This is a genomic window from Lentibacillus halophilus (genome assembly GCF_039522485.1).
GTDB lineage: Bacteria > Bacillota > Bacilli > Bacillales > Amphibacillaceae > Lentibacillus > Lentibacillus halophilus.
Map to the genome: position 1 here is coordinate 1 of NZ_BAAADM010000002.1, position 41839 is coordinate 41839.

Genomic DNA, 41839 nt, shown 5'->3' on the forward strand with positions numbered 1-41839 from the left:
TTAATATTGTTTTCCGGATTAGCTCAGTCATATCAAGGAATTATTAGCGTTTTTTAGATGCGAAAGTTGAGTTGAGCATTAACAAGATCGGCAATTAAATCATCCCGTTCAACTTTTGTTAACGACCGCCAGTCCTGAACATGGTCAACGTCACCTATATAACGGCGCACTTCTTCCAGATGCGTATAGAAAATATCCATTGCAGCACTGATATCAACATTAGATCCGCCGCTTCCTTTACCACCTGTGTAGTCATTCGTCGCTTCTTTAAGAGAGGTGGCAATGCCGATGAAATCAACTATGACACCGCCCTCTTTACCGGGGAATACACGGTTAACTCTTGCAATAGCCTGGATTAAATTGTGACCGCGCATTGGTTTATCGATGTACAAATAAGACAGGTTCGGTGCATCAAATCCCGTCAGCCACATATTGACCACAATCACTAGTTTCAGCGGATCATCGACGTCACGCAGTTTTGATTTAATTTCTTCTTGTTCTTCCTTCGTTTTAATATGTGCGTACTGACTACCCGGATTCTTTTCCCGCCAGCTTGTTGGGTCTTTTTCAATATAGCCAGTCATAATAATTTCAACTTCCGGACAGTCTTCGTGCTCTGTCATCGCGTCATATAATCGAACCGCTATATAACGATTCATGGCGACAATCATACCTTTTTGGAACGGATCAGCCGCCGCATTAAAATGATCTAAAATAGAACGTGATAACTTTTTAAGACGCTTAGGCGTCCCCACCACTTTTTCCAAAGCAGCCGATTTCAGCTTGTATTTGTCCGATTCTTCATCTTCCATATCAAGTTCTGATACGACATCACTAAATTCTTCTTCAATGCCGGCTCCCTCGAAATCGAGCGGAATCATACGGCTTTCATAATACAAAGGCAACACAGCTTTATCCTGAACAGCCTGAGACATGTCATAGCGGTGAATAATATGACCAAATATCTCTTCTGTGTCATTTCCGAGCAAGTTCACCGGTGTTCCAGTGAACCCGACAAATGACGCATTAGGCAAACTGTGGCGCAGTTGAGCCGCATAACCGCCGTCAAAACCGCTCTGTGTCCGGTGCGCCTCATCAGCAATCACAATAATGTTTTTCCGTTCCGATAAGACTGGATGCCTGGCCTCGCCTTCCTTCAAGCGGAATTTCTCAATCGTGGAGAATACAATCTGGCCACCTTCGCCTTTCAGCCATTCCCGCAATTGGTCACCCTTTTGCGCGTGATGGACATGACCAATCATACTGTGGCCTTCTGAAAAGGTATCATACAGCTGTTCGTCCAAATCATTTCGGTCAACTTGCAGGACGATCGTGGGGTTATTAAGTTTCGAATGCTTTGACAATATATTAGCATAAAACAGCATACTCAAAGATTTACCAGAACCAGTGGTATGATAAATTACACCGATGCGGCGATCACCGTCTGTATCTGTTGCACGAACAGTTTCACCTACCGCAAAATTAACACCGAAAAACTGGTGATATTTCGCACCGATTTTGACGTACTTTTCCCCTTTATCCAAATAGACGATAAAATTCTGTATGTAATTGAGCAATCGCTTTTTCGAAAACAACCCTTCAATTAACGTACGCATCGTATTAGCCACATTATTATCAACGGTATGGCCGTCAATTGATTTCCAGGAAGCAAAGTAGTCATAAGGCGCAGACGGCATGCCATGCATCGTTTCCACGCCATCAGAAATAACAACAAATGCATTATACTCGAAAATCTTCGCAATATCGTATGTGTAATTGCGAATTTGGTTGTACGCATCATAGACCGTGACATTTTCTTTGTTCGGGTTTTTCAATTCAAAAACAACCAGCGGAAGACCATTGATATAAATAACGATATCCGGCCGGCGCGGCATGCGTCCCTCAATGGACAGCTGATTAACGACTAAAAAATCATTATTTTCCGGTTCATTCCAATCAATCGGAAATACATGCTGAAATCGTTTCTCACCATCCATTTCATATTCAAAATCAATTCCCTTAATAGACCGTTGATGAAAATTAAAATTCCGTTGTTCCCATCCCACGCCTTCATTTGTCACCAGCATACTAGCTAATCGAGGAATCTCTTGGTCAGGAATCATCGGATACGCTTGTTTCAAATGATCTCTCAAACGCCCATGAAGGACAACTTCCTGCAGGCGGTCTCGCTCGCCATTCTGAAACAACTCTTGTCCGTTACGATATTCATAACCTATCTGCTTCAATCGTTCAATCGTTGTTTCTTCAAATTCTGATTCTGGCAAAACAGCCATATTAACACCTCCTTCTATAAAACTTGTTCAACTTCTTTTTCCTCTTCTGATAAGTCTATTTCGCCTGATAAGAGCTTAGGGAGAAGATAGTCACGTGTTTCAATCAGTCTTTTTATTTCTAATGAATTAGCCAAAATTAGTTCATAGTAAGTTTCCAGTTTTTCTTGAATTTTTAATAATATATAATCATTAGGTAAAGCTATCTTTTCTTCTTTTAGATGATTTTTGGTTATATGACCCATTGTTGTTGCTCTGCTAGAAGCAATAGAAATGAATTTTTGCATTAATCTTTTTAACATAAAATATATAAAGGATTTCTCCAAAATGGAATCTTGTTTAGGTTGGACATTAAAAATATGTTGATTTAATAATGCTTTATCCCCGTCCCATAAATAAACACCTAAAGATGCAGACCAAGCGAATAAGACATCACCATTATTTATTTCATATTTTGCTTATAAGAGTCAGGGCAATATTTGGTTGTATTACCTATACCTGATTTTAATTCAGCTATTTTAATAACTGGTAAACCTATATGTTCTTCATTTAAATTAGCTGTTTTGAAAGCCTTTCCGTTTACAAATTCGGCCAAATCAAACAGTGAATAAATATCCCAGCCTTCTGGAGTCATTCCTAATTCTGATTCCACAAATTCACCATCTTGGAAAGGGCCGAAATCGACGAACCAATGTTTGTATAGCGTCATTGCCATTTCCTCAAGCGTTTCGTTCATTTGTAGATTGATTTCGATTTTATCGTCTAAACCTTTCAATATAGATGAAATTCTTTGTTGGGTACTTATTTCAGGGACAGAAATGGGTAATTTTTTTTGATTTGTAATATTCAAATAATATCTTGTAGATCCTCCGCCTGCCCAGGAATTAATAAGAGATTGAAAGTAAGGTGATCTGAAATAATACATTAAATAATCTCTATCCAGAAAATTATCATTTAATATTCTATAATAAGTAACCTGTGGTGTTGTCATAAGAAATTCACTAGCTATATTTTCAACGAGAGCAACACGTCCTATAGTAGCTTTATGACTTAATAAAACATCTCCTTCTCTAGAAAAACCTTTTGGTAATGTTTTTGCCTGCTCTTTTGTAATATATTTACAATTTTTAAGATCAACTTTACCATTTTGTAAATCAGAAGCCATAACAAATGGTATTCCATCAGAAACATAATCGGAACCTTTGGGATGCTTCCCTCCGTGATTACCATCAAGAGGAGGTTCTAATACTCCCTCTTTTATTAAATCATTAACGATATATTTTTTTGCACTCACAACAATCCCTCCAAGTCTTTCTTAATTTTTTCTTGAAGGCGGTTGGATTCCTCGAATTGTTCTAGCAATTGTGTTCGCAGTCCTTCCATTTTTTCTTCAAAAGGGGTGCCGTCATCTTCCTCTTCTTCCACACCAACATAAATGCCTGGCGTCAGCTTATAATCATTTTCCTTCACTTCATCCAACGTGGCGATTTTGCTGAATCCAGGTGTTTCTTCAACCTCGTCTGCATCATATTTGAAGTTATGATAGACATTCGCAATCTCTTCAATTTCCTCAGTTGAAAGTGCTTTTTGCCGTCGGCTGACAAGCGACCCTTTTTGACGGGCATCAATAAACAAAATCTCATTATCACGTTGACGATAACCTGCTTTACCATCCCGGTTTTTACTCAAGAAAAATAAACAAACTGGAATACCTGTGGATAAAAACAGTTTTTCCGGCAAAGCAACAATACAGTCAATATAGCCGTTATCAACATACCATTCCCGAACCGTTTTTTCTTCACGCAAATTGGTTGTCATAGCACCATTCGCCATAACAAAACCCGCAGTACCGGACTCATTCAAGTGGGAGAAGAAATGCTGCATCCACATATAGTTAGCATTACTATTCGTAACTGTACCGACAAGACGTGGGTCATCATTAGAGATTCGGTCTGCACCCCAATCACTTTGATTAAATGGTGGATTGGCGATAACATAATCCGCTTTGAGATCGGCAAATTGATCATCCAGCAACGAGTTGCCCATGCGCATATCCGCGTTGATACCATGAAGTAAAATATTCATTTTCCCCAATCTGCCTGTTGTCATCACATTTTCCTGCCCGTGGAACGACAAAGCAGATTTTCGGGATGTATAATTTTCACTTTGTATGAACATCCCGCCTGAACCACATGCGGGATCCAGTACCTGTCCTTCCTGCGGCTCTAACATTGATACAAGCAGGGAAACCACACTATAAGGCGTGTAGAACTCGCCGCCCCGATTGCCTTCTGTTGATGCGAATTCACTAATGAAATATTCATATGTACGTCCGAGGACATCCACACTATGCTCATCATCAGCTCTGAAAACGTCACGTGAAAATATCTCAATCAGCCCAGACACATTATCCGTCGATAAGTTACTGCCCTGAAACGTTTGCGGAAGCATTCCTTCTAATTCCGGGTTCTCTTCTTCCAATCGCTGCATGGCATGATCCAGAATTTCTTTGATATTCGGCTGTTTAGCATTGTCACGGATGGTTGACCAGCGTGCTTCTTCCGGTACAAAAAAGACATTTTCCGCCTGATACATATCCCGGTCTTCAATGAGCATTTGCTGCGTGTCTTTGTCTGGCGCATACCAGCCACTGTTTGGATCATTAACCGTTTCGTGTAATTCATCTTTTTTAAGTTCATAACTATTGCTTAAATAACGCAGGAATATAAGCGGCAGCACATAATGTTTATAATCCGCTGGCGCAATACTTCCCCGCATTTTGGTCGCAGCATCAAACAAATCTTTCTGAAAATCTATATCAGCTTTTGCTGGCATTCATCATTCTCTCCCCATATTCGTTTTAGGTCTATATGACTAATCTTATCAAACAATGGTCAAGATTGCAGTCTATGATTCTAAAGGAAATTTAAATGAGTAAATATGAGAGAGACTCCATTCATTTCAATCATAAAATTTGTTGACCCATAATTTTTGTATCAATCCCTACAAAATAAAGACCGAAAATACTCAAATATCTTCGGTCAACAATAAGACGCTCCCCCTTGCGATAGTGGACCAGTGGACCTGTCCCCGTGGTCCACTAGTTTGGTGTTGTTACGACTGATTTGCCTCGGGCGTGTCTTGTTTCAGTTTTTTCGAGTGCGTCTAATCCCTGCTCGAAAGGATAGTCATTCTCGATAACGAGCGTGATTTTTTCGTCTGCAATGTCTTTTGTAAGCTGGATGACGTCCTGTTGGGTATCCGGATGGTGGCCAATCTGCTGAACAGTAACGCCCTGTTCGTCCGCCAGCTGATCGCCTGATACCGTAACCACCTTCCCGCCATTTTTAACCACGTGGATGCATTCCTTTCCTGTTCCCGGCTGGATGGCCAACGCTGCTGTCACACCGTCACCAGACCATTCCCTGATTTGCTGTTGCCAGTCAGTATCATGATAATCGACCGTTTTGTCCGCACCAAGGGATGTCATGTAGTCATGATTTTGAGCAGAAGCTGATCCGGCCGCGTGAATGCCCCTAGCTGCTGCCAGCTGGATAACAAGCGTGCCAATAGCTCCCGAAGCACCTGCGATAAACAGGCTGTCACCTTCAGAGAGGTCAAGGGCCCGCATGCTTTCCAGTGCTGTTTTTACAGGAACTGGTATTGCTGCACCTTCCTGGAAGGTCAGCTGGTCAGGCATAGGGACCAAGGTCGCTGGCTTAACAGCGGCATATTCCGCCCACGCACCGCCTTTTGACTGCATAACGGTCGTGAAAATAACCCGGTCGCCCACCGCAAAATCGTTCACCTGACTGCCCAGCTCAGCAATTCTGCCTGCTCCTTCAACACCTATCGTGTAAGGAAATTCAGCATCTTTCGGAATATAATATCGATCGTGAATGCCGACACCAAATGCTTCCACCCGGACGAGCACTTCATCATCCTCAATAGTCGGTACAGGAAGGTCAGTGATTTCCACATCCCGGGTAGTGGCGTTTGTCCGCACGAAAGCTTTCATCGTTTTCATGTCTGTTACCTCCTTCAGTTGATGCGTTACTGCTCAGTTGAAAAGCGACTTACGCGATCAATCAGAATTGACGTCTCCTTCAGTTGGGACTGGACCAATGAACCCGCCCCTTATCCAAAAGAGGCAGCGTTCAATGCTTCAAATTAAAGCCTTACGCTTCCGTTTTAGCAAATCTTACTGTAGCCAGGACAATAAACACGGCTGCAATCCCGAGAACAATCAGGATATCTTCCGTAAATGAAATCGTATGCCCGAATAAGTCCAGGTTGAGCCCCATCGCTTGCTGCATTGGTTCACTCAGCGTATCCGGCTGCAGGACAACATTTTTAAGCATATCGACTGAATAGGTTAACGGATTAATTTTGACGATAATATCCATCCATGCCGGCATTCCATTTAATGGGAACAGTGCGCCGGATAAAAACAGCATGGGGAATAATAGTATTTGCGATACCATTTGGAAACCTTGGGCTGAATTTAACAGACTTGCTATCAGGAGACCAATGGATGACATGGTAAAGCCAACGAGAAACATAATCGGAATTAATTGCATGACCATGAGAACGCTTATTGAAACACCGATAAATGGTACAAAAATAAGCATCATTAAACCTTGAATAACAGCTACCGTCGTACCACCCAGCACTTTTCCAATCGCAATGGTTACACGGGACATAGGTGAAACAAGAATTTCACGCATGTAGCCAAATTCCTTATCCTGTACAACGGATAGCGCAGAAAATATAGAGTTCGTAAAAACAACCATTCCGATAATACCTGGAAACATAAACGTCACAAAGTCGAAATCAGCCAGTGGACCGCCGCTACCGCCGATCATTGACTGCATCGCGCCACTCATGCCGCTCCCAAAAAGAATTAAAAACATAAATGGCATAGCAAATGAGCCTAATAACCGGCTTATATCACGGAAAAATTTGATGACATCACGTTGCCATACAGCCAGAATCGCTTCCATCAGTCCGTCCCTCCTTCAGTTTCGTCATTCTGCGTTGAGGCGTCTTCCCGGATTTCCCGACCGGTTAAATACAGGAATACATCATTTAAGGTTGGCCGGCGCAAATTAACAGTCAAAATGTCGATCGAAAAATCTCTGACAAACTGAACAAGAAATTCGCTGCCGTTGCTTACTTGAAATGTCAGGGTATTATCCTTTTCCTTAACCTCCACACCGTAATCAGCTTCGATTTTAGCTTTAGCCTGATCATTATCAGCTGTCTGAATTTCTATAATATCTCCGCCAACATCCGTTTTCAGCTTTTCGGGGGAATCGAGGGCAATCACTTCACCGTGATCCATAACAGCGATACGGTCACAAATTTCTGCTTCATCCATATAATGAGTGGTCAGAAACATAGTAATCCCCTGCTTTTTCTTCAAGTCCAAAATATAATCCCAAATATGATTACGTGTGTTCGGGTCAAGACCAACAGTTGGCTCATCCAGAAACAGCACCCGCGGATAATGCAGCAGACCGCGTGCGATCTCCAACCGGCGCTTCATACCGCCCGAAAAGGTTTCAACAATCTGCTTTCGGTTGTCTGACAGATCTACAATTTCCAGCACTTCCTGAATACGCGCTTCTCGTTTTTCTTTAGGCACGTTATAAAAACGGCAATGCAGCATCAAATTTTCATTCGCAGTCAGCTTTTCATCGAGCGTTGTCTCCTGAAAAATCAGACCGATGCTGCCGCGCACTTTATTTTTATCAGATACGACCTGAAATCCGTTGATAATGGCATCACCACTGGTTGGTCTGTTAATGGTTGACAGCATATCAATCGTGGTACTTTTGCCGGCACCATTTGGGCCAAGAAAACCAAATATTTCGCCCTTTTCAACGGAAAAATTGACGCCCTTAACAGCTTCTTTATCCTTATAACTCTTTTTTAAGTCATTCACTTCCACAATTGTCTCCATATGACTCCTCCCCTTTCTCAGTCTGAGCATTTCTGTTTAATACATCTTTCATTAATTGCAAACCGCTGATAATCTGATCACGTTCCTCAGCTGTGGCGTCTTGCACCATGTTTTCCATTGTTGAGTTAAGACTCGTGCGCAAGGAATCCTTCCATTCCATGGCCCGTTCAGAAAGAATAATCTGGACAACCCGCTTATCCTCTTGTTTGCGCCTGCGAACAACTAAATTATGTCGTTCCAGCCGGTCCAGAATGCTGGAAACCGTGCTGGCCGCTAAATGAAGATCGCGGCTGATATCACTCACCATGCATGCGTTATGATTATATAAATAATGCAAAATCATCATCTGAGGCGGCGTGATGCCCACTTCCTGGAATGATTGTCGCATTCGCTGATCTAATACTTTATTGACTTCACGAAAAAGCTCAGCAGCACGAGTGCCTGTCTTTGAAAATTCCTGGTTTTCCATGCCCGCCCATCCTTCCTTTTTTTCGCATTCTAATATTTCGTACACTAAATAATTTATCACATTCGTAACGATACGTAAAATAAAAAAACTCCATTTGGCGTTTTTATTCCAAACAGAGTTTTAACTGTCTTTTTTATGATCCAATTTAACTATTTGTTTCATCAAAAAGCGGATGATTATCAGAAACAAAAAGATGCTGATCAGGGAGTAATACCAATGCCACTGCATATACGCAACGAGGTTCGTATTTTTTTCCAGGATGACTTCAAAAATCGTTAAAATACCACTCGAGGCCAATGCTATCCATACCATTCGGAATATGGAGCTGCGACTGGACGTTTGATAATAGTAATGGACAATGATCATGGGAAGCAACAAGTATTCATAAAGGATGCTTGACTCAAATTGCGGAAACAGTTTGACCGGGTAGTCCAACAGCTGATAATGGACCACTAACTGACCCAGTAACATAGCAACTTGAGCAGCCAGCAAATAGCATAACAACCATTCCTGAAACGGGTGTTTTATCCACGATCGAATAAATAATACAATCCCGATGATAAAAAATAACCATAAAAGCATCATTTCCATATTACCAACTCCTCAGCCAAAGCATTGAATTTAATCCATCGCACGTCAAACCAAAAAATGCAATGGCAACCATATACAGAATTGTTGTGTGGAATTCATAAAAGCGATGCCAGTCAACCGAATGCCACATAATCGCAACGACAAGAAGAATAACAAATAAATGCATCCTTATTCTTCTATGGTGTTTTGTATCAGTCAACTATTTTCCCTTATCGAATCTTATTCTGAGAGAAAGCATTGCTGTAGTTCGTTTATCACTTCTGGCACATTTTTGTCTTGTTTCGACATGGGGAATCCGTGTACATTTTCGCTATGTATAGATTTCCAATCATGTTATAAATTATTCGTTTGTGCTAAATCAAAGCAGTGGTGTTTATCGACCTGGTCGAGGTGGATATCAACCTGATTTGGGATTTATCGACCGGAGCGGCGAGGATATCAACCGGATTTGCGATTTATCAACCAGGACGGCGGGGATATCAACCGGATTTGCGATTTATCAACCAGGACGGCGGGGATATCAACCGGATTTGGGATTTATCAACCAGGACGGCGGGGATATCAACCGGATTTGAGATTTATCGACCGGATCGGCGAGGATATCAACCGGATTTGGGATTTATCAACCAGGACGGCGGGGATATCAACCGGATTTGAGATTTATCGACCGGATCAACGCGGATATCAACCAGATTTGAGATTTATCAACCGGAGCGGCGCAGATATCGACCGAATTTGAAATTTATCAACCAGATCGACGGGGATATCGACCGGATGTGCAATTTATCAACCGGAGCGACGCGGATTTTTCAACGGGGTGATTTTTACACTATAAAAAAACCGACTTCCCCTTTTCAGAGGGAGCCGGTTTTTATTACGCGACGACATCATAGCCTTGATCCTCAACGGCTTCATGCATGGCGTCAATGGTTACCACAGCATCATCGTACGTGACATCCACCTTGCCTGTATCGAGATTGACGTTCACGGTCTGGACACCTTCCAGATTTTCCAGTGCTCCTTTTACCGCGCTTTCACAGTGACCACACGTCATTCCTTTTACATCCAATGTTGCTTGCATCATTTATCACTCCTTTTAAAATAGTTATCTTTTCACAAAATGTCTCTTGATAAAGAGAGTATCATTCAATTTTAACCCGCTTCAATCGAAGGGCATTGGATACGACGCTCACCGAACTTAACGCCATCGCACCGCCGGCAATCCATGGTGCTAACAGTCCGGCGGCGGCAATCGGAATGCCGGCTGTGTTGTAGGCAAATGCCCAGAACAGATTTTGACGGATGTTTCGAATGGTTGCTTGACTGATCTGGATTGCTTTCGGTATCAGCAACAGCTCCCCGCCAAGAATCGTAACATCAGCCGCTTCGATGGCAACTTCCGTACCTGTTCCGATCGCAATACCGGTATCAGCAACGGCTAATGCGGGTGCGTCATTGATACCGTCGCCGACCATGGCTACTTTTTTGTCTTGATTCTGGACGTCTTTCACTTTATCCGCTTTTTCTTCCGGCAACACTTCGGCTATCACTTGATCGATACCTGCTTGCCGCGCGATAGCCTGTGCTGTTCGTTCATTATCGCCGGTCATCATCACTACTTCAAGTCCCTGATCATGCAGCTTTTGAATGGCTTCACCAGCGGTTTCCTTAATCGTATCAGCCACCGCAATCATACCCTGATATTCGCTGTTGACAGCAACAAGCATGGCCGTTTTTCCGTCGGATTCGTAGCTTTCCAAATCAGCCGCAGCGTCAACTTGCACACCATGTTCATCCATCAGTTTGCGATTTCCGACCAAAACGTCCTTACCGGCAATCGTAGCTTTAATGCCCTGACCGGGTATGGCTTCAAAAGCATCGGCATCGACCATTTTCATATCCTGCTCCGTGGCATAGGCGACAATGGCTTCAGCCAGAGGGTGTTCGGATCCTTTTTCAGCGCTGGCCAATAACTGCAATGTGTCGGTGTCACCGGTAAAATCGGTTACTTCAGGCTTACCTTTTGTAATCGTACCGGTTTTATCCATAATGACCGCATCCAACTGATGGGTGCGTTCCAGATGTTCGCCGCCTTTAAACAGGATACCGGTTTCTGCGGACTTCCCTGTTCCAACCATAATCGATGTCGGTGTCGCAAGCCCGAGCGCGCATGGACAGGCAATAACCAAAACCGCAATCGCGGCCACCAGTGCTGGTTCAAATGCACCGGGCGAAACAAACGCCATCCAAATGCCGAATGTAATCACGGCAATGCCGACGACAACCGGGACGAAATACCCGGAAATGACATCAGCCATGCGTTGAATCGGAGCTTTTGATTCCTGTGCGTCCTCGACAACTTTCACAATCGATGCAAGCGCGGTGTCTTTGCCGACTTTCGTTGCTTCCATTTCCACCGTGCCATTTTTGTTGATGGTCGACCCAACAACATTTGAATCAACGTCTTTTTCAACAGGGATGGATTCCCCGGTAATCATCGACTCATCAACCGATGTTTGGCCTTTCATGACCGTGCCGTCGACCGGAAATTTTTCACCTGGTTTGACACGCAATTGATCACCGACAGCAACATCCTCTACATTCACCATCACTTCCTCACCATCACGGATAACGCGTGCCTGTTTGGCCTGCAAATCAAGCAATGTCGATAAAGCAGCTGTTGTTTTGCTTTTGGCGGCTGTTTCCAAATACTTACCAAACAGAATCAACGTGATTAAAATAGCGCTCGTTTCAAAATAGAGATGCGGGTCATACGCTGGGCTGCCAATGGTTTTCAACGCTTCGTATAAGCTGTAAAAGTAGGCGGCACTTGTCCCAAGGGCAACGAGCACGTCCATGTTAGCTCCGCCGTTACGCAGGTTTTTGTAGGTACCGACGTAAAATTGCCAGCCGATGATGAACTGCACCGGTGTCGCCAATGCAAACTGGAACCACGGATTAACCAAAATAGACGGTACATCGACGCCAACCATTTGAACAATCATCGTTAAGAGAAGGGGCGCGGCCAGTAAAGCGGACGTGATCAATTTCGTTTTCATCCGTGCTATCTGTTTTTCTTTGGCGCTCTCTTTATCGTCGTCATCGGTTTTAACGTTCGCATCGTAGCCGAGTTTTTGGATTCGTTCAATAATGTCGGTTTCTTCCATCAGTCCCGGGGTATATTCAACGGCCGCGTTCTCGGTTGCCAAATTAACACTGGCCGTCTTCACACCATTTTGTTTATTCAGCACTTTTTCAATCCGGTTGGAGCACGCGGCACAGGTCATGCCGGTGACATCCAATTCGGCCGTTTCCGTCTCAATCCCATACCCGAGCTTTTCAATTCTTTCAGTTATATCGTCAATAGAGACGGCAGACGGATCATAGTCAACAGATGCTTTTTCCGTCGTTAAATTAACTTTCGCCTCGACGCCGTCCATTTTATTTAAAACTTTTTCAACGCGATTGGAGCACGCTGCACAGGTCATCCCTGTCACACCAAGTTTGGTTTGCTCTGTTTCACTCATGTGTCATACCCCCCTTACTTGGCAAACTGCTTCATGACTTCCATCAGTTCATCAATCGCTTCGTCGCCATTGCCGGATTGCACGGCATCACTGACACAATGCTTCGTATGGCGTTCGGCAACGGAAAATCCGACTTTTTTCAAGGCAGCATTGATCGCACTGACTTGCACTAATATATCAACACAATACCGATCGTCTTCCACCATTTTTTGAATACCCCGAACCTGTCCTTCAATACGTTTCAAACGATTGACGACAGCATCTTTTTCATCCTGTGTCCGGGGCGTCACCGGTTGGTCATGCATGTATTCTCCCAACGGCCTCACTCCTTTTTTGTTCTAATTATAGGGTACCCCCCAATCGTATTTTTGTCAAAAGATAGAACTTATATGAACGGTTGAAACAATAGTTACTCCAATACTTTTAATCGTGACGTCAAAAACCGATTCACTCGTTCAAACATAAAAAATGAGGCTGGGACATAAGACGTTTAATCAAAGAAAAATCCGAACTATGATTCACAAATAATCTGAACCAGTTCGGATTTTTCGCTTAGAGTAGGAAAAACACGGAGACTCCTGCGGGATGAAAAAGCCTAGGTGAGACCCCGCAGTGCGATAAGCACGAGGAGGCTCATCAGCGCCCGCGGAAAGCGCAGTGTTTTTCCGGAGCGATGGCCATGCCTTAAATATATCGTTCGTATTTAGAAGGGATTTGTTCAGTCTTGTCCCATCCCCATTTCAATATCCATGTTCCTTCGTTTAAAAACTCAAAAATGCAACATATCCTTTTCGACATTCCCGACAAAGTCTACAAATCCATCATCTTGTCCTGTGGTTGAATAGCGTTCATTCCACCTGTTTCTTATGTTTTATAACCTATTACGGACATACTCTCTCGTTAATTCAGCCGGCCATTTTCCGGCATTCTTCCGCACATTGCCGGCAAATGGCTGCACACTCCTGGCAATGGTTGTCCTTCATCTTTTCACATTCGGTGGCACATTGGTCGCATATACTGGCACAAACGCCGCACAGTTGCGCTGCAAATGAACTGTTCCGAGACATATATTGCGCTGCCTGCGCGCATATCTCCGCACAGTCATTCAATGTCTGAATACAATTCACGCGCGCCTGGACATCCGGCTCCTGCAAACATGCCGTTGTACATTCCTCGCAAGCCCGCACACACTTAAGACATGCCTCAATACAAGCATCCATAGTGGTTGGTGATGTTGATAATACACCCATGGTCATTCCCCTTTCAGTTGGTTCGTCCTGTTTAGTTTGTCTGAATGGAACCATGGTATGTATATGACTGATTCTCTTTCAATTTCTGCGGGATGCGTCAGCTTTCGTTACGCTTTCAACAATTTCGCGTTAATGGCAACGACAATGGTGCTTAGACTCATTAAGACAGCTCCGACGGCAGGGCTGAGTATAATACCGATGGGTGCCAACACACCGGCAGCAAGGGGAATAGCGACGATGTTATACCCCGCTGCCCACCACAGGTTCTGAATCATCTTACGGTATGTTTTTCGGGACAGCTCCATCAGCGATACCACATCATTCGGATTGCTTTTGACCAGGACAACGTCGGCCGATTCCATGGCTACGTCGGTACCTGCACCGATCGCAATGCCCAAATCAGCCGTTGCGAGTGCCGGCGCGTCATTGACGCCGTCCCCTGTCATGGCAACCTTCCATCCTTTGCCTTTGATCGTCTTCACCTGATTGGCTTTGTCGTCAGGGAGCACTTCGGCATAAACCTCGTCGATACCGAGCTGACCAGCCACCCAATTGGCTACCTTTTTATTGTCACCGGTAAGCATAATGGTTTCGACACCCTTTTTCTTAAGGGATGCGATGGCTTCCTTCGCTGTTTCCCGAACCATGTCGGCCAGCGCAATCATGCCGATCAATTCATTGTCGAGCAGTACAAAAACAACCGTTTTCCCTTCTTCCGACAGTTGATCAAACGTTTCCCGGTCATAGGTCATGTCCTGTTGTTGCACATAGCCGGGACTGACAACATTCACCTTGCGTCCATCGATGCTTCCTTCGATCCCTTTGCCGGTAATGGATTCAAATGTCTCGATTGTTTTCAGTTCGAGATTTTGTTCGGTTGCCGAGCTGACAATGCCGGCTGCAATCGGATGTTCGGAGTTTTGCTCAAGACTGGCCGCCCATGTGAGAACACCGTCTTTTTCAAAACCGTCATTCGGAATCAATTCCGTCACGCCAAATTCGCCTTGTGTGAGTGTGCCTGTTTTATCAAAAACAACCGCATTCAACTGACGTGAACCTTCAAAGTTGGCTCGGTTGCGAATTAATAGACCGCGTTTTGCCGATAAGGACGTCGATACGGCCACAACCAATGGTGCTGCCAGCCCGAGCGCGTGTGGACACGTAATAACCATAACAGTCACCATCCGTTCCAGCGCAACATCAAAGGCATAGCCGAGCGTGAGCCAGATAAACAGAGTAATAAACCCGGAGGCAAGCGCGAGATAAAATAGCCATTTGGCAGCCCGGTTCGTCAAATCCTGTGTTTTGGACTTCGATTCCTGCGCTTCCTTAACCATCGTAACGACTTGGGATAGATAGGAATCCTCGCCCGTTTTCTCCACCGATATTTTAATTGATCCTTCTTTATTGACCGATCCGCCAATCACGTCATCGTCTTTTTCTTTTTCGATCGGAACGGATTCACCGGTGAGCATCGATTCATCAATAGCGGATTCGCCCTCATAAATGGTACCGTCAACCGGTATCTTTTCACCGGGTTTGATCAGTACACGGTCACCTTGTTGCAATTCCGATGTCGGAACGTCGGTCATATCCTCATTTTCATCAAGTTTGTGCGCTTCGTTCGGCATCAATTTAACGAGTTCTTCCAAGGCATTCGACGCGCCCATAACCGATCTCATTTCAATCCAATGGCCGAGCAACATAATGTCAATCAATGTTGCGAGTTCCCAGAAGAAATCCTTGCCTTCCCAGCCGAAAACCGTCATCGAGCTGTAAACGTAAGCAACGAGAATAGCCAGGCCAATCAGTGTCATCATGCCCGGATTCTTCTCTTTTATCTCACTGACGCCACCTGTTAAAAAGGGCCATCCGCCATAGAAGAATAGAAATGTTGCGAGCACGAACACAATGTATTGGTCAAACGGAAACCCCCAGTCCACACCGATAAAGCTTTGCAGCATCGGGGATAGCACAAGAATCGGGATGGTAACAACCAGCGATATGTAAAACCGCTTCTTAAAATCGTTCACCATATCCCCGTGATCATGATGACCGTGACCGCCGTGGTCGTGGCCTTCATGACCGTCGTGACTGCCATGTTCATGGTTACTGTGATCATGGTCATGTTGCCTATGTGCTTCATGACTATGCTCATGGTGTTTGTTATTGTCATCATTCGACATAAAGTCAACCCCTTTCTTTCATGCTATTATTCGTTTCCTGTCAGGTACAATACCCCAGTATGGTAATTATTAATCATAGAATGCTTAATAATTTCCATACCTTCAATCTCTATTGATTGATTGTTGGGACTGCCAATACTTTCAGATAGTCATTCACGCGAGGAACCACTCAAATAACACCGTTCATGCAAAACAAAAAAGCCATAAACGTCCATAGATACTGACGTTTATGGCTCACGTGTTATTTTTTAACTATCGTTTACTTCTCAACATCACCATCCCAGGCGAGCATGCCACCGTCAACGTTGGTCACATCATAGCCTTCCTTTTGAAGAAATTCACTTGCTTTACCACTGCGTCCGCCTGAACGGCAAACCATGTAGTAATGTTTATTTTCGTCCACTTCATCAAGACGGTCCGGGATTTCGCCCAGTGGAATGTGTTTGGCACCAGGAATTTTACCTTGTGCCACCTCATCATCTTCGCGAACGTCGATAACGTTCACGTCTTCTTTGTTTTTTATTTTCTCGGTTAACGCTTGCATGTCAATTTGTTTCATTATTTGTCCCTCCTAGTTTCGCTATAAAGTGAACATCTATCGGCTTGACCGTTTTTTAGCAAAAACAGCACCAATACAACTATAGGATATCGAATATAAAAGCATTTTTCCAGTAACCGCTACAAAGAATGTAATTGCGATGATTCGTGAGTTTATTCAAGCGGAATGGATTCGTTTTCTCTCTTTTTCGCTTGAATCGCATAGTGTTCGGGACCTGGACGGAACATATCCGTATCAAATCCATGATCTTGCAGCATGTTTGCCATTTTTTCGGAAGGTATTCTGATTTCAAGTGGCGGACCTGATTCCGACGCGACCGCTTCCCAATCCATTAATAACAGATATCCGCCCGGTGTGAGAATCCGTTTCATTTCATCAATGGCCTGGTCAATGCTTTCAACTTCATGAATGACAAATGCATTTAAGACCCGGCTCACCGAATGATCAGCCAGTTGTATATTTTCTAGATCATTTTTCATAAGACTGATATTTTTAATATCTTCCTCTTCTGCATTCTTCTTGAGCCTTTCAAGCATGTCGGGTTCGATATCAACAGCATAAACATCATGTTCTGTCCGTTTAGCTAAAGGGATGGTAAACAAACCCGGTCCAGCACCTAAATCAGCAACCGTATCGTCTTTGGTCACATGTAGGTAATCAATTATTTTTTCAGGTTGTAATGTTTTGCGCCGTTCCTGGTCCATTAATATATCAGCATTCTTTGGGTCAAAGCGCTTGTCCGTCATGATATCACCTCATTAAACATTGTCATTCACCAGGCCCATATTTAAACGAAATCCGACCAAAACTCAATGACATAAGGCGATTGCCGCGTTCTTCTTTAAGCTTTTTTAATCCAGAATTTCAAGACATCATCTTCTTCCGCTTCATCGATCAGTTCATGACCACCGGATTTAGCCCATGCGCTTAAATCACTTCTAGCACCTTTATCTGTTGCATGAACTTCAAGGATCTCGCCTGAATCAATGTCATCAATCGCCTTTTTCGTTTTTACAACCGGCATCGGGCATGCCATCCCTTTTGCGTCCAATACTTTTGCTGCTTCCATCATCCATTCCTCCTAGAATAGTTATTCAAAAATGTTCATAACGCAATGCTTAACGGTTAGCCATGGACCGCACAGCGATTTGGTCCAATTTCCATTTCGCGCTGTTTGTCATCTTCCGGATTGATTTTTCCCATATTGGTCTGCCGGATCGTGTCATGTTCATTCGGCTGTGGCGGCAGATTTTCGGTGACCATTCGCCGGAAAGCCTGTTCATCGTCCACATTTAAGGATTCATTGCGCTGGTAAAGATCACCCAAGCGAGCTTGAACACTGCCATGTTCATCTAATTCTTCCACAAACGAATAGTGGGCCGGCAATACAATCAGGTCATCAGACAACGCTTTATACCGGCTGTACAGCGTCTCACGCAAATCGCCGACCCAGTCTTGTGCTTTTCCAGCTAAATCCGGCCGCCCGATTGATTTGACGAACAGAATATCGCCTGTCAGCAAGTACTGGTCATCAATTATCAGTGATGTGCTTCCAAGCGTATGCCCCGGTGAGTAAAGCGGCTGCACCTTAATCGTCGTACGGCCAACGGTTATATCATGGGCTTCTTCCAATGATGCATAATCAAATGTTACATCCTGGGCATCTTTCGGTGGAAAATGATACGTTCCACCTGTCTTTTCGGCAAGGTCACGGCTGCCTGAAATATGGTCCGCATGCAGATGCGTGTCAATAGCATGGTTAATGGTGACACCTTTTTCTTTGGCAAACCGTTCATAGATACCGGTCATGCGGTTGGCGTCAATCACCGCCGCTTCATTTTCGGAAACCGCCATATACGACAGACAGCCCTTGCCTAAGCGCACGAATTGATACAGACTGCCACCCCCGTGCAATTCCGCTATTTTAACTGGTTCAAGATGCTCACTCCAGGCTTGCATCCCACCTTCCAAATCACGCACATTCGTAAAGCCCTCTTCCTCCATCATTTCAGCGATCATCTGGGATGAACCGCCTTTGGCACATACGACAATGACTTCCTGGTCTTTGTCAATCTTTTCAGTGACAGGATTGATGCCATCGAGCAAATTGAAATAAGGCTCATTGATGATATCCACATGATCCCCTTCAATTTTCCAGTTATCGAATTCATCCGTATTTCGAACGTCCAGGATAAGCGTATCTTCACGTTGAACCACACGTCTGGCCAGTTCTTGTGTCGAAATGCTCTGTGACATACTATATAGCCTCCTTCATTTTTAAAACGTCAGTGACATGTCGGCGTCTTTGGCAAATTCTATGAATGATGCTGCACCACCAACTTCAATGCCATCAATAAAATCATACTTTTCTAAATTCATAACATCCATCGTCATTTGACAGCCGATCATTTTCACACCCATTTCCTGAGCCATCCCCAATAATTCACTGATGGATGGCACATTCGCTTTATCAAACCCTTCCTGGAAGTGTTCCTTTCCTTCCGGGAGCGGCAGATTTTTGTGCCCTTCCTTGTGGATCATATTCAGCCCTTCAAATGTGAAGAAAATACCGACCTCTTTATCGGACGCTGCGGCTGCGGTGGCAAGGTTGAATACTTTATAAGCATCGAACATACTGCCGTTTGAGGCAATAATAGCGACGCGTGTATTGTTTTCCATCGTTGATTCCTCCTAAAAATTGAATGGTTTATTTGCTTATTTATTCTTGGTAATAAGATGATGCAATAAATACACTGGTACGGGTATGGGTATATAAACATTTAGAAAAAAAGGCTCGTGCCCATCACGAAACCTATATACTGTGTTTGAAAAATGGTAACCGTCAACAACGTTTGTTTATCTGCTTTTAACAAGCAGGTTGACCGCTTCGTTGACAAGATCTTCGGAGCTTTCGCCATTCTTTTTCTCTTCACGGATGCATTGTTCCAGATTCTGACTGACAATCAGTGCAGTCGTGCGATCAAGCGCATTTCGAACGGCAGTCATTTGTGTGACAACGTCGCGGCATTCTTTGTTTTCCTCCAACATTTTTGATAAACCCCGGACTTGCCCTTCGATGCGTTTGACACGATTTTTCACATCGGAATTATAGTCCATGCTTATCTCACCTCTCTCGTTCATCTGTTCTCAAGAACTGACTCCACCGTATACCCCCTTAGGTATTTTGTCAAGGTGTCATCCATAAGACACTCTATTCCTAATCGTAGAGTTCCTCATTTGTTTTACCACTATCCACGTTTGACGAAACCATTCCGACGTGCTATCTTTTGATGGTAATAACGCAGCATAACGGCACGAATCTTCTCCTCACTTATCCACCCCCAAATCAAAAGCTACTCCAGATGAAAGGGATTGTTTATGACGATACATGATGAAGTGAACAAACGGAAAACATTTGCCATTATTTCGCACCCGGACGCAGGGAAAACAACGATGACGGAGAAACTGCTGCTGTTCGGGAACCTTATCCGCTCAGCCGGGACCGTCAAAGGTAAAAAAACAGGAAAATTTGCCACGTCCGACTGGATGGAAATTGAAAAACAGCGCGGCATTTCCGTCACCTCCAGTGTGATGAATTTTCCTTATAAAGATTATCAGGTTAATATTCTCGACACCCCGGGCCACGAAGATTTCAGTGAAGATACGTACCGGACGCTTACCGCTGTTGACAGTGTTGTCATGATTATTGACGCAACCAAAGGAATTGAGGCACAGACCCTTAAATTGTTTAAAGTATGTAAAATGCGTGGCATCCCCATTTTCACCTTTATAAATAAACTCGACCGGGAAGGACGAGAACCATTCGAACTGCTTGAGGAAATCGAGCAAGTCCTGAATATCAAGACGTATCCGATGAACTGGCCTGCCGGTATGGGTAAACGGTTTTTAGGAACGTTTGACCGATACAATGAGCAATTCATCCAATATAACGGCAATGAGGAAGAGACGTACATTCCATTCAGCGACTTAGATCAGTCGGAACATGAAACATTGGTGTCCGATCCGACCTATCAAGCCGCCAATGATGAGCTTGCCCTGGTTGAGGAGGCGGGCGACGACTTTTCATTGGACGACGTACTGGCCGGCGAACAGACACCCGTCTTTTTCGGCAGTGCCCTTGCGCCATTCGGTGTGCAAACGTTTTTCGATACGTTCATCTCCATGGCGCCAGTACCGGCACCACGCAAATCAACCGAGGGCGTTATTTCGCCGGATAATCCGGACTTTTCCGGTTTCGTTTTCAAAATCCAAGCCAACATGAACCCCGCACACCGGGACAGAGTGGCCTTCCTTCGGGTATGTTCGGGAAAATTTGAACGCGGCATGAGTGTGAAGCTGGCGCGAACCGGCAAACCGATCAGATTGGCTCAGTCGCAGCAATTCGTCGCTTCGTCGCGTGGTACGATTGAGGAAGCCTATGCCGGCGACATTATAGGTATATATGACCCGAATGCCTACCAAATCGGGGATACGCTGCAAGAGGGGAAAAACCTTTTTGAGTATCAAGAGCTGCCCCAATTCCCACCGGAGCAATTCCAGTGGGTCACGGCCAAAAACGTCATGAAAGCCAAACAATTCAAAAAAGGCATCGAACAGCTCGTCCAGGAAGGTGCGATTCAAATGTACAAGCACCACCGTTCCGAGTCATACATCCTGGGTGCGGTCGGGGAATTGCAGTATGAGGTTTTTCAATACCGGATGAAAAACGAATATCATGTCGATGTCGCGCTCGAACCAATCGGCGAACGGGTCCCACGCTGGCTGAAACCGGATCAAGTCGACCCATCCCTTTTTGATGAACGTAATATGCTGGTACGAGACCGGTATGACAATTATGTCGTGCTATTTAAAAATGAATTTTCCATGAACTGGTTCCACGATAATCACCCGGACATCGAGCTCATTGATTTGTTCAGTGTGAATCAATACGATCAGACAACGTAATCGTACAAAAATAATGCGGCCGCTCCGAGGTTAGTACCTTAGAGCGGCCGCATTAGTATAAATACCGGTTCTATTCAGTCAGGAAAGTTTCCCGGCTGTCTATTTTATGAACTTGTTGTCAGTATACCGCTTTTTCTTACGGCAATGTATTCCGGCCGGTGTTTCCCCCCCGAAAATGGCTCAGTCAGACGGTTCTCCACACTATTGTACACCATGAACACATTATTGCGCGGATACGGCGTCATGTTACTGGTTGATCCGTGCATGGTATTGCTTTCAAATAGCGTAATCGAACCTGCTCTACCAGTCGGAACAGAAATACCGCCACCAGTTTCAGCGAGCCAGCGCAGACTTTCCTTATCCGGAACGCCGACCTTTTGTTTTTTAAGCGACTCCTTATAATTATTGGCCGGTGTTTCACCGACACAGCTGACATAGTAATTCTGTGACCCGGGTATAAGCATTAATGGGCCATTAAATACATAGTTGTCAGACAGTGCAATAGACAAGCTGACCGCCCGCATACGCGGCATACCGTCCTCGACATGCCATGTTTCAAAATCGGAATGCCAATCGAATTCCTTCCCTTTAAAACCTGGCTTATAATTAATGCGGGATTGATGTATATAGACATCGCTTCCCAGGAGATGGTTGACGATGTCGAGAATCCGCTGATCGTTTGCTACATCTTTGAAGTAATTGTCATCTTTGTGCACGTGAAAAATAGAACGGATATCATCGCTCTTAGGTTCACGAATAACTTTATCCGACGTGACATTCTTGTTGGAATCCTGCAATTCAAAAATGGCTTTTTGCATATCGGACACTTCTTCATCAGAGAAAAAGTTTTCTATTTGTAAAAACCCATTTTGCTCGTAGGAATCAAGCTGTTCTTTGGAAATAGGGGCTTGATTATCCTGGGATCGATCTGTGTGTACCACAGGATCCTTCCTCTTCAAAATTTCCGGCTGGTCCTTTTTCCTGGAAGGATAAAGATCTTCCATTCCAAACACTCCCCTTTGCCAGTATGTTTATTTATGTTTTATCTATCATTCAGTTCCCTGGTAACCGGGAAACTTTCCTGCCAATGTAAAAACGACACGTCTATCCCTCAATTCGCAGCTATTTTCCTAATAAAAAAATAATTAGGAAATTAATCTGTAATTACAGAGTATACTACGAACCATGTAATTTTGCAAATTTTATTAAACATAATAAAATAACAATTCTGTCTATGTTTTAAATATGGGCACCCGGCTTCAGTCAGGGCGGCATCATTTCCAGTTCTTCTCCTTATCTTGTTTCAACGCTTTAGAAAAGGACACAACCATAAGCACCATGATAAGGGAAAATGGCAGAGCTGCTGAGATAAGCGCATTTTGCAGCGCCTGGAGGCCTCCGGTATATAAAAGAACCGCGGCGATAGTCGATTGCGCCAGCCCCCATGTAAACTTCACTGATGTCGGTGGTGACATGGAGCCATTGGTCGTCTGCATACCAAGAACAAACGTTGCCGAATCAGCCGACGTAATAAAAAACGTGCTGATCAGCAAAATCCCCAATATGGACAACACCATGCTAAGCGGAAAATAATCAAACATTGCAAACAATGCCTGTTCTTTAGGGAGACCAGCAACGTTTGCTCCGTTATTTTGCGCATCAATCCCGGCCATACCAAAAGCAGAAAACCATAGGAAACTAACTACCGTAGGAACGATCAGAACGCCGGATATAAATTCTCGTATAGTACGTCCTTTCGATACACGGGCAATGAATATACCGACAAACGGAGCCCAGGCAATCCACCAGGACCAGAAAAAAATCGTCCAGTCCATCACCCATTGCCGCTCGTCTGCGTCATTCGGTGCCAATCGGAAACTTTCCCGAGGCAGCTGCTGGATATACTCCCCAACTGTATCCATAAATGAATTGATAATATACAATGTTGGTCCAAGAATTAAGATGAACAAAAACAACAACGCACCCAACCCCATATTGGCATTGCTCAAATATTGAATGCCTTTACTCAGGCCGGTATACATGGACATCATAAACAGAACGGTCACAACGACAATAATCACAAGCTGCACCCAGAATGTATTCGGAACAGCAAACAAATAAGAAATGCCGCCATTAACTTGTGTCGCACCAAATCCAAGCGTCGTGGCCACTCCTACAATGGTTGCAAACACAGCAATGATGTCAATCACTTTCCCGAACGACCCTTTCATTTTATCGCCGAACAGTGGTTCCAATGATGCACTGACGAGCCCCGGCTTCTCCTGACGAAACATAAAATACGACAGTACCAATGCGATCACCGCATAGATAGCCCATGCATGAATGCCATAGTGAAAGAATGTAACACGTAATGCATCCTTCACAGCTGCCGTTGTACCAGGCTCAGCCGTTGGCGGGTGTATGGCATAATGGGTGACCGGTGAGGCAACACCGTAGAATACAAGCCCAATCCCCATCCCGGCACTGAACAACATGGAAAGCCATGACGAATAACTGAATTCCGGTTTTTCACCCGCCTTTCCCAGTCTAATTTTACCATATGGACTGAATATCAAATACGCGCAAAATAAAACAAACAGCGTTACAACCAGCAAATAATACCAACCAAAATAAGTCGATATATAACTCATCACAGCAGCTGAAATATCTTCAAATGAATTCGGCGTAATAACGCCCCAAGCGGATAAACCGACTGTAATCGCCAGTGTGATCCAAAAAACTATGGTCACTTTTTTCATAAAGAGCCATCCTCCAATCAATCCGGAATCAAATATCTTGCCATTAGTCTTTCAAAAAACAAACAGCCTATACGGATTGGAGAACGATGATCAGCGGACACACCTTGGCAAATCGTATAAAATAAATAAATTTATCCACACTATGAAGAGAAAGAATACGGAAAAAAACAGGACAGGAAGGTGACAGAAATGGCAACGGCTACCGACGAAAAAACGAAAACGATACATTTAGTGATTGAACGGCAACATGACCCGGATTCGGAACCTTATCAGGAGGAATTTACTGTTCCTTACCGTTCGAATATGAACGTGATCTCAGCATTGATGGCCATCCGGGAAAATCCGGTGAACAAAAACGGCCAAGAAACGTCACCCGTTCAGTGGGAAATGAGTTGTCTGGAAGAAGTGTGCGGGATATGTTCCATGGTGATTAATGGCGTTCCTCAACAAGCCTGTTCAACATTGATTGACGAATTGGAACAGCCCATCCAGATCAAGCCCATGCGCACATTCCCCGTTGTTCGGGATTTGATTATTGACCGGGACAACATGTTTGATTCGCTCAAGCAAGTCAAAGCGTGGATTCCCATTGACGGGACCTATGACCTCGGCCCCGGCCCCCGTATGAATGAGAACAAGCGTCTTATGGCCTATGAACTGTCCAAATGTTTTACGTGCGGCATTTGTCTGGAAGCATGTCCGAACGTCAATGACAAAAACGAATTTTTAGGTCCGTTTGTTTTCCCGCAGGTCCGTCTGAAAAATGCCCATCCGACCGGAGAAATGAACAAAAGCGACCGAATTGAAGCATTCATGGAAGATGGCGGCCTGCAAGGGTGTGGCAATGCTCAAAATTGTGTGCAAGTCTGTCCAAAAGGAATCCCTATAACAACCTCCATTGCTGCGGTCAACCGGGAAGCGACCCTCCAGGCATTTAAAGGGTTTTTTGGCAGTGACAATAAATAATCAAACCACTTTGATCCTACATGCCTCTGCAAGCAGCTTCATTGTTTATGCGAACAATACCTGCTATAATGCTACTTATCCGATAAAACGAAAAAGGAAGTGTAGCAGACATTGAAGCATAATGCAGGCCTCATGCTGGAGGGCGGTGGCATGCGATGCGCATTCACTGTTGGCGTGCTTGATTATTTCCTCGACCGGCAAGTGACATTTCCCTATGTTTCCACAGCGTCAGCAGGTGCACTGATTGGAAGTTCCTATATCGCCAGACAGCGCGAACGAAATTACCAACTGCTCGAAGCATTGGGAAAACATCCAGACGTCATTTCCTTGAAACGCATGCTAAAAAAACGGGAACTATTCAGCATGGACCTTATTTTTGACAAATTGGCCAACGAACAGTTCCCCTTGGATTTTTCATCGTTTTTGCAAGCCGACTCCGGATTCATCATTGGAACAACCGATATCGACAAAGGACGACCGCTTTTCCATGACACGTTCACCAACAAAGAAGACTTGCTTCACATCATCCGTGCCTCCTGTTCCTTACCGGTACTGGCACCAAGCATCGATTACAAAGGCAAACTGTTAATGGATGGGGGCATTTCCGACCCTATACCGATCCGTCCGCTTATGAAACTCGGCTTAAATAAACACGTCGTCGTGCTCACAAGACACAGAGGTTATGTGAAAACATCATCGAAAGGAAACTGGTTTTTCAAATATTTTTTCCGCAACAAGCCTGAACTAGTCAAATTATTGCGGGATCGGCATTTACGCTATAACGAAACGATAAACGATCTGCTCGACATGGAACAGAGCGGTCACGTATTTTTTATACAACCGGAAGAACCATTGCCAGCCAGTCGTATCGAAAAAAGTAGTGAAAAATTGAAATTGCTGTATCAACAAGGGTATCAAAGAGCCGAAAAGAATTTCGACGCGTTGCAGCAGTTTCTGGAACAACCCATAAGGCCTTCCGTTCACGAATCCCCAGTACCACCCACTATAACAACGGGCTAGAGCTGCTGCATGAGCATGTTCCGCTGTCCCAACTATACAAAAACCCGGCCATATGACGAAACATACAGCCGGGTAACCACAGAGCCCGTTATTCGATTCATACACTCTCACCCGCCTCAATTGACCCAAGATATCAGAAGGTAGTTGTTAAGGTGGGTTAAAGCTATACTCCCGAATGCAAATTACAAATCGCGTTGGGAACCCTGGAGGTTATCTGAGGCGGTATCATTCCCACCTTAGGGCATTGACGTTGTCTTCATTCTCCTGAAAATGAGCTAGGTTTATTCAATGGTTATTATTGGTTGTATTTCCGTTGTATACCAGATCGGAATTAAAAAACAGCTTCATCCACACTTCTGCTACCCATGTAATTCCAAGTACAATGTGAACATCAATACAATGAAACCCCCTAAATACACTAAAATTTATTTTTCATCCAAGTATCTTAACACACCTGGATGTAAATTTTCTTTTTCCAACCCCTCTACCATTGTATCTTCATTGAAATTAGATAATACGGAGTCTACTTCTTCCAGTTCATCTCTATTTTCCATTATGGCCTTTGTAATTCGGTAGGCCAACTCCTCTGGGACCTCACTGCTCATTACAAGGTTTGTGTAAGAGCCAACTGTGGATACCGGTTCACTCTGGCCATCATAAGTCCCTGCAGGCATTTTCATTGGAGTAATTCCGGGAACTTCCTCCTGTATATATTCTTGTACATCAGATTCCATTTCAATAAATTTAATATCATCCTGGGCGTTAAGTTCCATAATGAACCCTGAAGGTGCCGCTGTCATACCTATTGCAACATCCGCATGACCATCCTTAACCAACCCGGTCATGTCAGAATACCCTGTATAAGAGACACTTCCGCCATTCTCACGTATAGAATCATAGGAAATATCATAATAATTTAATATCTTTTCTACATGTTGAACTGTTGCGTAAGATGCCTCTCCAGGAAGAATATCTTTATCACCAAAATCCGCATATGATTCAATGTCATTATCTGCCAAAGTTACTGTTTGTAGATGTGATTTGTACAAACTTAAAAATGTATTAACGTTTTCAGTCTTGCCATCTTCCTCAAATACACCAGTTCCAGTGAATCCGGACATAACATCATTTGTGAAAGCATAACCTATTTGAGCTTTGCCTTTTTCTACTAAGTTAATATTTTCATATCCGCCTCCTTCATTAACAGTCACATTTAAGCCGTCTATCTCCCGCATAAGTATTTCAGCAATTCCGGCCGCTGTATTATACCAACCTCCCCCAAGTGGTCCGGATGAAATAACAATGTTGGACATTTCAGGTTCATAACTATCAGCTGATTCTGCTTTATCTGATTCCTCACATGCACCTAAAAACAAGAGAAAAAATACCAATATCGGCATACTCAATAATTTTTTCATTAAAAACCCTCCCAAAATAATTATTTACTGACCGATTAAACAACTCTAGAAAATTAATGCATAAATCCCCCCCATTTGCCAAAATTAAAATTGGTTAACTACCTAAACTATCCTGAAGATGACCATACACCGCCCTTTTGTTTCGTGTATATTGAATCACTAATAGTAAAAACAGTAGCATAATACCAACTCCATCGGTGATAAGACCTGAATACATCAGAAAAAGTGCACTGGCAAAACCAAGGATTCTTTCAAATAGTTTCATATCAGTAAACATCCAACCAATCAGAGATGTTGTTAATGCTAAAATACCGGATACAGCAGTGATAACAGCTATTGTAGTTTCTCCAATACTCCCTTGTAATAATAATGTTGGACCAAACACAAACATATATGGGATGATAAATGTTCCCAAACATATTTTTAGAGCACTAAACCCAGTTTTATTAGGCTGAGTGTTCGCTATGGCCGCCGCTGTATAGGCTGCTACCGCTACCGGAGGAGTCACATTCGACATAATAGCAAAATATAAAACAAATAAATGTGCAGCCACCTCGTTAATACCAAGGCTGACTAAAGCGGGTACTCCAAGCACTGCTAATATGACGTATGCTGATACTGTTGGCATTCCCATACCTAACAAAATAGATGCGAGCATAATAAGTATCAGCGATATAAGGACACTCTCACCAGTAATACTTAACACTAATGATGAGAACTTGAGACCTAACCCAGTTAAATTGACACTACCAATAAGTAATCCAGCAGCTGCACATATGATGCCAATAGAAACTGCATTTTTCCCGCCAATTTCCAATGCAGCTAAAATATCTTTTAAACTCATTCTTGTACTTTTACGAATTGCAGACAGAGCAACAATACCCAATATTGAATAAAAACCTGCAAATTGTGGAGAGTAGCCCATAACCAACAAGACTATAATCATTATAATAGGAAGAAATAAAAGCCATCCTTCCTTCAGAACATTTTTGAAGTTAGGTAACTCATTCTTTGGCAAACCCTTCAAATTATTCTTTTTGGCCTGAAAATGAACCATAAAGTAAACGGCTAAATAATGGAGTATAGCAGGTATTAAAGCAAAAAGTGCTAAGTGTATATATGGTATTTTAAGGTTAGAGGCAATTATAAAAGCTGAAGCTCCCATAATAGGCGGCATTAATTGCCCTCCAACCGAGGCGGCAGATTCAACCCCTCCAGCGAAATGCGGTTTATAACCCACACGTTTCATCAATGGAATCGTTAATGTTCCGGTTGTCGCAACGTTGGAGACAGCAGCTCCTTGTGTCATCGCCATTAAACCGCTGGCAAAAACGGACACTTTGGCTGGTCCTCCACTTCTTGAACCTGTTAAAGAGTAAGCTAGATCAATAAACAGTTGTCCTGCTTTTGACTTGAGCAAAAAAGCACCGAATATAATAAAGATAATGATATAGTTTGACATTGCTCCTAATACGATTCCGAACATACCAGATGTGGAATTATAAAAGGTAGCAACAATTCGTTCAACACTAAAACCTGGATGTACTAGCATACCCGGCATGTAATTTCCAAAATATGCATATAAGACAAAGAAAAGAATTAAAGCTGACAAAAAGTAACCAACAGCTCTTCTAGTTCCTTCTAATACTAATAAAACAGCGATAACACCCACAATAACATCTGTTTGGTTTGGGTCAGTTTCTCTAAAAAGAATATCCGGATACACCTGTAATGAATAAACCACAACTAAGGCAGCTAATATAAAGAAGGCTAAATCAATTATAATATTTAGCAATCTTTTCTCGAATTTCGAAGGAAACAATAATGGTATTAAAAGCAGAATAAAAGATAGTGTAAGAGACCTTTGCTTCCAGGCTTCGAAAACTCCAAAACCAGATGTATACATATGAAAAATTGACATTGAAATAGCGATAACAGCAATAATTGCCAATTTAATTAATTTTGATTTATGAACGTTTTTATTGAATAATTTTTCCACACTTGATTCTGAATCGGTTTCAGGTTTGCTGACATTATGATCGCTTGTTTGATTCTTCATATTTTTACTCCTTTCGTGTTGAATTCGTTTTCATAAAATATTGTTCAAATCATTTGATTTAAATAAAAATTAAATGCACTCATATAGGGAATGCAAATAACTTTTTCTCCTTAGTCAAAAGATAGTATTCAATATTTTTTATTTTTGATTATTCTAATAATAATAAAAACATAAATAAATGTCAATGGATTTTTTAATTTCTTTTATAATAACTATTATTTTTATACTTAACAAAATGAAAGAAAATGTTTGCCGATCTATCACATAAATCAAAATATATGCACATTTATTTATATAATGGTTCCAAAGATAAATTAGAACCATTCAAAAAGTCATTGATGGATTGGATGGGCGAAGACATTAATGTGCATATCGCCCCTACCCCGGAAGAAGCTATTAATGACGCTGATATTGTTATAACAGCGACAACATCCCACGACCCTGTATTCCCTGACTTTCCACATATGTTGAAAAATAAACTATTTATCGGTATCGGATCATTTCAGCCTGGCATGTGGGAGTTTCCCCAATCGCTTTATACTATTGCAGATGCTCTGTTCGTTGATACTGAGCACGCTATTGTTGAATCAGGTGATATAACTATTCCACTTGAAAAAGACTGGATAACCAAGGATTCTATTATGACAATGACCCGTCATATTGAAAAAAAAAGACTCAGGTTAATAGTGATAATAAACCCGGAACAACCGTGTTTAAATCAACGGGAATGGCATTATTCGACGTTGTAGTTGCTAACTTAATATGTAAGAAAGCAAACCAGACAAAAAAGACTAAACCGAAACCATATCCAAAAGGTATTTGGTCAAGCAAAGTCAGTATCGTAAGAAATAGCAGCCCGGATGCTGTATTTGGTTCCATTTGAAAAGCAAAAAAGGCCGGGAAAATAGCCAGTCCTGATAGGAATTCAATAAACGTATCCAGCGATATCACCTATACTCCATCTTTCACCAAATACCAGACAAACCCTGACAGCCAGTCGTATCGAAAAAAGTAGTGAAAAATTGAAATTGCTGTATCAACAAGGGTATCAAACAGCCGAAAAGAATTTCGACGCCTTGCAGCAGTTTCTGGAACAACCCATAAGGCCTTCCGTTCACGAATCCCCAGTACCACCCACTATAACAACGGGCTAGAGCTGCTGCATGAGCATGTTCCGCTGTCCCAACTATACAAAAACCCGGCCATATGACGAAACATACAGCCGGGTAACCACAGAGCCCGTTATTCGATTCATACACACCTATCCACGTTTTAAACGTTTGATAACAAATCGGGTGATGGTTTTTTCAGTATGTCTTTAAATACCATTTATCCGTTCCCCACTGATCACTTAAATACGTTTCAGATTCCCCTGTAATTGCATTTATAATCCTTGAATCAGGCAGCAAGTCACCACTCAATTTAACTTTCCAAAGCGGTAAATAAACCAGAAAATAATCGACTATTTTGTGATTTGGTTTTTTCAGTACATATGAACGATTTATTTGTCTATGCTGAACGTCTTGTATATATCGCGTAACATCATCGTATTCCTCTATTTTTGGCGCAATCATGTTAGCGGGATCTATTGAATATTTATTTGTTTTAAGCGAGCTGGATAATCCGCGGTACCCTGAAACCGCATCCACAAAACCAATCATTGGTATTTCTTTAGATGGGAAAGGTTTTCGGTCCGCTATAACTAATAATTTTGCTAGCCACATCGGATGAAAGATTAACTCTGTATGAAAGATGTTCGACCTTAAACGCTCAACTGTTATCCCATTCTTTAACTTAGTGGACATACGTAACGACTTATAGACATAGTAACCCAAATCGTTATTATCTATCAATTGATTATCTCCTATTATAGATATCTCCTTGTTTTTCATTGATACCACCTCATCCAACAGTCTTTTTAATATTGGATTTTTCATCGTCGTCTGAATGATACTGATTGACCTGATTGCGGATATCAAGTGATGGTGGCTGTGTCAGCAGGCTGAAGCAAATGACAAGTATTAATGAAACAGGGGCTGCAATGATTGGTTCTGATACGAGCGAAAAAGGTTTTGTAATGACTAGTAGAAGAAACGTAAATGCCCCACCCAGCATACCTGCCAGAGCACCAGCTTTATTTGCCCGGTTCCACCATATACCCAAAATAAGAGGAAAGCCAAAAGAAGATAATAAGAATCCACCAACCCATCCAACCATAATTGCTATTAATTGAGGAGGATTGATGGCAATAATAATACCGATAATACTTGCAACAACCATGACTACAAACCCTATTTTGGTAACAGTGCTTTCAGATGCATTCTTATTTATATATTCCTTGTAAATATCACGGGCCACGCCAGCCGAGATCGCCAAAAGCATTGCATCAGCAGAGGACATGATAGCAGCAAGAAGCCCTGCAAGCATAATACCTGCTAAAAGTGGCGACATGTAACTTTCAATTACCGATACAAAAATCATATCCTGATTGTTCAATTCATCCGCTATTCCTAAACTTGCTCCGCCCGCAGCTACAATAAACCCAAATGCAAATATCAATAAATACAACAAACAGGACCACATGGCTGATCGACGTGCTGTTTTCGCATCCTTCGAAGCAAAATTGCGCATGACGGCTGACGGTGAAACAATTCCAAACCACAGAAACGCTAAAAAGAGCCCGAAATAGGACATCCAGGGCTGTGTCACATCACCAAAATTCGGACTTGTTGCCAAAGCATCCTGTATCAATGATGAAAATCCATCATGCTGAACTAAAATAATCAGTGATAATACGAGCATGCCAATAAGCATAACTGATCCTTGAATGAGGTCGGTATACGTTATAGCCCACATTCCGCCCAAGGCTGCATAAATGGTAAAACCAATCCCCAATACGATAACAGCTGTTTTGTAGTCAATCCCCAAAACATGGGATCCAATCAATCCCGATGCTGTAAGTTGGGGAACCATATAAAACGTCATCCCAAACACAACGATGAATACGGCTACTATTTGCACTGTTTGACCGTACCGCTGTTTAAAAAACTCCGGCAATGTATTGACACCGGAACGTCTGATTTGACCGGATACAAGAAAAAGCGTAAATGGCAAAATAGCAACCGCACCAAACCCATAGGCAAATAAAAAAGGCACCCCCAACGCGACACCGGAACCTACCGCTCCCATTAATGAGCTGGAGCTTGCCAGAGCAGCAAATAATGCAAACGCACCTACAAATGTATTAATACTTTTACCTGCAGTCCAATAATCATTTTCAGACGAATGAGCACGTTTTGTAAAGTATATTCCCATTAATGTCATTAAAACCAGATAAACTCCTAATATAACGGTTTCAAGTATTTGCATATCAGAATTTCCCTCCCGTTCATTAATTGTTTTTTGTTTTAGACTGTTTTTCCTTCCAAACAACATAAATTACGGCCAAAATAAACCATATACCATAACTTGAAAACATTAACCAGCCTGCTAAAGAGATTCCCATAAGGTAAACATCAGTCGGCCACCATATCAATACAACTGCAGCACAAATAAGCAAAATAGAAACCAAAATAATACCGGGATCAAAAAGCCTTGATTTCGACTTCATTTCTTCCACTCCTTTCATTTATTTATCTAATTATTTCTCAACTTCACATGGAGAGCTTCGTTCCAGTATTATTTTCTAGTGCTTTCTTATATATTAAATTAGCAACAACGACATCGAATAATGCCATTCCCGTTGATTTAAATACGGTTGTTCCGGGGTTATTATCACTATTAATCTGAGTCTTTTTTTCAATATGACGCGACATTGTCATAATAGAATCTTTAGTAATCCATCCTTTTTCAAGTGGAACAGCCATATCTCCCGATTCAACAATAGCGTGCTCAGTATCAACGAACAGAGCATCTGCAATAGTATAAAGCGATTGAGGGAACTCCCTCATGCCAGGCTGAAATGATCCGATACCGATAAATAGTTTGTTTTCCAACATATGTGGTGAGTCAGGGAATACAGGGTCGTGGGATGTTGTTGCTGTTATAACAATATCAGCGTCATTAATAGCTTCTTCCGGGGTAGGGGCGATATGCACATTAATGTCTTCGCCCATCCAATCCATCAATGACTTTTTGAATGATTCTAATTTATCTTTGGAACGATTATGCAAGTAAATGTCCTTGATAGGCCTTTCAGTACACGCTGCAATAGCTTGATAAAAACCTTGTGTGCCCGTTCCTATAACGGCCAGCGAAGATGCACTCTCATCCGACAAATGACGAACCGCCGATCCCCCAACAGCGCCGGTACGCATGCCGGTGAGAAACGTTCCATTTAATACACTTTTCACTTCACCTGTTTCCTGGCTATTAAGCACTACTAATCCATTTAATGTCGGGTGTTCCTGATTATTTGGAAACACGGTGACAAGTTTCGTTGCCATTGCGTCATCAGTTAGGCAAGGCATTAATAATAGCGTATTATCATGATCCTTTACCTGCATACGTTCTGGCATTTGATGGATTTGTGATTCGTAAATATGATACGTTTCATCAATAGCATCAATAATATCTTTCATTGTCACGGATTGTTTCATATTTTGTTCACTTAAAAAGAGCATTCTATAATCCCCCTTCAAAAATCAAAGTACTTACCACCGTTTCATCCAGACTTTCAAATTGAGAGAGTCGGCCCACCTATTCCGATCAGCGATATATAACTACCCTTCTTTTCGTTTACATTAGGCCCAAAATACCGATGTCGAAAATATGCACACTTATAGCCCCTGCGATAAGATGGATGGTATTACCAATAAAAATGTCTCGCCAATCACCATCCAAAAGCTCATGTTTCTGTTCCAAAAAGTTCAGAGACATTGGCTGCAAGTGTTTCAATCAGACCAACTCCTGTAGTGATGGAGCCAATGATGACCAGAAAAAAGACTAAACTGAAACCATATCCATAAGACATTTGGTCAAGCAAAGTCGGTATCGTAAGAAATAGCAGCCCGGGTCCTGAATTTGGTGCCATTTGATAAAGCAAAAAGAGCCGGGAAAATAACCAGTTCTGATAGGAATGCAATAAACGTATCCAGCGATATCACCCAGGCTCCAACCTTTACCTAGCACTTTCTTTATCATCACTGACCCCGGCATCAACTTCTAATTTTGCTTTACTGCTCTGGCTCATAAAGAAAATTTTATAAACACCAATCGTTAACAAAGGTAATCCAAAAATTAAAATCATTCCATATGCCATTGCTGTATATCCTTTTGATATCAAATCAATTATGCCAATTCGGGATAATAATATTGAAAGGATCAATGTGCTAACCGCTATAATTCCTTTTTGAAACTTCGTTAAAACTTTTTCAAAGTGTTCTTCTATTTGCGAATCAATTCTGTCAATAAACGCGTGAATCATACCTGAAGCTGTTTCAATCAAAGTCCAGCCAACAACAACTCCAAAAAGGACTATAACAAAGGACGGAAATCCACTTAACATTTCAAGCCAAGGTACTGGTGATCCTAGAACGTTGTCAGCTGGATAGAAACCCAAGATGCTAAAATAAGTTAAAAACCAAGGGATAGTCATTAAAATACCAGCTATTACCCCTGAAAACACTGCCTCTTTACGGGATTTTTGCCGCTTTACAGTAAATAAGGCAGATGGGTAGATAACAAGACTGTATCCAACATATAAAATTCCACTCCATAACACGGTTCCAACATTGAACGTATCTTTTACAAAGCTAGTATCTTCCAGTCTTATAACGGAAATAGCATCCTGCCAAGTGGTTGAAATGACTAGTACAGCAAAAATTAAATAACCAATCATTAACATTAATGTCCCAATCGATTTAAAACGTTCTATAAATTCCTTACCAAAAAAGTTTAGAATACCAACAATAACTGTTATGAAAATAACGCCGATCCAATAGTTAATTCCAAGCGTGGTTTGCATTATCTCCCCTGTTGCTGATGCCATAATTGAAATAATCAAAATTGCAAGAAACAAGTAAATAAGATCGAATAAAATCCAAAATGGGCCGATTAATTCTTTAAGCATTGATCTATAATTAAATATCCTAAATTTCCTTGCAAATTCAAATGTCACAACTGCTGTAACCGTAAAACCAACAAAAATTCCTATGCCAGCAACCCAACCCATAGCTCCGTACTTGGCACCAAATTCAACAATCTCTCGGCCAGTAGCAAATCCTCCGCCAATTAATACAGATTGCAGAATAATTGCTGGTAAAAAATACCTACCATATTTACCTTGAAAAAATCGATTCATATAAGAATTCCTTTCTTAAATTAATTTTTACAAGAACCCATGATAAGGTTTTTGAGCTGTTGAATGATGAATCCAATTAATCAAAGATATAAAATCAAATACTGGTAGTTTTATATCCCTTTGTATGTCTGAAGCATAGGGCGGGATATCGCTGCACTCTAGTAAAATCGCACCTATTTCTGGGTGATTATTTACCATTTCTCTAGCCGCATCAACCACTTCCTGCTTTACTATTTCATTGTTGAAACTTCCTCGATTCTCAATTATGGCAGAAAATTCAGCATAATGACTCAGATCTTTAATGACACATCGGGAAGAATCATAAATACCGCAGTTTTTAAATAATTCCTGGGTCATTCCTTCTTTATAAGCTGTCAAAATACCGACTTTCTCATTTGGCTTTATACCTGTATAAATCCATGGAACTTGTATAATACTGGATAAGTAGACAGGTATATCAACGGATGCTGATACGTCTTCTTGATAGTTACCAAAGAATCCGCATGCCGATGAAATGGCACGTGCTCCTTCCTCCTCTAACTCCTTAGCTGCTTTTATAACATCATCAAGCATTTGAGGATCACCATTGAGTATTCGAGAAGTGTTTGAGTTTGGTACTTTTTTTAGTCTTACAGGATAGTCATACGTACTTAAATTTGCTACATTCCCTGGTATTACTGGATACCAACAGTTATCCAAATGTAAAATACCAATGGAATAACCGGAAACATATTGCCCTTTTTTTTGAACAACAACAGAATTATTAGAGTTATTATCAATAAATCCATATTCCCTATCTGTTGAGGAACGGTTCATTTTTTATTCCCCCTTTTAGCTATAATCCAACATTGATTTTTATTTTCTTACACAACGGCGCCTTCAATGACCAATTCATTCCTAGCAAAGCGTTCAAAACGGAGTGGATTCAAATCCAGTGTTTCATAGCGACCTTTACGAATTAATTCAGAGAGGCCTTTCCCCACACCGGGAGCCTGCTGCATGCCGTGTCCGCTGAATCCGCAAGCCATGTAATACCCATCCAGCTGCGGGTGTTCACCAATAATGGCGTTCTGATCTTTAGTGTTATGGCTGTAAATGCCGGCCCAACCACGATTGATTTTAGCCCGTTCAAAATTCGGTACCCTTTCCGCAAGCACGGGCCATAACTGGTCTTCAAAAAACGATCGTTTCCATCTGAAATCAATGCCTGGTTTCACGTTTTCTGAAAAGCCGGTTATGAGTGAGCTGCCTTCATGTCGGAAATATACACCGCTTGGGTCAATCGTTAGTGGTAAATGATTTGCGAATGGTTCTGCAATATCAAACTGAATGATTTGCCGCTTTAAAGGTACAATAGGAAGCGGAAGGCCGATTCGCTCGCTTAGTTCGGGCGCCCATGGTCCAGCACAATTGATCACGATAGGCGCTTGATAAACATCACCATTGACCAATCTTACGCCTGTTGCTTTCCCCCTTTCCGTCAGAATGGTTTCAACATCCCCATAAATATACTCTCCCCCCAGTTCCCTCGTTTTACGAACATATCCCTGCATGACGGAGTATGGATCCAGATAGCCATCCTCACCACAGTATAATCCTCCTTGCAGATCATCTATGACTAACTCAGGAATAATGTCATGAAGTTCCTCCTTAGCCATTAATTTAGCAGGCACACCATAATATTGCTGCAATTTGAGCTGTTCCTGTAGTTGTTTCATATTTTCATCTTTAGCGAGAAACAAGTACCCACGCTGTTTGAAATCAATTTCAGCCGCTTCACCATCAACCATCATATCGTCTGAAAATGTTCTATATTTCTGTAATCCATACCGACTCAATTGAATATTGACACCTGTTGTAAAAAGTTGTCTCAATCCACCGGCACTTCTTGGCGTTGATGCAAATTCATATATTTTATCTTTTTCAAAAATCGTTACTGACCCTTCAAATCCATCGTGCAATAAGTTATACGCAATACTTGATCCCACGACTCCACCACCGACAATGATAATATCCGTATGCTTCGTCAAAAAATCACCCCACGCGTAATAAAAGTTGAATTATTTGAAATGTTATATCTATTTAAACGTATTAAGCCCTGCAAATGCTATGGTTACCATAACCAAAAAATACCCTTTTATTGTTTGAATAGTCATAATTGTGTTATAATAAACTCGGTTTTAATGATTTGAATAAAGGATGTGAGCACAATCGAGGGGTTCGTGCAATTTGCACAAAAGGTAGTGAAAGCGGTTTCAGAAATTTTGCCATTTCCCATTAGTTTAAGTGATAAAAACGGGTATATCATCGGATCCACTGATTCAAATCGGATCGGAAAACTGCATGAACCTTCCAAAGACGTCATAACAAAAGATACCTTTTTGTTATACGATGAAGATACGATCAAGGGGATGTCCAATGTTCTTCCGGGTGTTGCCGCTCCCCTTAAATTAAACAACAAAACTGTTGGTGTACTCGGGATTATCGGTCCGCCCGAGGAAGTGAAGCCGTATGTGGAACTCGTTAAAAACCATGTTGAAATGGTGTGGCAGGACACATTTTACAAGCAGTTGGAAGACTTGGAAACGAAAACATTGGAAACATTCGCCCAATATATTTTGCTTAATGAATCGATCAGCCATGTCAAAGCGGAACAATATTGCCGGATGCTCAATATTCCCTTTTATGCGATGCGATTTTGCATCGTTATTGATATTGAAAATTCCCTTATCAGTAATATCCAACGAAAAATACCAATTGACCAACTGAAAGACCGTTTGCTCGACTGCTCAAAAAAAGCATTCGAGAGCGACAATGACGTTGTTTGTACGTTTTTAAACACTGAAAAATTGATTCTTCTTAAAACAGTCGCATCCGAAACAGACTATCTTGAAGCACTGGATCACTTCATGGGTCAAAGCAATAGCCTTTTGGAAGCGTTTGCAGCTTATCACGTTACCAATGCATCGATTGCAGCCGGAAGCCTATCCTGGTCCCTTGCAACGCTTAATGAATCCTACCATGAAGCCGAAACACTCCTAACCATTGGAAAACGGAGAGATGCATCTAAGAAGATTTATAGTTATCATAGTTGGGAATTGATTAAAACATTGCTTCCCGAACAGCTGTCTGCATCATTCAGCGAAAAAGTACAGTTCCGTCTGAGGCGATTCCTCAACGATGACAACTTCGCGGAGCTGTCGAAAAGCTTTATTGCCTACTGTGATAATAATTTGACAATCAGCCAAGCGGCTAAAGACTTATTTATCCACAGGAATACACTGATTTATCGCCTGCAAAAAATCAATTCACTGACATCCATCAACACCGGATCATTCGATGACTGTCTGACTCTTTACTTAATTTTAAAAAACTTGAAGCTCGAAAAAGAACCCCACAACAATAAAGGATAATACCGTCAAAAAACGTATAAGCTAATGGTTAAATCCTGTACATCCAGTAACATTTTGCTGTCATGAAGAAGGTGAAACCGTTGGCACAAGCAGAACTACTCAGCATTGTTATTATCGTTGTCCTGGGGATATTCTCCCAATGGCTGGCATGGCGAATCCAATGGCCATCCATTGTGATTATGTCCGTGGCCGGGCTTTTAATTGGTCCGATTTTTGGGCTCATCGATCCGGAACAAGCACTTGATGAATTGTATACACCACTTATCTCCCTGGCTGTTGCTGTTGTCTTGTATGAGGGCAGCTCCAGTCTTGATTTCCGTGAACTGAAAGGGATTTCTAAATCCGTCTTGCGGGTTGTAACTGCCGGAGCATTTCTAGCTTGGATCGGTGGTGCGTTGGCGGCTCATTATATAGCCGGATTGAATTTTGCCATTTCCTTCATCATCGGCGGGCTGTTTATCGTCACCGGTCCAACGGTTATTATTCCGCTCTTGCGGCAGGCAAAATTGAAACCAAGAGTGGCAGCTGTGCTGAAATGGGAAGGGATTATCATTGACCCGATCGGCCCGCTATTAGCATTGTTTGCCTATCAGGTTGTCAAAGTTATTGGCGATGATGCCATTCAATGGAGTTATTTGCTCGCCTTTTTCGGAGGAGCCGTACTGGCTGCTGTTATAGGATTCGGTGTCGGCATTCTGGTCACTTGGATGGTGCGCAAAGGACTATTTCCGGAATTTTTGAAATCGCCTATTGTCTTATCATTCGTCCTTCTTTGCTTTGGAGGCAGTGAAGTCATTATGCATGAGACCGGGATGCTTGCGGTCACCGTTATGGGACTGACGATGGCCAGAACAAAAAAGGATATTACATCGATCGGCAATGTGTCACATTTTGTCGAAAATATATCTGTTATCCTGACGTCCACCATTTTTATTTTATTGACAGCATCCTTGACAAGGGAAACCATTTTGGAAGTATTCACGATTCCGATTATTGGTTTTGTCCTGATCATGTTGTTCGTGGTCCGACCGCTTTCCATTTGGATCACGACGATCGGCACAGAGTTGACATCCGCTGAGAAGACACTGATCAGCTGGATAGCGCCACGCGGCATTGTGGCCTTGACCGTATCGGGCTATTTCACGGGTGTCCTGGTTGAGGATGGGTATGCAGGTGCGTCGATTTTGACGACCATTACATTTGCACTTGTCTTCATCACCGTTTGTGCGCACGGTTTCACACTGAAGCCGTTTTCTAAAAAGCTGAACCTTGCCAACAACGAACAGGCAGGGGTTCTGATTATCGGGGCGAACCATTTTTCCATTGCCTTTGCGGAGTACGTTAAATCATTGGAAATACCCGTTTTAATCATTGATGATTCCTATGAACACTTGGCCGATGCCCGGAAGAAAGACATTGACACCTTTTACGGTCAAATTCTATCCGAATACATTGAATTTGAAGTGGATCTCACACCGTATGACTATATCCTGGCGATGACGGACGAACCTGCTTACAACGCGCTAATTTGCCAGTCGTTTGCTCCGGAATTTGGCTATAACAACACATTCGCGCTGCCAGCGAGTAAGAAAGGCGACTCCGATAATGACGAAATCGCTCCTGCTATCAAAGGGCACGTGCTTTTTCATGAAGACGCAGTACTGAGGGAATTAAAAAGGAAAATACGCGAAGGCTATACGTTTGATTCCGTGGAAATAACGGAACAACAAACACTCAAACGGGAACAATTTGCTGATTACGGCCTGCTCTTATTTGTATGGAAAGAAAATAAAGAAATGACCTTCATGACCCTCCAACTGGATAAAATTGAACTTGCGGAAGGTGACCGGATTATTAAGCTGTCGGAAAAGGCAAAAGCACAGGCAGAGAGCGACCAGGGTGATTCCTGATCGCTCCGATGAACCGTTCTCAGGCACTTTCTGGATGCTGATGCGCTGTCCTCGTTTTTTTATTTCGTTTGACGGGTGTCATGTTGAAAACAATATTTAATACAATGGCTGTTATACTTCCTGCTACGATCCCATTGCTGGTCAGAATCTGCACACCGGAGGGAAACTGCTGGAATAGCTCCGGAACAGC

Annotated in this window: 40 protein-coding genes and 1 pseudogene; 8 read left to right on the top strand and 33 right to left on the bottom strand. The window is 42.5% G+C overall.

The genetic code is table 11. The features are described 5' to 3' along the window. Nucleotides 1-53 precede the first annotated feature (53 nt). The 9 genes from ABDZ72_RS00045 to ABDZ72_RS00085 all read right to left on the bottom strand — a co-directional run bounded on the left by ABDZ72_RS00045 (nt 54) and on the right by ABDZ72_RS00085 (nt 9316). On the bottom strand, nt 54-2294 hold the full coding sequence (locus ABDZ72_RS00045; RefSeq protein ID WP_343750348.1) for a type I restriction endonuclease subunit R: 2241 nt from the start codon (nt 2292-2294) through the stop codon (nt 54-56). A gap of 14 nt (nt 2295-2308) precedes the next feature. Next, entirely contained in the window at nt 2309-2737 is a 429-nt protein-coding gene (locus ABDZ72_RS00050; RefSeq protein WP_343750517.1) for a restriction endonuclease subunit S, read from the bottom strand. Beyond that, on the bottom strand, nt 2734-3585 hold the full coding sequence (locus ABDZ72_RS00055; RefSeq protein WP_343750349.1) for a restriction endonuclease subunit S: 852 nt from the start codon (nt 3583-3585) through the stop codon (nt 2734-2736). The genes ABDZ72_RS00050 and ABDZ72_RS00055 overlap by 4 nt, the downstream gene beginning before the upstream one ends. Continuing rightward, nucleotides 3582-5126, bottom strand: coding sequence for a type I restriction-modification system subunit M (locus ABDZ72_RS00060; protein WP_343750350.1), 1545 nt, complete (start codon nt 5124-5126; stop codon nt 3582-3584). The genes ABDZ72_RS00055 and ABDZ72_RS00060 overlap by 4 nt, the downstream gene beginning before the upstream one ends. 265 nt (nt 5127-5391) lie before the next feature. Next, the gene (locus ABDZ72_RS00065) at nt 5392-6318 is read right to left on the bottom strand and encodes an NADP-dependent oxidoreductase (RefSeq protein ID WP_343750352.1); all 927 of its coding nucleotides are present in this window, start codon (nt 6316-6318) and stop codon (nt 5392-5394) included. A 151-nt stretch (nt 6319-6469) separates the two neighbouring features. Then, complete coding sequence (locus ABDZ72_RS00070; RefSeq protein WP_343750353.1) at nt 6470-7294, bottom strand: ABC transporter permease; 825 nt, start codon at nt 7292-7294, stop codon at nt 6470-6472. Beyond that, a complete protein-coding gene (locus ABDZ72_RS00075; protein WP_343750354.1) occupies nt 7294-8256 on the bottom strand; it encodes an ATP-binding cassette domain-containing protein in 963 nt (320 codons plus the stop codon). Before ABDZ72_RS00075 ends, ABDZ72_RS00070 begins: the two co-directional genes overlap by 1 nt. Then, entirely contained in the window at nt 8231-8725 is a 495-nt protein-coding gene (locus ABDZ72_RS00080) for a MarR family winged helix-turn-helix transcriptional regulator (protein WP_343750355.1), read from the bottom strand. Before ABDZ72_RS00080 ends, ABDZ72_RS00075 begins: the two co-directional genes overlap by 26 nt. Before the next feature lie 120 nt (nt 8726-8845). Next, nucleotides 8846-9316: a CBO0543 family protein gene (locus ABDZ72_RS00085; RefSeq protein ID WP_343750356.1), complete on the bottom strand. Its 471-nt coding sequence runs from the start codon at nt 9314-9316 to the stop codon at nt 8846-8848. A 369-nt stretch (nt 9317-9685) separates the two neighbouring features. Here ABDZ72_RS00085 and ABDZ72_RS00090 point away from each other — a divergent pair, with 369 nt between their 5' ends. Continuing rightward, nucleotides 9686-9973, top strand: a complete 288-nt coding sequence (locus ABDZ72_RS00090) for a hypothetical protein (protein ID WP_343750357.1) — start codon at nt 9686-9688, stop codon at nt 9971-9973. 217 nt (nt 9974-10190) lie between these two features. Here the strand turns inward: ABDZ72_RS00090 and copZ are convergent, their stop codons facing one another. The 11 genes from copZ to ABDZ72_RS00145 form a co-directional block, all read right to left on the bottom strand. Next, on the bottom strand, nt 10191-10397 hold the full coding sequence (gene copZ, locus ABDZ72_RS00095) for a copper chaperone CopZ (RefSeq protein ID WP_343750518.1): 207 nt from the start codon (nt 10395-10397) through the stop codon (nt 10191-10193). A gap of 61 nt (nt 10398-10458) precedes the next feature. Next, the gene (locus ABDZ72_RS00100) at nt 10459-12843 is read right to left on the bottom strand and encodes a heavy metal translocating P-type ATPase (RefSeq protein ID WP_343750359.1); all 2385 of its coding nucleotides are present in this window, start codon (nt 12841-12843) and stop codon (nt 10459-10461) included. Between the two features lie 14 nt (nt 12844-12857). Then, a complete protein-coding gene (locus ABDZ72_RS00105; protein ID WP_425542320.1) occupies nt 12858-13148 on the bottom strand; it encodes a metal-sensing transcriptional repressor in 291 nt (96 codons plus the stop codon). A gap of 600 nt (nt 13149-13748) precedes the next feature. After that, entirely contained in the window at nt 13749-14093 is a 345-nt protein-coding gene (locus ABDZ72_RS00110; protein ID WP_343750361.1) for a four-helix bundle copper-binding protein, read from the bottom strand. Between the two features lie 107 nt (nt 14094-14200). Beyond that, complete coding sequence (locus tag ABDZ72_RS00115) at nt 14201-16279, bottom strand: heavy metal translocating P-type ATPase (protein ID WP_343750362.1); 2079 nt, start codon at nt 16277-16279, stop codon at nt 14201-14203. A 259-nt stretch (nt 16280-16538) separates the two neighbouring features. Then, complete coding sequence (locus tag ABDZ72_RS00120; protein ID WP_343750363.1) at nt 16539-16838, bottom strand: rhodanese-like domain-containing protein; 300 nt, start codon at nt 16836-16838, stop codon at nt 16539-16541. Nucleotides 16839-16990: 152 nt separating this feature from the next. Beyond that, nucleotides 16991-17584, bottom strand: a complete 594-nt coding sequence (locus ABDZ72_RS00125) for a class I SAM-dependent methyltransferase (protein WP_343750364.1) — start codon at nt 17582-17584, stop codon at nt 16991-16993. Nucleotides 17585-17679: 95 nt separating this feature from the next. Beyond that, a complete protein-coding gene (locus tag ABDZ72_RS00130) occupies nt 17680-17907 on the bottom strand; it encodes a sulfurtransferase TusA family protein (RefSeq protein ID WP_343750365.1) in 228 nt (75 codons plus the stop codon). A 56-nt stretch (nt 17908-17963) separates the two neighbouring features. Continuing rightward, the gene (locus ABDZ72_RS00135) at nt 17964-19094 is read right to left on the bottom strand and encodes an MBL fold metallo-hydrolase (protein WP_343750366.1); all 1131 of its coding nucleotides are present in this window, start codon (nt 19092-19094) and stop codon (nt 17964-17966) included. Between the two features lie 21 nt (nt 19095-19115). Next, nucleotides 19116-19517, bottom strand: a complete 402-nt coding sequence (locus ABDZ72_RS00140) for a DsrE/DsrF/DrsH-like family protein (protein ID WP_343750367.1) — start codon at nt 19515-19517, stop codon at nt 19116-19118. 177 nt (nt 19518-19694) lie between these two features. After that, entirely contained in the window at nt 19695-19955 is a 261-nt protein-coding gene (locus tag ABDZ72_RS00145) for a metal-sensitive transcriptional regulator (protein WP_343750368.1), read from the bottom strand. Nucleotides 19956-20216: 261 nt separating this feature from the next. On the opposite strand from ABDZ72_RS00145, the gene ABDZ72_RS00150 reads away from it, so the two are divergent. After that, entirely contained in the window at nt 20217-21803 is a 1587-nt protein-coding gene (locus ABDZ72_RS00150; protein ID WP_343750369.1) for a peptide chain release factor 3, read from the top strand. 104 nt (nt 21804-21907) lie between these two features. Here ABDZ72_RS00150 and thpD read toward each other — a convergent pair whose 3' ends face one another. Together thpD and ABDZ72_RS00160 are read right to left on the bottom strand one after the other, a co-directional pair. Then, nucleotides 21908-22807, bottom strand: coding sequence for an ectoine hydroxylase (thpD, locus tag ABDZ72_RS00155; RefSeq protein ID WP_343750370.1), 900 nt, complete (start codon nt 22805-22807; stop codon nt 21908-21910). Between the two features lie 270 nt (nt 22808-23077). After that, nucleotides 23078-24562, bottom strand: a complete 1485-nt coding sequence (locus ABDZ72_RS00160) for a glycine betaine uptake BCCT transporter (protein ID WP_343750371.1) — start codon at nt 24560-24562, stop codon at nt 23078-23080. A 189-nt stretch (nt 24563-24751) separates the two neighbouring features. Between ABDZ72_RS00160 and sdhB the strand changes: the two genes are divergently transcribed. Both sdhB and ABDZ72_RS00170 read left to right on the top strand, forming a co-directional pair. Then, nucleotides 24752-25528: a succinate dehydrogenase iron-sulfur subunit gene (gene sdhB, locus ABDZ72_RS00165; protein WP_343750372.1), complete on the top strand. Its 777-nt coding sequence runs from the start codon at nt 24752-24754 to the stop codon at nt 25526-25528. A gap of 111 nt (nt 25529-25639) precedes the next feature. Beyond that, nucleotides 25640-26548: a patatin-like phospholipase family protein gene (locus ABDZ72_RS00170; RefSeq protein ID WP_343750373.1), complete on the top strand. Its 909-nt coding sequence runs from the start codon at nt 25640-25642 to the stop codon at nt 26546-26548. Between the two features lie 425 nt (nt 26549-26973). On the opposite strand, the gene ABDZ72_RS00175 is transcribed toward ABDZ72_RS00170, so the two are convergent. Together ABDZ72_RS00175 and ABDZ72_RS00180 are read right to left on the bottom strand one after the other, a co-directional pair. Further along, a complete protein-coding gene (locus ABDZ72_RS00175; protein ID WP_343750374.1) occupies nt 26974-27966 on the bottom strand; it encodes a TAXI family TRAP transporter solute-binding subunit in 993 nt (330 codons plus the stop codon). A gap of 94 nt (nt 27967-28060) precedes the next feature. Further along, nucleotides 28061-30025: a TRAP transporter permease gene (locus tag ABDZ72_RS00180; RefSeq protein ID WP_343750375.1), complete on the bottom strand. Its 1965-nt coding sequence runs from the start codon at nt 30023-30025 to the stop codon at nt 28061-28063. 245 nt (nt 30026-30270) lie between these two features. On the opposite strand from ABDZ72_RS00180, the gene ABDZ72_RS00185 reads away from it, so the two are divergent. Continuing rightward, nucleotides 30271-30774, top strand: a complete 504-nt coding sequence (locus ABDZ72_RS00185) for a hypothetical protein (protein ID WP_343750376.1) — start codon at nt 30271-30273, stop codon at nt 30772-30774. Between the two features lie 237 nt (nt 30775-31011). Then, entirely contained in the window at nt 31012-31179 is a 168-nt protein-coding gene (locus ABDZ72_RS14345) for a DUF6363 domain-containing protein (RefSeq protein ID WP_425542321.1), read from the top strand. A gap of 153 nt (nt 31180-31332) precedes the next feature. Here the strand turns inward: ABDZ72_RS14345 and ABDZ72_RS00190 are convergent, their stop codons facing one another. From ABDZ72_RS00190 to ABDZ72_RS00225, 8 genes are all read right to left on the bottom strand, one after another. Then, nucleotides 31333-31917, bottom strand: a complete 585-nt coding sequence (locus tag ABDZ72_RS00190) for a hypothetical protein (protein WP_343750377.1) — start codon at nt 31915-31917, stop codon at nt 31333-31335. Nucleotides 31918-31927: 10 nt separating this feature from the next. Further along, the gene (locus tag ABDZ72_RS00195) at nt 31928-33394 is read right to left on the bottom strand and encodes a sodium:solute symporter family protein (protein ID WP_343750378.1); all 1467 of its coding nucleotides are present in this window, start codon (nt 33392-33394) and stop codon (nt 31928-31930) included. Nucleotides 33395-33416: 22 nt separating this feature from the next. Next, nucleotides 33417-33635 (bottom strand): hypothetical protein, encoded by a 219-nt coding sequence (locus ABDZ72_RS00200; protein WP_343750379.1) that lies wholly within the window; start codon nt 33633-33635, stop codon nt 33417-33419. 43 nt (nt 33636-33678) lie between these two features. Then, nucleotides 33679-34647, bottom strand: coding sequence for an ornithine cyclodeaminase family protein (locus tag ABDZ72_RS00205; protein ID WP_343750380.1), 969 nt, complete (start codon nt 34645-34647; stop codon nt 33679-33681). Between the two features lie 115 nt (nt 34648-34762). Further along, nucleotides 34763-34921, bottom strand: a complete 159-nt coding sequence (locus tag ABDZ72_RS00210) for a hypothetical protein (RefSeq protein WP_343750381.1) — start codon at nt 34919-34921, stop codon at nt 34763-34765. 223 nt (nt 34922-35144) lie between these two features. Further along, nucleotides 35145-36326, bottom strand: a complete 1182-nt coding sequence (locus ABDZ72_RS00215) for a YkvI family membrane protein (RefSeq protein ID WP_343750382.1) — start codon at nt 36324-36326, stop codon at nt 35145-35147. A 27-nt stretch (nt 36327-36353) separates the two neighbouring features. Continuing rightward, nucleotides 36354-37142, bottom strand: a complete 789-nt coding sequence (locus ABDZ72_RS00220; protein WP_343750383.1) for an aspartate/glutamate racemase family protein — start codon at nt 37140-37142, stop codon at nt 36354-36356. Nucleotides 37143-37189: 47 nt separating this feature from the next. Next, the gene (locus tag ABDZ72_RS00225) at nt 37190-38356 is read right to left on the bottom strand and encodes an NAD(P)/FAD-dependent oxidoreductase (RefSeq protein ID WP_343750384.1); all 1167 of its coding nucleotides are present in this window, start codon (nt 38354-38356) and stop codon (nt 37190-37192) included. A gap of 192 nt (nt 38357-38548) precedes the next feature. Between ABDZ72_RS00225 and ABDZ72_RS00230 the strand changes: the two genes are divergently transcribed. Together ABDZ72_RS00230 and ABDZ72_RS00235 are read left to right on the top strand one after the other, a co-directional pair. After that, nucleotides 38549-39739, top strand: coding sequence for a CdaR family transcriptional regulator (locus ABDZ72_RS00230; RefSeq protein WP_343750385.1), 1191 nt, complete (start codon nt 38549-38551; stop codon nt 39737-39739). A gap of 80 nt (nt 39740-39819) precedes the next feature. After that, complete coding sequence (locus ABDZ72_RS00235; RefSeq protein ID WP_343750386.1) at nt 39820-41649, top strand: cation:proton antiporter; 1830 nt, start codon at nt 39820-39822, stop codon at nt 41647-41649. Between the two features lie 19 nt (nt 41650-41668). Here ABDZ72_RS00235 and ABDZ72_RS00240 read toward each other — a convergent pair. Beyond that, nucleotides 41669-41839, bottom strand: a pseudogene (locus tag ABDZ72_RS00240) (purine permease); the annotation flags it as partial.

Bases quoted from the DNA above. Each gene is read 5' to 3' on its own strand.
- ABDZ72_RS00200 (WP_343750379.1), bottom strand. From the start codon at position 33,635: ATGAAGTCGAAATCAAGGCTTTTTGATCCCGGTATTATTTTGGTTTCT.
- ABDZ72_RS00185 (WP_343750376.1), top strand. From the start codon at position 30,271: ATGTTTGCCGATCTATCACATAAATCAAAATATATGCACATTTATTTA.
- ABDZ72_RS00080 (WP_343750355.1), bottom strand. From the start codon at position 8,725: ATGGAAAACCAGGAATTTTCAAAGACAGGCACTCGTGCTGCTGAGCTT.
- ABDZ72_RS00205 (WP_343750380.1), bottom strand. From the start codon at position 34,647: ATGCTCTTTTTAAGTGAACAAAATATGAAACAATCCGTGACAATGAAA.
- ABDZ72_RS00175 (WP_343750374.1), bottom strand. From the start codon at position 27,966: ATGAAAAAATTATTGAGTATGCCGATATTGGTATTTTTTCTCTTGTTT.
- ABDZ72_RS00085 (WP_343750356.1), bottom strand. From the start codon at position 9,316: ATGGAAATGATGCTTTTATGGTTATTTTTTATCATCGGGATTGTATTA.
- ABDZ72_RS00110 (WP_343750361.1), bottom strand. From the start codon at position 14,093: ATGGGTGTATTATCAACATCACCAACCACTATGGATGCTTGTATTGAG.
- ABDZ72_RS00190 (WP_343750377.1), bottom strand. From the start codon at position 31,917: ATGAAAAACAAGGAGATATCTATAATAGGAGATAATCAATTGATAGAT.
- ABDZ72_RS00215 (WP_343750382.1), bottom strand. From the start codon at position 36,326: ATGAATCGATTTTTTCAAGGTAAATATGGTAGGTATTTTTTACCAGCA.
- thpD (WP_343750370.1), bottom strand. From the start codon at position 22,807: ATGGAAGATCTTTATCCTTCCAGGAAAAAGGACCAGCCGGAAATTTTG.
- ABDZ72_RS00105 (WP_425542320.1), bottom strand. From the start codon at position 13,148: ATGCATGACCAACCGGTGACGCCCCGGACACAGGATGAAAAAGATGCT.
- sdhB (WP_343750372.1), top strand. From the start codon at position 24,752: ATGGCAACGGCTACCGACGAAAAAACGAAAACGATACATTTAGTGATT.
- ABDZ72_RS00045 (WP_343750348.1), bottom strand. From the start codon at position 2,294: ATGGCTGTTTTGCCAGAATCAGAATTTGAAGAAACAACGATTGAACGA.
- ABDZ72_RS00180 (WP_343750375.1), bottom strand. From the start codon at position 30,025: ATGAAGAATCAAACAAGCGATCATAATGTCAGCAAACCTGAAACCGAT.
- ABDZ72_RS00150 (WP_343750369.1), top strand. From the start codon at position 20,217: ATGACGATACATGATGAAGTGAACAAACGGAAAACATTTGCCATTATT.
- ABDZ72_RS00115 (WP_343750362.1), bottom strand. From the start codon at position 16,279: ATGTCGAATGATGACAATAACAAACACCATGAGCATAGTCATGAAGCA.
- ABDZ72_RS00070 (WP_343750353.1), bottom strand. From the start codon at position 7,294: ATGGAAGCGATTCTGGCTGTATGGCAACGTGATGTCATCAAATTTTTC.
- ABDZ72_RS00195 (WP_343750378.1), bottom strand. From the start codon at position 33,394: ATGCAAATACTTGAAACCGTTATATTAGGAGTTTATCTGGTTTTAATG.
- ABDZ72_RS00125 (WP_343750364.1), bottom strand. From the start codon at position 17,584: ATGACGGACAAGCGCTTTGACCCAAAGAATGCTGATATATTAATGGAC.
- copZ (WP_343750518.1), bottom strand. From the start codon at position 10,397: ATGCAAGCAACATTGGATGTAAAAGGAATGACGTGTGGTCACTGTGAA.
- ABDZ72_RS00120 (WP_343750363.1), bottom strand. From the start codon at position 16,838: ATGAAACAAATTGACATGCAAGCGTTAACCGAGAAAATAAAAAACAAA.
- ABDZ72_RS00220 (WP_343750383.1), bottom strand. From the start codon at position 37,142: ATGAACCGTTCCTCAACAGATAGGGAATATGGATTTATTGATAATAAC.
- ABDZ72_RS00130 (WP_343750365.1), bottom strand. From the start codon at position 17,907: ATGGAAGCAGCAAAAGTATTGGACGCAAAAGGGATGGCATGCCCGATG.
- ABDZ72_RS00145 (WP_343750368.1), bottom strand. From the start codon at position 19,955: ATGGACTATAATTCCGATGTGAAAAATCGTGTCAAACGCATCGAAGGG.
- ABDZ72_RS00135 (WP_343750366.1), bottom strand. From the start codon at position 19,094: ATGTCACAGAGCATTTCGACACAAGAACTGGCCAGACGTGTGGTTCAA.
- ABDZ72_RS00100 (WP_343750359.1), bottom strand. From the start codon at position 12,843: ATGAGTGAAACAGAGCAAACCAAACTTGGTGTGACAGGGATGACCTGT.
- ABDZ72_RS00065 (WP_343750352.1), bottom strand. From the start codon at position 6,318: ATGAAAACGATGAAAGCTTTCGTGCGGACAAACGCCACTACCCGGGAT.
- ABDZ72_RS00140 (WP_343750367.1), bottom strand. From the start codon at position 19,517: ATGGAAAACAATACACGCGTCGCTATTATTGCCTCAAACGGCAGTATG.
- ABDZ72_RS00160 (WP_343750371.1), bottom strand. From the start codon at position 24,562: ATGAAAAAAGTGACCATAGTTTTTTGGATCACACTGGCGATTACAGTC.
- ABDZ72_RS00060 (WP_343750350.1), bottom strand. From the start codon at position 5,126: ATGCCAGCAAAAGCTGATATAGATTTTCAGAAAGATTTGTTTGATGCT.
- ABDZ72_RS00075 (WP_343750354.1), bottom strand. From the start codon at position 8,256: ATGGAGACAATTGTGGAAGTGAATGACTTAAAAAAGAGTTATAAGGAT.